Annotated in this window: 34 protein-coding genes and 1 pseudogene; 26 read left to right on the forward strand and 9 right to left on the reverse strand. The window is 66.9% G+C overall.

The genetic code is table 11. The features are described from left to right. The 11 genes and pseudogenes from sdhB to ACN6PJ_RS26110 form a co-directional block, all read left to right on the forward strand. Window positions 1–222: pseudogene (gene sdhB, locus ACN6PJ_RS26060) on the forward strand (succinate dehydrogenase iron-sulfur subunit); the annotation flags it as partial. Between the two features lie 184 nt (window positions 223–406). Beyond that, window positions 407–667: a succinate dehydrogenase assembly factor 2 gene (locus ACN6PJ_RS26065; RefSeq protein WP_043542897.1), complete on the forward strand. Its 261-nt coding sequence runs from the start codon at window positions 407–409 to the stop codon at window positions 665–667. A gap of 19 nt (window positions 668–686) precedes the next feature. Beyond that, a complete protein-coding gene (gltA, locus tag ACN6PJ_RS26070) occupies window positions 687–1,997 on the forward strand; it encodes a citrate synthase (protein ID WP_427998685.1) in 1,311 nt (436 codons plus the stop codon). A gap of 302 nt (window positions 1,998–2,299) precedes the next feature. Then, window positions 2,300–3,247, forward strand: coding sequence for a helix-turn-helix domain-containing protein (locus ACN6PJ_RS26075; RefSeq protein WP_427998686.1), 948 nt, complete (start codon window positions 2,300–2,302; stop codon window positions 3,245–3,247). A 233-nt stretch (window positions 3,248–3,480) separates the two neighbouring features. Further along, window positions 3,481–4,896 (forward strand): amidase, encoded by a 1,416-nt coding sequence (locus ACN6PJ_RS26080; RefSeq protein ID WP_427998687.1) that lies wholly within the window; start codon window positions 3,481–3,483, stop codon window positions 4,894–4,896. Between the two features lie 95 nt (window positions 4,897–4,991). After that, on the forward strand, window positions 4,992–6,230 hold the full coding sequence (locus tag ACN6PJ_RS26085) for an ABC transporter substrate-binding protein (protein WP_427998688.1): 1,239 nt from the start codon (window positions 4,992–4,994) through the stop codon (window positions 6,228–6,230). Between the two features lie 73 nt (window positions 6,231–6,303). Continuing rightward, window positions 6,304–7,164 (forward strand): branched-chain amino acid ABC transporter permease, encoded by an 861-nt coding sequence (locus ACN6PJ_RS26090; RefSeq protein WP_427998689.1) that lies wholly within the window; start codon window positions 6,304–6,306, stop codon window positions 7,162–7,164. Between the two features lies 1 nt (window position 7,165). Next, the gene (locus tag ACN6PJ_RS26095) at window positions 7,166–8,212 is read left to right on the forward strand and encodes a branched-chain amino acid ABC transporter permease (protein ID WP_427998690.1); all 1,047 of its coding nucleotides are present in this window, start codon (window positions 7,166–7,168) and stop codon (window positions 8,210–8,212) included. Beyond that, window positions 8,209–8,937: an ATP-binding cassette domain-containing protein gene (locus ACN6PJ_RS26100; RefSeq protein WP_427998691.1), complete on the forward strand. Its 729-nt coding sequence runs from the start codon at window positions 8,209–8,211 to the stop codon at window positions 8,935–8,937. Before ACN6PJ_RS26095 ends, ACN6PJ_RS26100 begins: the two co-directional genes overlap by 4 nt. Continuing rightward, window positions 8,934–9,629 carry an ABC transporter ATP-binding protein gene (locus tag ACN6PJ_RS26105; RefSeq protein WP_427998692.1) on the forward strand — a complete coding sequence of 232 codons (696 nt, stop codon included), beginning with the start codon at window positions 8,934–8,936 and terminating at the stop codon, window positions 9,627–9,629. The genes ACN6PJ_RS26100 and ACN6PJ_RS26105 overlap by 4 nt, the downstream gene beginning before the upstream one ends. Before the next feature lie 87 nt (window positions 9,630–9,716). After that, window positions 9,717–10,817: a hypothetical protein gene (locus ACN6PJ_RS26110; protein WP_427997528.1), complete on the forward strand. Its 1,101-nt coding sequence runs from the start codon at window positions 9,717–9,719 to the stop codon at window positions 10,815–10,817. Window positions 10,818–10,845: 28 nt separating this feature from the next. Here ACN6PJ_RS26110 and ACN6PJ_RS26115 read toward each other — a convergent pair whose 3' ends face one another. The 3 genes from ACN6PJ_RS26115 to mdeB form a co-directional block, all read right to left on the reverse strand. Next, window positions 10,846–11,298, reverse strand: coding sequence for a DUF2214 family protein (locus tag ACN6PJ_RS26115; protein WP_427998693.1), 453 nt, complete (start codon window positions 11,296–11,298; stop codon window positions 10,846–10,848). A 119-nt stretch (window positions 11,299–11,417) separates the two neighbouring features. Further along, complete coding sequence (locus ACN6PJ_RS26120) at window positions 11,418–13,715, reverse strand: NADP-dependent malic enzyme (RefSeq protein ID WP_427998694.1); 2,298 nt, start codon at window positions 13,713–13,715, stop codon at window positions 11,418–11,420. A gap of 186 nt (window positions 13,716–13,901) precedes the next feature. Further along, window positions 13,902–16,586, reverse strand: coding sequence for an alpha-ketoglutarate dehydrogenase (mdeB, locus tag ACN6PJ_RS26125; RefSeq protein ID WP_427998695.1), 2,685 nt, complete (start codon window positions 16,584–16,586; stop codon window positions 13,902–13,904). 212 nt (window positions 16,587–16,798) lie between these two features. Here mdeB and ACN6PJ_RS26130 point away from each other — a divergent pair, with 212 nt between their 5' ends. Further along, on the forward strand, window positions 16,799–18,847 hold the full coding sequence (locus ACN6PJ_RS26130; RefSeq protein ID WP_427998696.1) for an OPT family oligopeptide transporter: 2,049 nt from the start codon (window positions 16,799–16,801) through the stop codon (window positions 18,845–18,847). Window positions 18,848–18,887: 40 nt separating this feature from the next. On the opposite strand, the gene ACN6PJ_RS26135 is transcribed toward ACN6PJ_RS26130, so the two are convergent. The 4 genes from ACN6PJ_RS26135 to ACN6PJ_RS26150 all read right to left on the reverse strand — a co-directional run bounded on the left by ACN6PJ_RS26135 (window position 18,888) and on the right by ACN6PJ_RS26150 (window position 24,172). Further along, window positions 18,888–20,120, reverse strand: a complete 1,233-nt coding sequence (locus tag ACN6PJ_RS26135; protein WP_427998713.1) for a M20 family metallopeptidase — start codon at window positions 20,118–20,120, stop codon at window positions 18,888–18,890. A gap of 5 nt (window positions 20,121–20,125) precedes the next feature. Next, on the reverse strand, window positions 20,126–21,892 hold the full coding sequence (gene uraD, locus ACN6PJ_RS26140; RefSeq protein WP_427998697.1) for a 2-oxo-4-hydroxy-4-carboxy-5-ureidoimidazoline decarboxylase: 1,767 nt from the start codon (window positions 21,890–21,892) through the stop codon (window positions 20,126–20,128). Between the two features lie 11 nt (window positions 21,893–21,903). After that, window positions 21,904–22,848, reverse strand: coding sequence for an allantoinase PuuE (gene puuE, locus ACN6PJ_RS26145; RefSeq protein ID WP_427998698.1), 945 nt, complete (start codon window positions 22,846–22,848; stop codon window positions 21,904–21,906). Between the two features lie 307 nt (window positions 22,849–23,155). Beyond that, window positions 23,156–24,172, reverse strand: coding sequence for a 1-aminocyclopropane-1-carboxylate deaminase (locus ACN6PJ_RS26150; RefSeq protein WP_427998699.1), 1,017 nt, complete (start codon window positions 24,170–24,172; stop codon window positions 23,156–23,158). Window positions 24,173–24,365: 193 nt separating this feature from the next. Here ACN6PJ_RS26150 and ACN6PJ_RS26155 point away from each other — a divergent pair, with 193 nt between their 5' ends. From ACN6PJ_RS26155 to ACN6PJ_RS26210, 12 genes are all read left to right on the forward strand, one after another. Then, window positions 24,366–24,836, forward strand: coding sequence for an Lrp/AsnC family transcriptional regulator (locus ACN6PJ_RS26155; protein WP_427998700.1), 471 nt, complete (start codon window positions 24,366–24,368; stop codon window positions 24,834–24,836). Between the two features lie 327 nt (window positions 24,837–25,163). Next, complete coding sequence (locus tag ACN6PJ_RS26160) at window positions 25,164–28,031, forward strand: 2-oxoglutarate dehydrogenase E1 component (protein ID WP_427998701.1); 2,868 nt, start codon at window positions 25,164–25,166, stop codon at window positions 28,029–28,031. A 103-nt stretch (window positions 28,032–28,134) separates the two neighbouring features. After that, a complete protein-coding gene (gene odhB / locus ACN6PJ_RS26165; RefSeq protein ID WP_427998702.1) occupies window positions 28,135–29,355 on the forward strand; it encodes a 2-oxoglutarate dehydrogenase complex dihydrolipoyllysine-residue succinyltransferase in 1,221 nt (406 codons plus the stop codon). A gap of 102 nt (window positions 29,356–29,457) precedes the next feature. Continuing rightward, window positions 29,458–30,885, forward strand: a complete 1,428-nt coding sequence (gene lpdA, locus ACN6PJ_RS26170; RefSeq protein ID WP_043542923.1) for a dihydrolipoyl dehydrogenase — start codon at window positions 29,458–29,460, stop codon at window positions 30,883–30,885. Between the two features lie 117 nt (window positions 30,886–31,002). Then, on the forward strand, window positions 31,003–32,094 hold the full coding sequence (gene zapE, locus ACN6PJ_RS26175; protein WP_043542924.1) for a cell division protein ZapE: 1,092 nt from the start codon (window positions 31,003–31,005) through the stop codon (window positions 32,092–32,094). 110 nt (window positions 32,095–32,204) lie between these two features. After that, window positions 32,205–32,738: a sigma-70 family RNA polymerase sigma factor gene (locus ACN6PJ_RS26180; RefSeq protein ID WP_427998703.1), complete on the forward strand. Its 534-nt coding sequence runs from the start codon at window positions 32,205–32,207 to the stop codon at window positions 32,736–32,738. Further along, window positions 32,731–33,684 (forward strand): FecR domain-containing protein, encoded by a 954-nt coding sequence (locus tag ACN6PJ_RS26185; RefSeq protein WP_427998704.1) that lies wholly within the window; start codon window positions 32,731–32,733, stop codon window positions 33,682–33,684. The genes ACN6PJ_RS26180 and ACN6PJ_RS26185 overlap by 8 nt, the downstream gene beginning before the upstream one ends. A 124-nt stretch (window positions 33,685–33,808) precedes the next feature. Then, window positions 33,809–36,280, forward strand: a complete 2,472-nt coding sequence (locus ACN6PJ_RS26190) for a TonB-dependent siderophore receptor (RefSeq protein ID WP_427998714.1) — start codon at window positions 33,809–33,811, stop codon at window positions 36,278–36,280. Between the two features lie 232 nt (window positions 36,281–36,512). Continuing rightward, window positions 36,513–36,794, forward strand: a complete 282-nt coding sequence (locus ACN6PJ_RS26195) for a DUF3649 domain-containing protein (protein ID WP_427998705.1) — start codon at window positions 36,513–36,515, stop codon at window positions 36,792–36,794. Beyond that, a complete protein-coding gene (locus tag ACN6PJ_RS26200) occupies window positions 36,791–38,482 on the forward strand; it encodes a PepSY-associated TM helix domain-containing protein (protein ID WP_427998706.1) in 1,692 nt (563 codons plus the stop codon). The genes ACN6PJ_RS26195 and ACN6PJ_RS26200 overlap by 4 nt, the downstream gene beginning before the upstream one ends. Continuing rightward, a complete protein-coding gene (locus ACN6PJ_RS26205; RefSeq protein WP_427998707.1) occupies window positions 38,479–38,802 on the forward strand; it encodes a DUF3325 domain-containing protein in 324 nt (107 codons plus the stop codon). Before ACN6PJ_RS26200 ends, ACN6PJ_RS26205 begins: the two co-directional genes overlap by 4 nt. 67 nt (window positions 38,803–38,869) lie before the next feature. Further along, window positions 38,870–40,225: a tryptophan--tRNA ligase gene (locus tag ACN6PJ_RS26210; protein WP_427998708.1), complete on the forward strand. Its 1,356-nt coding sequence runs from the start codon at window positions 38,870–38,872 to the stop codon at window positions 40,223–40,225. Between the two features lie 153 nt (window positions 40,226–40,378). Here ACN6PJ_RS26210 and tex read toward each other — a convergent pair whose 3' ends face one another. Continuing rightward, on the reverse strand, window positions 40,379–42,754 hold the full coding sequence (gene tex, locus ACN6PJ_RS26215) for an RNA-binding transcriptional accessory protein Tex (RefSeq protein WP_427998709.1): 2,376 nt from the start codon (window positions 42,752–42,754) through the stop codon (window positions 40,379–40,381). A 201-nt stretch (window positions 42,755–42,955) separates the two neighbouring features. On the opposite strand from tex, the gene ACN6PJ_RS26220 reads away from it, so the two are divergent. After that, window positions 42,956–45,052, forward strand: coding sequence for an ATP-dependent DNA helicase (locus ACN6PJ_RS26220; protein WP_427998710.1), 2,097 nt, complete (start codon window positions 42,956–42,958; stop codon window positions 45,050–45,052). A gap of 11 nt (window positions 45,053–45,063) precedes the next feature. Here the strand turns inward: ACN6PJ_RS26220 and ACN6PJ_RS26225 are convergent, their stop codons facing one another. After that, complete coding sequence (locus ACN6PJ_RS26225; protein ID WP_427998711.1) at window positions 45,064–46,275, reverse strand: MFS transporter; 1,212 nt, start codon at window positions 46,273–46,275, stop codon at window positions 45,064–45,066. 86 nt (window positions 46,276–46,361) lie between these two features. Between ACN6PJ_RS26225 and ACN6PJ_RS26230 the strand changes: the two genes are divergently transcribed. Then, window positions 46,362–47,261 (forward strand): GlxA family transcriptional regulator (locus tag ACN6PJ_RS26230; RefSeq protein WP_427998712.1); only part of this gene is annotated, 900 nt, incomplete at its 3' end.

Here is a 47,261-nt window from a genome sequence, read left to right on the forward strand (position 1 = left end):
CCGGACAAGTTCGTCGGCCCGGCCGGCCTGCTGCAAGCCTACCGCTTCATCGCCGACAGCCGCGACGAAGCCACGGGCTCGCGCCTGGACAACCTGGACGATCCGTACCGCCTGTTCCGCTGCCACACCATCATGAACTGCGTCGACGTCTGTCCCAAGGGCCTGAACCCGACCAAGGCGATCGGCAAGATCAAGGAACTGTTGGTTCGCCGCACGGTCTAGTTTCAAGCGGGTTTTTTTATCGCCGCCCCCCTCGGAGTTTGGCCCTTCCGGGGGGAGCAAGCCCGCCAGACGGTCTGGCCCGGATGCGTTTCGCCGCCGGGCCGCCCCAAGGCAAGCCTCCCCTCCGGGGGACGGCAAGCCCGCATGGCGGGCGCGGCGTGGGGGCTTTTATTAAGGTGTAACGATGAGCAGGCTTACTGAACTAGAGCGGGCACGTCTGCGTTGGCGGGCGCGTCGCGGTCTGCTCGAAAACGACTTGATCATCACCCGGTATCTGGACGCCCACGAGGCCGAGCTTACCGATGATGACGTAGCCGCATTGACGCAGCTTTTCGAATTGGGAGACAACGACCTGCTCGATCTGCTGCTGGCCCGCAAGGAGCTCGAAGGCGAGCTGGACACGCCCAGGCTCCGGGGCATTATTGGCCAGATGCGCGCGCTCTGATTAATTGAGAGGAAAAAACATGAACCTGTCTGACAAAAAAGCCACGCTATCCTTCTCGGATGGCAGCGCTCCCATTGAGTTCCCTGTCTACAAGGGCACGGTCGGTCCGGATGTGATCGACATCCGCAAGCTTTACGGCCAGACGGGCATGTTCACGTTTGACCCGGGCTTCATGTCCACCGCCGCCTGCGAATCGGGCATCACGTACATCGACGGCGACAAGGGCGAACTGCTGTATCGCGGCTTCCCCATCGAGCAGCTGGCCGTGAATTGCGATTTCATGGACATCTGCTACCTGATCCTGAACGGCGAACTGCCCAACAAGGACCAGAAGGCCGATTTCGACTCGCAAGTCACCCATCACACGATGGTGAACGAGCAGCTGCATTTCTTCCTGCGCGGCTTCCGCCGCGACGCGCACCCGATGGCCGTCCTGACGGGCCTGGTCGGCGCGCTGTCCGCGTTCTATCACGACTCCACCGACATCACGAACCCGCAGCATCGCCACATCTCGGCCATCCGCCTGATCGCCAAGATGCCGACGCTGGTTGCGATGGCGTACAAGTACTCGCAAGGCCAACCGTTCATCTATCCGCAGAACGACCTGTCCTACACGGGCAACTTCCTGCGCATGATGTTCGCCACGCCGTGCGAAGACTACAAGGTCAATGAAGTCGTCGAGCGCGCGCTGGACCGCATCTTCATCCTGCACGCCGACCACGAGCAAAACGCGTCGACCTCGACCGTCCGCCTGTGCGGTTCGTCGGGCACCAACCCGTTCGCCGCCATCTCGGCCGGCGTGGCTTGCCTGTGGGGCCCGGCTCACGGCGGCGCCAACGAAGCTTGCCTGCAGATGCTCGAAGAACTGCAAGCCAACGGCGGCATCGCCAAGGTCGGCGAGTTCATGGAGAAGGTCAAGGACAAGAACTCGGGCGTGCGCCTGATGGGCTTTGGCCACCGCGTCTACAAGAACTACGACCCGCGCGCCAAGCTGATGCAGGAAACCTGCAAGGAAGTGCTCTCGGCCCTGGGCCTGGAAAACGACCCGCTGTTCAAGCTGGCCATGGAACTGGAACGCATCGCCCTGGAAGATCCGTACTTCGTGCAGCGCAAGCTGTACCCGAACGTGGACTTCTACTCGGGTATCGTCCAGCGCGCCATCGGCATCCCGACCTCGCTGTTCACGGCCATCTTCGCGCTGGCCCGCACGGTGGGCTGGATCGCCCAGTGGAACGAAATGCTGTCGGATCCCGACTACAAGATCGGCCGTCCCCGCCAGCTGTTCACCGGCTCGGTCACGCGCGACGTGCCCCCGATGGACAAGCGTTGATCCGCTAGCGGTCCGCACCGGAAAACCCGCCCTCGTGGCGGGTTTTTTCATGGGCGCTGGCTGCATCCAGCGGCGTATCCGCTCCCCTCCGCAAGCGCGGATGCGCCGGCCCGAGGGATCGATGGGGCAACGGGTAAATACCAATTCAAAGGCAGTTGCCTTTTGGCAGAATCTTCGGGACAAAGCGGGGGCGAACTCCCCGCCCGGCAGCACGCAGGGAGCAGCAGGCAGCAAGAGGACCGATAAGCCGTATTTCCGCAAAATCCGTGTCAATCTCTGGCACTGGCCCCGCCGGAGGGGAAATGAAGCTGAACTATTCGACCGAGAAGGTGAGTGAGCGCCAGCGGCCCGAGTACTGGAACGAAGTCGTCTGCAAACATTGCGTGCAGGCCGACAGCACCATCGACAGCTCAGGCAGTTTCATCGGCAGGTACGCCGCCAAGTCGATCGACGAGATCGAGATATCGCGGATGTCTTCTCCCCGCCACGTGTGGCAGCGCGCGGCCAGGCACGTGCGCCGGGATGCGAACGAAGCGTTCCTGTTGACGCTGATGGAGTCCGGAACCGGCCAGCTGTCGCAATCGGGCCGTTCCACGCAAATCAACAATGGCGATATCGCCCTGTACGACGCCGAGCGCCTGTTCACCTACGATATGACGCCCGAGTCCGTTTTGCTGCTGCGTATTCCGCGCAAGCAATTGCTGTATCGCGCCCCGCTGGCGGAACGCTATACGGCCATGCGCTTCATGCCGGACAAGCCCATCACCGGCCTGCTGTTCCACACGATTCGGTCCGCCGCCGACATCAACTTTTCCGAGGATCTGCCTGCCGGCGTGCAAACCCAATTTGCCGCCTCCTTGCTCGACTTGCTGGCGGCGACGATCCAGATGCAGATGGCCGGCAGCGACTCGGCCGCCAGCGAACGCGAGAGATTGCTTGGAAGCGCCAAGCAGTACGTCGAGTCCCACCTGGACGATCCCCACCTCACGGTGGACCGGATAGCCATTGCCTTGCGCGTATCCGAGCGCACGCTTACCCGCATGTTCGCCGAGAGCGGCACCACGCCCATGCGCTGGGTCTGGCAGCGGCGGCTTGAATCCGCCTATTGTTCGCTGAAGGAGGGCAGGGCGCGCCAGGTGACCGAGGCGGCGTTCCGCAATGGATTCAACGACGTTTCGCATTTCAGCCGGATTTTCAAACTCTGCTATGGCCATTCGCCGAAAGACCTGCTGAGCAGAGCCAGGCGCTGAACGGCGCCCGCCCGGCAGCCCGCTGAAGCCCGGCCAGGGTTCAGCGGGCTTTTTTTTTCCTCCCGCTCCCGCGCTGCGTGCGTGGCTGTCAGAGTCAAATCGACTGGCGGTCACGAACAAGAAACCGTTCGGCGCGCGCCGTAATCTGCTTCCAGGCACGCATCAGGCTATTCCAAGCCGCGCAAGACGATGGCGTCTGGCGGTTTCTGTCGGTTGACGTCAAGGAGGACGGAATGAATCACGACGATCTGCATTACCTGGGACTGCGCGAAATCGGCAAGGCCATTCAATCCGGCGAGGTCTCTTCCGAAACCGTCACCGAACGGCAGTTCGAACGCATCGACAGATTGGACGGCCGTCTCAAGAGCTACGTTCTGCTGATGAAGGACGGCGCGATGGCGGCCGCCCGCCAGGCGGACCGGGAGATCGCCCAGGGCCAGGTGCGCGGCCCCCTGCATGGGGTTCCCGTCGCCGTGAAAGACCTGTGCTGGACCGCCGATGCGCCGACGGCGTTCGGAACGACGGTATACCGGGAGTTTCAATCCCGGGAGGACGGCACGGTGGTGAAGCGCCTGCGGGAGTCCGGTGCGGTCCTGCTGGGCAAGGTCCAGCTGACCGAGGGCGCGCTCACGGACCATCATCCGGACATCGATCCGCCCATCAATCCCTGGAATCCCGCGCACTGGACCGGCGTGTCGTCCAGCGGATCGGGCGTGGCGCCGGCTGCCGGCCTTTGCTACGGCGCGATCGGCACCGATACCGGCGGCTCGATCCGTTTCCCCTCCGCGGCTTGCGGACTGTCCGGCATCAAGCCGACCTGGGGACGCGTCAGCCGCTATGGCGCGTTCGAGCTGGCCGCATCGCTCGATCACCTGGGGCCGATGACGCGCAGCGCGGAGGATTCGGCCGCGATGCTCCAGGTCATCGCGGGCGCCGACGAGAACGATCCGACGGCCAGTCAGTTGCCGGTTCCCGACTATCTGAGCGAGATGGAACGAGGCGTGAAGGGGCTGCGCGTCGGCGTCGATTCTCGGTGGAACCATGACGATGTCGATGCGCCGACGCGCAAGATGATGGACGAGGCCGTTGCCGTAATGGCGAAACTGGGCGCGGAAATCGTCGAGGTCAAGGCGCCCGATTCGACCGACGTGCAGCGCAACTGGTTCAACCTGTGCAGCATCGAAGCGGCCGTGGCGCATGAAGAAACGTATGCGCAGCACAAGGGCTCCTACGGGCCGGCATTGGCCAACCTGATCGAGATGGGCATGGCCCAGAGCGGCATCGACTACCAGAAAGTCCTGCTGCAGCGAGCCGCCTACACGGGCAGGATGCGGGCCCTGATGCAAACGGTGGACGTGCTCTTGATTCCTACCACGCCGATCGCCTCGCCGACGGTGGCGCAAATGCACGTTACCGGCCAGGCCTATGTGGACATCTGGTTCGCCATGATGCGCTACACGGCGCCGTTGGACATGGCGGGCGTGCCCACCATCACCTTGCCCGGCGGCTTTCTCGACGGAGCCGGAACGCCGATCGGCTTCCAGTTCGTGGGCGCCGATTTTCGTGAAGACCTGATCGTGCGCGCCGCGCATGCGTATCAGCAAATGACGGATTGGCATCGCAGGCATCCCGATCTGGCCGATGCTTGACCGAGCCGGCGCGCGTCCGCATCGGGGCCGCGCGCGGCCGCAGGATCGCCGCCGGCGGGAGACGCCGGCGGGGGCAATTCAACGAAGGAGCGTCCATGTCTCTCAATAGACGGGGTTTCATCAGAACCGCGGCCGGCGTGCTGGCCTACGCCAGCAGCTTCGATCTGCTCGCGCAGGCGCAAATCGATTCGTCCAAGCCGATCAAGGTGGCCAACCTGCTCGACAAGACCGGCGTCTTGAACAACTACTGCCTGAAGCAGATCAAGGCGGTCGCCATGGCGGCCGACGAGATCAATGCATCGGGCGGCCTGCTGGGCCGGAAAGTGGAGGTCAACTTCTACGACACGCAGTCCAGCAACCGGCTCTATTCGCAATACGCGACCCAGGCGTTCGTCCGCGACAAGGCCGACGTCATCCACGGCGCGGTCGCCAGTTCCGCGCGCGAAGTGGTCAGGCCGATCGTGCAGCGCTTCAAAGGGCTGTACTTCTACAACGCCTTGTACGAAGGCGGCGTGTGCGATCGCCGTCACGTGTGTCCCGGCATGGTGCCGGGGCAGGAACTGGACCCGCTGGTCGACTACGTGATCAAAGAGCGCAACGCCAAGACGCACTACATCCTGGCGGCCGACTACAACTACGGCCAGATCACCAGTAAATGGCTCCAGAAGTTCATCCGGGAAAAGGGCGGCAAGGACGTGGCCGTCGAGTTCTTTCCCCTGGACGTGACGAACTTCGCGCCCGCGCTCAGCCGCATCCAGGCCGCCAAGCCCGACGCGGTATGGTCCGCCCTGGTCGGCGATGCCCATATGAGCTTCTACCGCCAGTTCGAATCGACCATAGGCAAGAAGAACATGACGCTGATCGGCACGGTGTACGGCGCCGCCAGGGAGAACGCCATGCTCAGCGCGCAGGAGAATGACGGCACCATCATCGCCGCGTCCTTCATCGACACGCTGCCCACCGACGCGGCCAGGACATTCGTCAAGCGTTTCGCGGACTTCACCGGGGAATCCGATTACATCGGCGAGTATGGGGAGTACGGCTACCGCGGCATGATGCTGTGGGCCGAGGCCGTCCGGCGCGCCGGCAGCGTGGAGCCGGACAAGGTCATCGCCGCATTGCCCGGAACCCGGTACGACGGCCCCGGCGGGCTGTACTCCATCGATGAGCAGTCCAATCACGTCGTCATGGATATCCATATCGCCATCGGCAACAAGGACAAGGGTTTCGACGTGATCAAGTCGTTCCCCCAGCGCCAGCCCACCGATACGCAAGCGGTATGCGACCTGAGGCGCAACCCCGACGACACCAGGCAATACGAGCCCAAGCTCTAGGTGCCGGGACCGCCAGGGCCGCGGCTACGCCGACGGCCCTGGCGGACGTCAACCATCCGCTTAGGAGCGCCGCGTGACATCGCTATACACCGGTCTTTACCTAGTCGTATTCTCGATCTCCCTGATGTTGCTGATCAGTCTGGGGCTGGCGGTGATATTCGGCATGATGAAGGTCATTAACCTGGCCCACGGCGAATTCATGATGGTGGGAGGATACGCGTGCGTGCTGTCCGCCAATGCCGGCGCGCCGCTGTGGCTGGGCGTACTGGCCGGCGGGGCGATCGCGGGCATTGCCGGCATCGTGGTCGAGCGGCTCGTCATCCGCTTCCTCTACGGACGGATGGTCGACACCTTATTGGCCACGTGGGGCCTGTCGCTGTTGTTCGTCGGGGCGGCCACCACCGTGTTCGGCGCATCCAGCATGGGAATGTCGACGGACTTCGCCAACGTCAGCCTGGGCGGCATGAGCGTCTCCTCCTACAACCTCGCGATCTGCGCGTTTTCCTTCTCGCTGGTCGCGCTGTGCTGGTGGCTGGCGGTTCGGACCAAGGCGGGCCTGATCGTGCGCGGAACCATGCAGGCCTCGGAGATGGCCGCTTGCCTGGGCGTGGATCGAGACCGTGTGTACATGTCCACGTTCGGGCTGGGGTCCTGCCTGGCCGGGCTCGCCGGCGCGGCGCTGGCGCCGTTGACCGGCGTGAGTCCCGCCATGGGCGGCTTTTTCGTGGCCAAGGCATTCATCACGGTCATCGTAGGCGGCCACCTGCCCCTGGTGGGCGCGAGCGCGGCCTCCTCCCTGTTCGGGGCGATCGACGGCGTGGTGTCCTATGCCTACAGCTCGGTCCTGGGCGAGGTCAGCATGCTGATCGCGGCGGTTCTCCTGCTGCGCATGCTCCCCCTGGGCATCACAGGCAGAATGAAGCGAGGTATGTAGCATGAGCAGCCATACGTTTTCCATGAGTTTCGACGCGCATGCCGGACGCCGGCCCCGATGGCCCTGGTGGGCATCGGTGGGCGTTTGCGTAGCGCTGATGCTGGCCGTGCCCCGGTACGCCGACACGGCGCTCCAGCTGGACCTGTCGCTGGTGATGATCCTGTCGCTGCTGGCGCTGAGCATGGGATTGCTGTGGGGCTACGTCGGGATCCTGAGCTTCGGCCAGACGATTTTCTTTGGCCTGGGCGGCTATGCCTATGCCCTGTTCAGCCTGAATACCGATCTGCCCGTGGCGGCACTGGCATTGGCGGCCGTCGTGCCCATGCTGTTCGCGGTACTGCTGGGCTATTTCATGATGTACGGCCGGATCAGCGATATCTACCTGAGCGTCATCACGCTGGTCGTCACGCTGATCTTCGAGAAGGGCGTGCGCGCCACCTCGGGACCCGAATACGTCATCGGCGCCGTGCGGCTCAACGGCCAGAACGGCATACCCGGCGTGCCGGGGCTGCCTCTGCGGATCGGGCCGCTCGACCTGCAATCCATCGAAGGCATTTTCTACCTCGCCTTGTTCTTCCTGGCCTTGGCGTACGTGGGCATCCGCCTGTTCCTGGCCAGCCCGACGGGACGCGTGCTGGTGGGGCTGCGGGAAAACGACAAACGCATGGAGTTGCTGGGCTACGACAGCCGGCTGTACAAGCTGATGGCCTTCGTCATCTCCGGCGGACTGGCCGGCCTGGCCGGAGGCCTGTACGCGCTGTGGGGGAACTTCGTCGGCCCGGAGATGTTCAGCCTCAATCAGGCCGCGATGGTGGTCATCTGGGTCATCGTGGGCGGGCGCTCCATCCTGGCGGGGCCGATCCTCGGCACGCTGCTCATCCAGTACCTCACCACCTGGCTGGGCACGGTGGGCGTGGGCCAGGTCACGCTGGCGCTGGGATTCATACTGATCGTCTGCGTGTTGCTGTTTCCGCAGGGGTTGGCGCCGGCGAGCCAAAGCCTGATTGCCCGCCTTGCGCCGCAACGGCGCGCGGGAGGCGAGCGATGACGGACCAGGACATCATTCTGGAGGCTCGGGGCGTGGGCAAGCGCTTCGGCGGGGTCAAGGCGCTGGGCAATATCGATTTCGTCTTGCGCCGGGGCGAGCTGAGGTGCCTGATCGGGCCCAACGGCGCCGGCAAGAGCACCTTCTTCAAGCTGCTCAGCGGCCAGCTCGCGCCCTCGGAGGGAGACATCCTGTTCGACGGGCGCAGCATCCGGCATGCGCAGCAGCACGCCATCGCCAAGCGGGGCATGGGTATCAAGAACCAGGTGCCGACCGTGCTGGACGGACTGACCGTGGACGAGAACCTGTGGCTGGCCGCCTTGAGCGCCTGCGGCTCCCGCAGGGCGCTCGACCGGGCCGAGCAGATAAAGACCCGTCTCGGCCTGGAGGGCGTTTCCCGAAAGCTGGTGGGCGAGTTGGCCCATGGCCAGCGGCAGTGGGTGGAGATCGGCATGGTCGTGGCGCGCGATCCGAAGGTGATCCTGCTCGACGAACCCGCGGCCGGGATGAGCGACGAGGAAACCCAGCGCATGGCGGACCTGATACACGAGCTGAACCTGCGGGCGGCCGTGGTGGTGGTCGAGCACGACATGGCCTTCATCGGCAAGATCGCGCGCAAGGTCACGGTGTTTCATCAAGGCGGCATCCTGATGGAAGGCTCGTTTGGGGAGATCATCGCCGATCCGCAGGTACGCGATGTCTATTTGGGGCGGGGGCGCGGCGCATGAACTTGCTGACGGTCAACAATCTGTCTTCCGGCTACGGCCGCATCCCGGTCCTGGAGGGCGTTCAATTCCACGTCGCCGAGGCGGAGTTCCTGGGCGTGCTCGGCCACAACGGCATGGGCAAGTCCACGTTGCTGAAGACGCTGATGGGCGTGCTGCCGGCGACGGCTGGCGCCGCACGTCTGCGGGACTCGGACATCACCCGCTTGCCATCCCACCTGCGCGCCCGGATGGGCATGGGCTACGTGCCCCAGGGGCGGGGCATTTTTCCGGGCTTGTCGGTGCTGGACAATCTCCGTTTTTCAGCCAAGGCGAACCCCGGGCGCAGCATGGACGTGGAGGAAATCCTGGATGAGTACCCGCGCCTGAAGCCGTTGGCCGGACGTCCCGGCGGCGCGCTCAGCGGCGGGGAGCAGCAACTGCTGGCGCTGGCGCGGGCCCTGGTCGCGCGGCCGAGGCTGCTGCTGCTCGACGAACCCACGGAGGGCATCCAGCCGTCCATCATCGATGAAATCGTGGATAAGCTGAAGGACATCCGCGAGCGCCTGGGGCTGGCGATCGTGCTGGTGGAGCAGAACATCGATTTCATTCGCCAGCTGTCGGACCGCGTGCTGCTGATCCACAAAGGCACCATCACGCGGGCCTTGCAGCCGGACGAATTGACGGACGAATCCGTCCTGGATCATTTCACCTGAGGCGTGGGACAGGGGGCTGTCGGCGTCCGGACCGGCGCGGGGGCGCGGCATCCCGACCGAGGCGGCGGTTCGCGTATCATCGCCGCCATGATCCCGATTTCGCTGCCGTCGACGGAATTCTTCGTCTTCCTTTTCGTTTCCCAGCTCGCGGGCCTGGCATTGCTGGGATGGTTGGCGGTGCTGGCTGCCAGCCGCCGCGCAAGGCAGCGGTTCGGGCGCCGCCCCTGGCTGCACGGCGGCGCGCTGCTGGCGCTGGCCGCCTTGTCCGCCTTCTATGTCTTCATCCGGTACGTGTCCTGGACCGTGGACCGCGAACATGACCGCCTGGAGGCGGCGCGGCGCGTGACGCTGGCGCAGCCGCAGACGCTGGGCGGCGTGGCCATGCCCGCGGGCGCGCGCCTCGTGCTGGCGAGGGAAGGCCAGCCCGAACGCTACACCGAGGCGACGTTCGAGGCGCCGGTTCCGGCATTCGGCATGCAGGCCACGCGTATCGTGCGTTACCTGCGCACCGAGTACGACCGGGAAACCTACGAGGAACTCGGCGCGCATCCGCACACGCTGTACCTCTGGGGCGCGGGCGTGCAGGATGTGGCGGGCTGGCGCTGCGACACCACGGAAAAGGTCGAATTCAGCGTCGAGAAAAAAGACGCCCGTCCCGAGTTCGAATCCTGCACGCTGGGCGCGGGCAATCGCGCGGGAGGGATCGCGTTGCCGGCCGGCGCCGAGGTCCGGGCGAGAAAGGGCGAGACCTACACGAACGGGCACGTGGAGCCGCTGAACTGGTACGTGAGCGTCGATTCGCCCGAGCCCCTGGCGGTGTCCGGGATGTTGCTCGGGCGTCCCGGGCTGCGCCTGGACGACACGCATCGTTTGCTGGGCGTGGCGAGCGCGGCGCTGGCCTGCCCGCTGCGGCTGGGGCCCTATCGCTATCCCGCGGGCACGCGGGTCCAGTCCACCGCCTATCCGCTGAACCGGCGCCTGCCGGACGCCTGGGTGCTCACCCCGGACCATGGCATGACGGTGCTGCGCGACGACGGCGAGGCGCTGTCCGAGGGCATGTCGGTGGTGCAGCGGGGGGACGGCGAGGTGCTGGCCACGCTGCCGAACGCCGAGGCGGGCGTGATGCTGTTCGCCACCATCGAGGTGGAAGGGGCGCCGCCGCAGGCGTCGGTGCGCTGCCCCTCCTGAACGCGCCGGCCCGGAGCGGGGCCGGGCGCTACATGCCGATGCCGCGCGCCATCAGCACCGCGAACAGCGGCAGGAAGATGAACAGGTGGGATTCGATCATCACCCAGCGGCGCGCGCGGCGGATGTCGGCCTCGGGCGGCACGAAGCCGGGCTGCGTGGCAGCCTGCTTGCGCCAGCGGATGAACGCGAGGGTAGGCGGGATCGAACAGAGGGCGATCAGGACGAAGAGCGCGATCTTGGCGTGGAACCAGGGGTTGGCCATGTAGAACGCCGCGCCCTTGGCGCCGAGCATGAGGCGCAGCACCCCGGTGACCAGCACGGCCACCGCCGAGACGCCGTAGAAGCGGTCGTACAGGGCCAGGCGGCGAACCGTGTCGGGCGCCAGTCCGGGGCGCAGCAGGACGGCCTCGGCCGTCATGATGACCACGAGCACGAAAATGGCCAGGTAGTGAAACCAGGCGAGCAGGGCGTCTTGCAGCATGGGGGCTCCAGGAAGGCGGGGACAAGCATGGTTTTACCATTCCCTGGTGAGGGGCCAAGAAAAAAGCGCCCCGAGGGGCGCTTTGCGTGCCGGGCGCCTGGGGCGCCCGAACGGTTGGGTCAGCGGCGCTTCTTGGCGGCCTCGGCGGCTTCCTGCTGCGCGTCCACCACGGCCAGCGCCGTCATGTTGACGATGCGGCGCACGGTGGCGCTGGTGGTCAGGATGTGCACGGGACGCGCCGCGCCCAGCAGGATCGGGCCCATCGCGATACCGTTGCTGCCGGTCATCTTCAGCATGTTGTACGTGATGTTGCCGGTGTCCAGGTTGGGCATGACCAGCAGGTTCGCGCGGCCCTTCAGCGTGCTGTCCGGATAGGCCAGCATGCGGATCTTTTCCGACAGCGCGGCGTCGGCGTGCATTTCGCCGTCGACTTCCAGGTCGGGGGCGCGATCACGCACCAGCTGGCTGGCGGCGGCCATCTTGCGCGACGAGTCCGTCGCGCGGCTGCCGAAGTTGGAGTGCGACAGCAGGGCGATCTTCGGCACCACGCCAAAGCGCAGCATCTCGTCGGCGGCCTGGATCGTGATGTTGGCCACTTCTTCGGACGTCGGGTTTTCGTTGACGTGCGTGTCGGTGACGAACAAGGTCTGGTCGGGCAGCATCAGCACGTTCAGGGCGGCGTAGGTCTGGCCTTCCTTCCGGCCGATGATCTCATCGACATACTTGAGCTGGTTGTCGTACTTGCTGGCCACGCCGCAGAGCAGGGCGTCGGCGTCTCCACGGCGCAGCAGCATCGCGCCGATCAGCGTGTTGTGCTTGCGGATCATCGCCTTGGCGATGGCCGGCGTCACGCCTTCGCGGCCCTTGAGCTGGTAGTAGGCGTTCCAGGTTTCGTTGAAGCGGCTGTCGTCCTCGGGATCCACGATCTCGAAATTCTGGCCGGGGATCAGGCGCAGGCCGAACTTCTTGATGCGCATCTCGATCACGGACGGGCGGCCGACCAGGATCGGGAACGCCAGCTTTTCGTCGCTGACGGTCTGCACGGCGCGCAGCACGCGCTCGTCTTCGCCGTCGGCGTAGATGACGCGCTTGGGCGCCTTCTTGGCCTGGGCGAACAGCGGACGCATCAGCTGGCCGGAGTGGTATACGAAGCCCATCAGCTTCTGGCGGTAGGCTTCGATATCCTCGATGGGCCGCGCCGCCACGCCGGAATCGGCGGCGGCCTGGGCCACGGCCGGCGCGATCTGGACGATCAGGCGCGGGTCGAACGGCTTGGGAATGATGTAGTCCGGACCGAAGGACAGTTCCTGGCCGGCGTAGGCGCGCGCCACTTCATCGTTCTGCTCGGCTTGCGCCAGTTCGGCGATGGCCTTGACGCAGGCGAGCTTCATTTCTTCCGTGATGCGCGAGGCGCCGGCGTCCATGGCGCCGCGGAAGATGAACGGGAAGCACAGCACGTTGTTGACCTGGTTCGGATAGTCCGAACGGCCGGTGGCGATGATGCAGTCGGGACGCGCCGCCTTGGCGACTTCCGGACGGATTTCGGGTTCCGGGTTGGCCAGCGCCAGGATCAGCGGGCTGGCGGCCATGGTCTTGACCATGTCGGCGGTCAGCACGCCGGCGGTGGAGCAGCCCAGGAACACGTCGGCGCCGTTGACCACGTCGGCCAGCGTGCGCGCGTCGGTCTTCTGCGCGTAGCGCTTCTTGTTGGCTTCCATGTTTTCATCGCGGCCGTCCCAGATCACGCCGCGCGAGTCCACCACGTAGATGTTCTCGCGCTTGACGCCCAGGTGCACCAGCAGGTCCAGGCAGGCGATGGCGGCGGCGCCGGCGCCCGAGCAGGCCAGCTTGACCGAGCCGATGTCCTTGCCCACGACCTTCAGGCCGTTCAGGATCGCGGCCGACGAAATGATGGCGGTGCCGTGCTGGTCGTCGTGGAAGACGGGGATCTTCATGCGCTCGCGCAGCTTCTTCTCGATGTAGAAGCACTCGGGCGCCTTGATGTCTTCAAGGTTGACGCCGCCCAGCGTGGGTTCCAGCGCGGCGATGATGTCGACCAGCTTGTCCGGGTCGTTTTCGGCGAGTTCGATGTCGAACACGTCGATGCCGGCGAATTTCTTGAACAGGCAGCCCTTGCCTTCCATGACCGGCTTGGCGGCCAGCGGACCGATGTTGCCCAGGCCCAGCACGGCGGTGCCGTTGGTGATCACGCCCACCAGGTTGCCGCGCGAGGTGTACTTCGAGGCGGCGTCGTCGCCTTGGTCGAAGATGGCCATGCAGGCGGCCGCCACGCCGGGGGAGTAGGCCAGGGACAGGTCATCCTGGTTGGCCAGGGTCTTGGTGGGGGTGACCGAGATTTTGCCCGGGGTGGGGTAGGCGTGGTAATCCAACGCCAGTTTGGTGAGAGTTTCGTCCATGGATACAGGCCTCTGGGGCGTAAAACAGAAAAGAAAACGGACTGCAAAAGGCGGGCTCGCGGCCCGCCGTCATGTATTGGCAATGCTTGGGAACACCCGTATTTCACCAGAAAGCGCGGAAGCTTGGTTGTTGCACTGCAGCGAACGCGCGGGTCGCGGCAATTGCGCCCGCGCGTTCTGCCCGGTTTACCCCTCCCAGGGCGGGGTCTGGCGGGCGCCGGCGTTCAGGCGGGCGCGCAGCGCCCGGGCGTCGTCCTGGCGGCCCAGGCTGTCCAGCGCATACAGCGCGATCCAGTCGGCGCTCACCTCGAAGAAGTCGCGCAGCTGGGCCCGGGTGTCGCTGCGCCCGAATCCGTCGGTGCCCAGCGTGCGGTAGGCCGCCGGCACCCACGCGCGGATCTGCTCGGGCACGGCGCGCACGTAGTCGGTGGCGGCGATCACGGGAGCATCGCTGCCTCCCAGGCAGGTCCGGACCCAATCGGACGCGCCGGTTTCCAGCCCCAGGACGCGGGCGCGTTCGGCTTCGCGGCCGTCCCGGGCCAGTTCGGAAAAGCTGGTGACGCTCCAGACCTCGGCGTCCACTCCGTAGTCGGCTTGCAGGCGCTCGGCCGCCATCTCGGCTTCCCGCAGCATCGGGCCGGCGCCGAGCAGGCGCACCTGGGCCTGGCCGCGGGCGGGGCGCAGGCGGTACATGCCGCGCAGGATGCCCTCGCGCGCGCCCGCGTCCGCCGGCATGTCCGGTTGCGGCAGGTTCTCGTTGGTGACGGTCAGGTAGAAGAACTCGTCGCGCTGCTCGTCGAGCATGCGGCGCATGCCGTGCTCGACGATGACCGCGACCTCGTAGGCATAGGCCGGGTCATAGGCGCGGCAGTTGGGAACGGCGGCGGCCATGACGTGACTGGAGCCGTCCTGGTGCTGCAGCCCTTCGCCGCCCAGCGTGGTCCTGCCGGACGTCGCGCCGATGAGGAAGCCGCGCGTGCGCTGGTCGGCGGCCGCCCAGATGAGGTCGCCGATGCGCTGGAAGCCGAACATCGAGTAATAGATATAGAAGGGCAGCATCGGCAGGCCGTTGACCGAATAGCTGGTGCCGGCCGCGGTCCAGGACGAGATCGCGCCCGCCTCGGTGATGCCTTCTTCCAGGATCTGGCCGTCGCGGGCCTCGCGGTAGTACAGCACCGAGCCGATATCCTCGGGTTCATAGAGCTGCCCCTGCGCTGAATAGATGCCGATCTGCCGGAACAGGTTGGCCATGCCGAAGGTGCGGGCCTCGTCCGCGACGATGGGCACGATGCGCGGCCCCACGGTGGCGTCCTTGAGCAGGGCCGTCAGCATGCGCACGATGGCCATGGTGGAGGACATTTCCTTGCCGTCCGCGGCCAGCGCGAAGCGTGCCCAGTGTTCGGCGTCGGGCGGCGCCAGGCGGGGGGCCTCGGTGCTGCGGCGGGGAATATGCCCGCCCAGCGCGGCGCGGCGCGCCTGCAGATGGCGCAGTTCGGCGCTGTCCTCGGCGGGGCGGTAGAACTTCAGCGCAAGGCAGTCGGCGTCCGAGATCGGCAGCGCGAAGCGGTCGCGAAAGGCCAGCAGCGCCTCGTCGTCCAGCTTCTTCTGCTGGTGGGTGGTCATCTTGCCCTGGCCCGCGGAGCCCATGCCGAAACCCTTCTTGGTCTGCGCGAGGATGACGGTGGGCTGGCCGCGATGGCGCACGGCGCGGTGATACGCGGCATGGATTTTCACCATGTCGTGGCCGCCGCGGTGCAGCCGGTCGATGGCTTCGTCGGTCCAGTCGGCCACCAGCGCGGCCAGCTCGGGATTCTGGTTGAAGAAGTGGGCGCGGTTGAACGCGCCGTCGTTGGCGGCGAAGGTCTGGAACTGCCCGTCGACGGTGTTGGCGAAGGCGCGGGCTAGCGCGCCGCCAGTATCGCGTCGCAGAAGGGCGTCCCAGTCGCTGCCCCAGACCAGCTTGATGACGTTCCAGCCCGCGCCGGCGTACAGCGTTTCAAGCTCGTCGATGATGCGGCCGTTGCCGCGCACGGGACCGTCCAGGCGCTGCAGGTTGCAGTTGACCACGAAGACCAGGTTGTCCAGTTTTTCGCGGGCCGCCAGCGTGAGCGCGGCGATGGATTCGGGTTCGTCCATTTCGCCGTCGCCGAAAATGCCCCAAACCTTGCGGTCGGCGGCGGGCATCAGCGAGCGGTGTTCGAGATAGCGCATGAAGCGCGCCTGGTAGATGGCGTTGATGGGGCCGATCCCCATCGATCCCGTGGGGAACTGCCAGAAATCCGGCATCAGCCAGGGGTGCGGGTAGGAGGACAGCCCGCGCAGACCGCGCGAGGTGGCGGTGATTTCCTGCCGGAAATGGGCCAGGTCGTCTTCGCCGAGAAAACCTTCCAGGTAGGCGCGCGCATACACGCCCGGCGCCGAGTGGGGCTGCATGTAGACCAGGTCGCCGGGCCCCTCAGCCGTCCGCGCCCGGAAGAAATGGTTGAAACCCACCTCGAACAGATCCGCGGCCGAGGCGTAGCTGGCAATGTGGCCGCCCAGTTCGCCATGCGCCTGGTTGGCGCGCACCACCATGGCCAGCGCGTTCCAGCGATTGATGCGGGCGATGCGCTCCTCGACCGCCAGGTTGCCGGGAAACGGCGGCTCCTGGTCGGCGGGGATGGTATTCAGGTAGGCCGTGCGGGTCTGGCTGCGCGCGCGCAGGCCCAGCGACGCCGCGTGGCCCAGCAGGTTGTCGAGCACGTAGCCTGCCCGGCCGGCGCCTTCCGCCTGCACCAGCGATTGCAGCGAGTCGCGCCATTCGGCGGTTTCGGCTGGATCGATATCGGGTTCCGTGTCTTGCCCGGGACGAAGGGAGCTGGTGTCGCGCATAGTCTTGTTGTCTCCTGGTTTAAGGCCCATGCTAGACCCTAGCCCCCGGCATGGGTGATCGAAATTTTGGAGAAATTGCCTTGGTTTCAGCATAATCTTTTGCAGGACGGATTGCCCGCGGCAGCTTATGCCGCCGAATCGCCCGATGACCGTCTCCGAGGCCCACGCCGGCGAGGCGCTAGAATTCGCGGCTAGCAGACAGGGAGATTTCCATGACCCACCCCACCCGCGTCCCCGCAGAGGTCACGTTGCCGGAACTGACGTTCCGCGGCGTCCTGCTGGGCGCCCTGATCACCGTCATCTTCACGGCCTCCAATGTTTTCCTGGGCCTGAAGGTGGGGCTGACGTTTTCGTCCGCCATTCCCGCCGCGGTGATCTCGATGTCCGTCCTGCGCCTGTTCAAGGACGCGAACATCCTCGAAAACAATATGGTGCAGACGCAGGCTTCGGCGGCCGGCACGCTGTCGTCCATCATTTTCATTTTGCCGGCCCTGGTCATGATGGGGCACTGGCAGGGCTTCCCCTTCTGGCAGACGCTGGGCATCTGCGCGGCCGGAGGCATGCTGGGCGTGATGTTCACCATTCCGCTGCGCCATGTGATGGTGGTGCAGAGCGATCTGCCCTACCCGGAAGGCGTGGCGGCCGCGGAGATCCTGCGGGTGGGCAGCGCCGAGCGCGCCCAGGACGCCGCCGAGGATTCGGGCCGGGCGCCGGCCAAGGCCGCCACGGGCATGGCCGACATCGTCGCGGGCGGCTTGGCCGCCGCGGCGGTGAGTTTCGCGGCCAGCGGCCTGCGGGTGCTGGGCGACAGCGTCAGCGGCTGGTTCATGCTTGGGGGCGCGGTGTTTCGTCTGCCCATGGGTTTCTCGCTGGCGCTGCTGGGCGCCGGCTACCTCATCGGCATCGTCGCCGGCCTGGCCATGCTGACGGGGCTGATCATCTCCTGGGGCATCGCCGTGCCCGTCCTGAGCGCCATGGGCGACATGCCGGCGGGCATGTCGCTGGCCAAGTACGCCACCGGGCTGTGGGCGTCGCAGGTGCGCTTCATCGGCGCCGGCGTGATCGGCGTGGGCGCGATCTGGACGCTGGCGACGCTCTTCGTGCCGATGGCGCGTGGCGTGAAGGCTTCGTTCGCCGCGCTGAGCAAATCGGGCGCGGCCCGCGCCGGAAGCGCCCCGCGCACCGAACGCGACCTGTCGGCAGGGTGGATTTCGGCGGTGACCCTGGTGCTGGTGGCGGTCCTGGTCGTGACTTTCCAGGTCTTCCTGTCCGGCGCGCCGCTGTCGGCCGCGGCGATCTGGAAGCTGGTGGCCTATGCCGTGCTGTTCGCCTTCGTCTTCGGTTTCCTGGTGGCGGCCGCCTGCGGCTACATGGCGGGGCTGGTCGGCTCGTCCACCAGCCCGATCTCGGGGGTGGGCATCGTCGCGATCGTCCTGGTGTCGCTCCTGATGCTGACGCTGGGCGGCGAACTGCTGGGCGCGGAGAACGGCGTGCAGATGGCCATCGCCCTGTCGATCTTCAGCACCTCCGCGGTGGTGGCCGTGGCCTCCATTTCCAATGACAACCTGCAGGACCTGAAGACGGGCTGGCTCGTCGGCGCCACGCCGTGGCGCCAGCAGGTGGCGCTCCTGATCGGATGCGTGGCGGGCGCGGCGGTGATTTCGCCGGTGCTGGAGCTGCTATACAACGCCTATGGCTTCGCCGACGCGATGCCGCGTGAAGGCATGGATCCGACGCAGGCCCTGTCGGCCCCGCAAGCCACGCTGATGCTCGCGATCGCGCGCGGCATCTTCACGCACCAGCTCAACTGGTCGATGATCCTGATCGGCATGGCGGTCGGCGTGGGGCTGATCCTGGTGGATCAGGTCATGAAGCGCACCTGCCGCGTGGCTCGGATCCCGGTGCTAGCGGTGGGCATCGGCATCTACCTGCCGCCCACCGTCGCGGCGCCCATCGTGGCCGGCGCGGTGCTCGCATGGCTGCTCGAGCGCGTCTTGCGCCGCCGCGCGGCGGCGGCCGGCCGGCCTTACGAGCAGTTCGCGGACGCGCCCAACCGGCGCGGCGTGCTCATCGCTTCCGGCCTGATCGTGGGCGAGAGCCTGGTCGGCGTGCTGATGGCCGCCGTTATCGGGGCGTCGGGCACCGAGGCGCCGCTGGCCATCGCGGGGGAAAGCTTCGCCGGGACCGCGTCCTATCTGGGCCTCGCCGTTTTCGCGTTGGTCGCGGTGCTGTTCTGGCGGCGCGTGATGAAGCTGGCGTAGCGCCTGCCCCGTCCCGGGCGCGCGGCCTGGCGCCCAGGCCTCAGGCCGGCCCGAGCAGGTCGGCCAGCGTGCGGGCGATGACCTTGGTGGCGCGCCTGAGGTCTTCCAGCTCCACGCGCTCGTCGTTGCGCTTGGCGTGCGATTCCAGCACGCTGCGCGGCCCCGCGCCGTAGATCACGCCCGGGATGCCGGCTTCGGCATAGAGGCGCACGTCGGTATAGAGCGGGGTGCCCATGGCGGGTATGGGTTCGCCGAACAACGCCTCGCCATGCTTCTGGATGGCCTGCACCAGCGGCTGGTTGCCAGGCAGCGGGCGCATCGAATTCGCCAGCAGCAGACGCTTGATGTCCACCGTGATGCCGGGCACGGAGGCGGCGGCGTCCGCGATGATGCGGCGGATATCGGCCTCGACCTCGGCGGCGTTCTCCTCCGGGATCATGCGCCGGTCCAGCTTGAACACCACCTTGCCGGGAACCACGTTGGTATTGGTTCCGCCTTCGATGCGGCCGATGTTCAGGTAGGGGTGGCTGATGCCGGCCACCTGGGACCGGATTTCCTGGTAGCGCGCGTTCTGCGCATACAGCGCCCCGAGGATCTTGACCGCGGCCTGCAGCGCGTCCACGCCGGTGGCGGGAATGGCGGCGTGCGCCATCTTCCCATGCACGGTCACTTCCATCTGCAGGCAGCCGTTGTGTGCGGTGACGACTTCATAGCTGAAGCCCGCCGCGATCAGCAGGTCTGGCTTGGTCAGGCCCTGGGCGAGCAGCCAGCCGGGGCCCAGCAGGCCGCCGAACTCCTCGTCGTAGGTGAAATGCAGTTCGACCGCGCCGCGGCCCGGCTTGGCGACGGCTTCGAGCGCGCGCAGCGCGAACGTGAAGCTGGCGAAGTCGCTCTTGCTGACGGCGGCCGCGCGCCCGTAGAGGGCGCCGCCGTCGATCTCGCCGCCGTAGGGATCGTGCTGCCAGCCATCGCCGGGAGGCACGACGTCGCCATGGGCGTTCAGCGCGATGCGCGGGCCGCCGGCGCCATACTCGCGCCGGACGATGAGATTCGTAATGGATTGCAGTCCATAGTCCCGGACATCCTGGGCCGGCACGGAATGGGCCTCGGCCTGCAGGCCGTAGCCCTGCAGCAGTTCGGCCGTGCGCAGGGCATGGGGGGCGTTGTCGCCGGGAGGCGTGTCGGTGGGCACGCGCACCAGCTCCTGGAGAAAGCGGACCTCTTCGTCGAAGTTGGCGTCGATCCAGGCGTCGAGTCGGGAATAGTCGGTCATGGCGGTCATTTCGTATCGTTGGCGAGCGCGTCGAGCAGCTCCAGCATCGCAAGCGCGGCGAGCTGGATGTCGTCGCTGGTGGTGGATTCGCGCGGGTTGTGGCTGATCCCCGAGTTCTGGCCGCGCACGAACAGCATGGCCTGGGGCATGACTTCATGCAGCTTCATGGCGTCGTGCCCGGCGCCGCTGGGCATGCGGTGGACGGGCAGGCCCAGCGCGTCGACGGCCTGTTCCCAGCGCCGCTGCCAGGCGGGATCGCTGGGCGCCGCCGCTGCGCGCATGGATTCTTCCAGTGTGTAGCGCAGGCCGCGGCGCTGGCAGACGGCCTCGAGTTCGGCCAGCACGTCACGGGCCAGCGCATCGCGCTGGGCGTCGCTGGGGGCGCGCAGGTCCAGGCTGAAACGGCACTCGCCGGGCACCACGTTGATCGAGCCGCCGGGCACTTCCAACATGCCGACGGTGCCCACCGAGTCGCCGTCGCGGGCGGCGCGCCGTTCCACGTACAGAACCATCTCGGCTGCCGCGGCGGCGGCGTCGCGGCGCCGGTCCATCGGCGTGGTGCCGGCATGGCAGGCCATGCCGGAGATCTGGACCTGATAGCGCAGGCAGCCATTGATGGAGGTGACGACGGCCAGCGGCAGCCCCATCTCGTAGAGCACGGGCCCCTGTTCTATGTGGATTTCGACGAAGCCCAGGTAACGGGCGGGATCCCGGCGCAGGGCGGGGATGTCCTCGGGGCGCAGGCCGGCATGCGCCATGGCCTCGCGCATGCTGATGCCGTCCGCGTCTTTCTGGTCCAGCCATTCGGGCCGGAAGTCGCCGATCAGGGCGCCGGAGCCCAGGAAGGTGGCGCGGTAGCGCTGGCCTTCCTCTTCCGCGAAACCGATGACTTCCAGGTGATAGGGCAGTCGCTGGCCGCGCCGGCGCAGTTCGCGCACGCAGGCCATCGGAACGAAGATGCCCAGCCGCCCATCGTATTTGCCGGCGTTGCGCACAGTGTCGTAGTGGCTGCCCGTCAAGAGGGTGGGGGCATCGGGACGGTCGGCCAGATACCGGCCCACCACATTGCCCACGGCGTCGATCCCGACTTCGTCGAAACCGCATTCCTCCATCCATTGCGAGAGCAGCCGCGCGCAGGCGCGGTGCGCGTCGGTCAGATAGGTGACGGTCAACAGGCCTCTTTCCGCGTAGCCCGGGTCGCTGTGGGCGGCAAGCCGTTCCCCCCAGTCCCAGATGTCGTTGCCCAGGCCGGGGACGTCGCCGAACCTGTCCTGCAGCCGGATCTCGGCGATGCGATGGAGATGGTGCAGCGCCTCCTGGAGCTCGACCTCGGGCGGGTTGTCCAGGCGGCGCTCGAACTCCTCGATCACCTGGCCGCGGGTCAGCCCGGCCCCGCGCGGGCCGCGCACGGCCAGGACGAAGGGGAAGCCGAACCTGGCGTCGTAGGCGGCATTCAATTTGCGCAGGCGGGCATGCTCGTCCGCCGTTGCCCCCGCCAGCCCGGCCAGTTCCTGTTCGCGGGCCGATTCCTCGCTGAGCGAGGGTGCCGCGCCTGCCAGCCGAGAGTGGGCGCGCACGAGGGCCAGCCGCGCGCCGGCATCTCCCTCGTCGATCGCCTGGCGCATGCGCTGCCGCAGGTCGGCCAGGGAACGGAACGGGCGGAACTGGACGGCGCGCGCGGCGATCCAGGGCGCCTGCTCGTACAGGCCGTCGAGCATGGCGGCGGCCTCGGCCGGCGAGGCCGAGTTGAGTTGGGCTAGGGTGTGGGCCATGACCGTCCTCTTCAGGCGTTGGGGGGGGAGGGATGCGTCGCCGTCCAGTGGCGCGCGATGTCGATCCGGCGGCAGACCCAGACGCGGTCGTGGCGGCCGATGTGATCCAGGAAGCGTTGCAGCGCGACGATGCGGCCCGGCCTGCCCAGCAGGCGGCAGTGCATGCCGACGCTCATCATCTTCGGCGCGTCGTCGCCTTCGGCGTAGAGGGCGTCGAAACTGTCCTTCAGGTACTGGAAGAACGGATCGGCGTGCGAGTAGCCTTGCGGCAGCGCGAAACGCATGTCGTTGCAGTCCAGCGTATAGGGCACGATCAATTGCGGGACGGTGCTGCCATCCGTTTTCCGCACCTGCATCCAGAAGGGCAGGTCGTCGCCGTAGTAGTCGCTGTCGTATTCGAAGCCGCCATAGTCCGCCACGAGCCTGCGGGTGCGCGGGCTGTCGCGCCCGGTGTACCAGCCCAGCGGGCGGCTGCCGGCAAGCCGCGTGATGGCGTCCATGCCCAGGCGCATGTGTTCGCGTTCCGTGGCTTCGTCCATGTCCTGGTAATGAATCCAGCGCCAGCCGTGGCAGGCGATTTCGTGGCCCAGTTCCACGAAGGCCGAGACGACGTCGGGATGCCGCTGCAAGGCCATGCCGACGCCGAACACGGTCAAGGGCAATCCCCGCCTTTCGAATTCCCGCAGGATCCGCCACACGCCCGCCCTGGAGCCGTATTCATAAATGCTCTCCATGCTGAGGTGGCGCTCGGGGTAGCTGGCGGGGTTGAACATCTCGGACAGGAACTGTTCGGACCCGGCATCGCCGTGCAGCACGCTGTTCTCGCCGCCTTCCTCGTAATTCAGCACGAACTGCACGGCGATGCGGGCCTGCCCGGGCCAGCGGGCGTGCGGCGGGTTGCGGCCGTAGCCGATCAGGTCGCGCGGGTAGGGGCATGTGGCGTCGTAGGAGCTCATGGACGGGCGGGCGATGGATCCGGACGCGCGGCGGCCGGCGTGGGGTTGACGGGCGATCTCGTACTGACCCGCACCATAGCCGGAAACCGCAGTTTTGTATACAAATTATGTACATGATTGTGCGGGATCCGGGCCGGGACGGGCGGAGCGGCAGTCCGGGCGCGCGGTGCCCCGCCGGGAGAACCGCTTCCGGCGGGCCGGGGCCGTGCATGCAATCATGGGCGCTGACCGCCGGGGCTGGCAAGCCCCGGGGAGCGCGCTTCAGCGCAGGTCGCCGCTGGGCCACCCGAGGGGGCCGTAGGCGCCCTTATCCGTTGCGGTACAGAAAGCTGTAGGCGTTGATCGCCGGCACCCCTCCCAGGTGCGCGTACAGGACCCGGGATCCGGCCGGGATGTCGCCGCGGCGGACGAGGTCCATCATGCCCTGCATCGATTTGCCCTCGTAGACGGGGTCGGTCATCATGCCCTCCAGCCTGGCGCAGAGGCGGATGGCTTCGTTGGTTTCGGCGGAAGGCAGGCCATAGGCCGGGTAGGCGTAGCGGGTGTCGAGCACCACGTCCGCCTCTTCGATGGGCTTGCCCAGCCCCACCATGTCGGCGGTGCGCCGCGCGATGCGCAGGATCTGAGCCCGCGTCTGCTCCGGAGTGGCGGAGGCGTCGATGCCGATGACCCTGTCCGCGCGGCCGTCGGCTGCAAAGCCCACCACCATGCCGGCCTGCGTGCTGCCGGTGACGGCGCACACTACGATGTAGTCGAACTTGAATCCGAGTTCGGCCTCCTGGCGGCGCACTTCCTCGGCAAAACCCACATAGCCCAGGCCGCCCAGTTCGTGGTCGGAGGCCCCGGCCGGAATGGCGTAGGGCTTGCCGCCGCGGCGCTTTACTTCTTCCAGCGCTTCTTCCCAACTGCGCCGGAAACCGATATCGAACCCCTGGTCCACCAGGCGCACATCGGCGCCCATCAGCCGGCTCATCATGATATTGCCGACCCGGTCATACACCGCGTCCGAGTAGTCGACCCAGTTTTCCTGCACCAGCACGCAGGACAGCCCCAGCTTTGCGGCCACCGCGGCGACCATGCGGGTGTGGTTGGACTGGATCCCGCCGATCGTGACGAGGGTGTCGCAGCCCTGTTCCAGGGCCTGCGGGATCAGGTATTCCAGCTTGCGCAGCTTGTTGCCGCCGAAGGCCAGGCCGCTGTTGCAGTCTTCGCGCTTGGCGTAGATCTCGACCTTGCCGCCCAGGTGGGCGGACAGGCGATCGAGCTTTTCGATCGGGGTATCGCCGAAAGTCAGGCGATAGCGGGGAAATCGTTGCAGATCCATGCTGGCTCCTGTTGAGTCTCGCCATGCCGGCCGGAATGGCTCGGACGTAAAAATCATAGGAATGGCCTGGATGTCGGGTCAATTGCGTATTTTTCTAAATCTATAGCGATAATATTTTTGAATTCAGATGGTTGAGATTTATTATTTTGATAAAAAAACAAAGAACGAAATTTAATTTTTAGGGACGAATCGAATGGCAGCCATTTCCAGCCTGGACCGCATCGACCGCCAGATCCTGCGCGTGCTGCAGCAGGACGCCCAGATCACCAATCTGGAACTGAGCGCTCGTGTCCACCTGAGCCCGGCGGCCTGCCTGCGGCGCGTGGAAAAGCTGAAGGGCGAGGGCATCATCAGGAAGACCGTGGCGCTGCTCGAGCCCGCCGAGGTGGACATGGCCACGCTGGTCATCGTGGGCGTGGTGCTGGATCGCTCCACGCCCGAGTCCTTCACCGATTTCGAAGAAGCGGCGCGCGGTATCAGCGGATGCCTGGAGTGCCACCTGGTGGCGGGCGAGTTCGACTACTTCCTGATGCTGCGCATCCGCGACCTGGAGCGGTTCAACAAACTGCACGCCGGCGAGATCATCAAGCTTCCCGGCGTGCGCCAGATCCGCACCTTTTTCGTCCTGAAAGAGATCCTGTCGACGACCGAGTTGCCGGTATGACCGAGGCATACGCGCAACACTTGTGCGCGCTCCACAAAAAATGACGCGCCGCCGCATTTTGGATTGACGGAATTTGATGGCGCGTAGACGGCGCAATGGCGGGGGTTCGCCGGACATTCCGGCGCCGCATGAAGGCATTCCCAATTCGCTTTTGCGTCACGCAAACGCAAGAAGACGCCCATAAACTCAAAGGGTTATACTCTCGGCCATACGGCTTTCAAGGCTTGTACGCGCCTTCTGCCCCTGCTATCCGCTAACCGGGAAGCCCGTGTCGCGGAAGGTTTTCCTGCATCGTGTCGAGTGAAGCACTCGTAAAGGTGAAGCGATATGTCTTCGGAATTGGAATCTCTATCCACGTCTTATTTATTCGGGGGTAATGCCCCCTATGTCGAGGAGCTTTACGAAGCCTACCTCGATAACCCCGGTTCGGTACCTGACAACTGGCGCGAATATTTCGACCAGCTGCAGCACGCTCCCGCCACCGACGGCCAGGAATCCACCCGCGACCAGGCCCACGCTCCCATCGTCGAATCGTTCGCCCAGCGCGCCCGTGCCAATGCCTTCGTGCAACGCGCGGCCGAACCCGATCTGAGCGTCGCCAGCAAGCAGGTTTCGGTGCAATCGCTGATCGCCGCCTACCGTTCGCTGGGTTCGCGCTGGGCGGACCTGGATCCGCTCAAGCGCCAGGAACGTCCGCCGATCCCGGAACTCGATCCTGCCTTCTACGGCCTGACCGAAGCGGATCTCGACCAGACCTACTCCGCCACCAACACCTACTTCACGACCGCCAGCACCATGACGCTGCGCGACATCCTGAAGGCGCTGCGCGATACGTACTGCCGCAGCATCGGTGCCGAATTCACGCACATCTCCGACCCCGCCGCCAAGCGCTGGATCCAGGAACGCCTGGAAGCCACCCTGGGCGCGCCCTCCTATACGGCCGAAGAAAAGCGCCACATCCTGCAGCAGCTGACCGAGTCCGAAGGCCTCGAGCGCTTCCTGCACACCAAGTACGTCGGCCAGAAGCGCTTCTCGCTGGAAGGCGGCGAAAGCTTCATCGCCTCGATGGACGAAGTGGTGAACCACGCCGGTGAAAACGGCGTCCAGGAAATCGTGGTCGGCATGGCCCACCGCGGCCGCCTGAACCTGCTCGTGAACATCATGGGCAAGATGCCCGGCGACCTGTTCGCCGAGTTCGAAGGCAAGCACGCCGAAGGCCTGACCGACGGCGACGTGAAGTACCACAACGGCTTCTCGAGCGACCTGTCCACGCGCGGCGGCCCCGTCCACCTGTCGCTGGCGTTCAACCCGTCGCACCTTGAAATCGTCAACCCCGTCGTCGAAGGCAGCGCCCGCGCCCGCCAGGAACGCCGCGGCGACGCCGAAGGCAAGCAAGTGCTGCCGGTGCTGGTGCACGGCGACGCGGCCTTTGCCGGCCAGGGCGTCGTGATGGAAACCCTGAACCTGGCCCAGACCCGCGGCTACGGCACGGGCGGCACGCTGCACATCGTCATCAACAACCAGATCGGCTTCACCACGTCCGACCCGCGTGACTCGCGTTCGACGCTGTATTGCACCGACGTGGTCAAGATGATCGAAGCCCCGGTGTTCCACGTCAACGGCGACGATCCCGAAGCCGTGGTGTTCGTCACCAAGCTGGCGCTGGACTACCGCCTGCAGTTCCGCCACGACGTCGTCGTGGACATCGTCTGCTTCCGCAAGCTGGGCCACAACGAGCAGGACACCCCGTCGCTGACGCAGCCCCTGATGTACAAGCGCATCGGCCACCACCCCGGCACGCGCAAGCTGTACGCCGACAAGCTGACCACGCAAGGCGTGCTGGCCGACGGCGAAGCCGATCAGCTGGTCAAGGACTACCGCCAGCTCATGGAAGACGGCCAGCGCACCATCGAACCGGTGCTGACCGACTACAAGAGCAAGTACGCCATCGACTGGTCGCCGTTCCTGGGCGCCAAGTGGACCGACCAGGCCGACACCGCCGTGCCGCTGGCTGAACTCAAGCGCATCGGCGAACGCATCACCACCGTGCCGGAAGGCTTCACGGTGCACCCGCTGGTCGCCAAGCTGCTGAACGACCGCCGCACCATGGCCAAGGGCGAAATGAACCTGGACTGGGGCATGGGCGAACACCTCGCCTTCGCGACCCTGGTGTCCTCGGGCTACGCCATCCGCATCACCGGCCAGGATTCGGGCCGTGGCACGTTCACGCACCGCCACGCCGTGCTGCACGACCAGAACCGCGAACGCTGGAACGACGGCACCTACATTCCGCTGCAGAACGTGTCGGAAGGCCAGGCGCCGTTCACCGTCATCGACTCCGTGCTGTCCGAAGAGGCGGTGCTGGGCTTTGAATACGGCTTCTCCAGCGCCGAACCCAACACGCTGGCCATCTGGGAAGGCCAGTTCGGCGACTTCGTCAACGGCGCCCAGGTCGTGATCGACCAGTTCATCAGCTCCGGCGAAGCCAAGTGGGGCCGCCAGTCGGGCCTGACCCTGATGCTGCCGCACGGCTACGAAGGCCAGGGTCCCGAGCACTCGTCGGGCCGCATCGAGCGCTTCCTGCAACTGTGCGCCGACAACAACATGCAAGTGATCCAGCCGACCTCGGCTGCGCAGATCTTCCATGTGCTGCGCCGCCAGATGATCCGTCCGTTCCGCAAGCCGCTGGTGCTGTTCACGCCCAAGTCGCTGCTGCGCAACAAGGACGCCGGCTCGCCCCTGACCGAACTGGCCGGCGGCAGCTTCCGCCCGGTGATCGGCGAGGTCGACGAGGCCATCGACGCCGCCAAGGTCAAGCGCGTGCTGGCTTGCTCGGGCAAGGTCTACTACGATCTGGTCAATGCCCGCCGCGAACGTGGCGCCGACAACGTCGCCATCATCCGCGTCGAGCAGCTGTATCCGTTCGCGCACAAGGCCTTCGAGGCCGAACTGCGCAAGTACCCGAAGGCAACCGAAGTGATCTGGGTCCAGGACGAGCCGCAGAACCAGGGCCCGTGGTTCTACGTTCAGCATCACGTGTACGAGAACATGGTCGAAGGCCAGAAGCTGGGCTACGCCGGTCGCGCCGCGTCGGCTTCGCCGGCCGTGGGCTACCTGGCCAAGCACCAGGAGCAGCAAAAGGCGCTCATCGAAGCGGCTTTCGCTCCCAAGTTCAAGGCCATGCTGACCAAGTAACCCAACCCGATGCACGCGCGGCGCGCGGCAAGTTCCAGGAACTCCGTTTCGAACTTTGCCCGCGCCGCGCGGTCCAGAACAAACACTTTACGGAATAAACAAAATGGCTATCACCGACGTCGTCGTTCCCCAACTCTCCGAATCCGTGTCCGAAGCGACCCTGCTGACCTGGAAGAAGCAGCCCGGCGCAGCCGTCGAAGCGGACGAAATCCTGATCGAAGTCGAGACCGACAAGGTCGTGCTGGAAGTGCCGGCCCCGGCTTCGGGCGTGCTGGCTGAAATCGTCAAGGGCGACGGCAGCACCGTCACCTCGGGCGAAGTGCTGGCCCGTATCGACACCGCAGGCAAGGCTGCCGCCGCTGCCGCGACCGCGCCCGCCGAGGCTCCCAAGGCTGCCGAACAGGCCGCCGCCGCGCCGACCGCCGCGCCCGCTTCGACGGCCGCCGCCGGCGTGGCTTCGCCCGCCGCCTCCAAGATCCTGGCCGAGAAGGGCGTGGACGCCGCCAGCGTTGCCGGCACCGGCCGCGACGGCCGCGTGACCAAGGGCGACGCCCTGGCCGCCAGCGCCCCCGCCAAGGCCGCGCCGGCCGCCGCTCCCGCGCCGGCCACGCTGTCGCTGGACGGCCGTCCGGAACAGCGCGTGCCGATGAGCCGCCTGCGCGCCCGCATCGCCGAGCGCCTGCTGCAATCGCAGCAAGAAAACGCGATCCTGACGACGTTCAACGAAGTCAACATGCAGGCCGTCATCGACCTGCGCGCCAAGTACAAGGACAAGTTCGAAAAGGAACACGGCATCAAGCTGGGCTTCATGTCGTTCTTCGTCAAGGCCGCCGTTGCCGCGCTGAAGAAGTACCCGCTGATCAACGCCTCGATCGACGGCAAGGACATCATCTACCACGGCTACTTCGACATCGGTATCGCTGTCGGCAGCCCGCGCGGCCTGGTGGTGCCGATCCTGCGCAACGCCGATCAGCTGTCGATCGCCGACATCGAAAAGGCCATCGCCGACTTCGGCCGCCGCGCCGCCGACGGCAAGCTGGGCATCGAAGAGATGACCGGCGGCACGTTCTCGATCTCCAACGGCGGCGTGTTCGGCTCGATGCTGTCGACCCCGATCATCAACCCGCCGCAATCGGCCATCCTGGGCGTGCACGCCACCAAGGATCGCGCCGTCGTCGAAAACGGCCAGATCGTCATCCGCCCGATGAACTACCTGGCTCTGTCCTACGACCACCGCATCATCGACGGCCGCGAAGCCGTGCTGGGCCTGGTCGCCATGAAGGACGCCCTGGAAGATCCGCAGCGCCTGTTGCTGGACCTGTAATCTCGACGCCCCGGCCCGGCGCCCGCCGCGGCGCCCCGGCCGGTTTCCGGCCGGCCCGCAGGGCGGGGCGTGCTTCACTCAATACCTCATCGCGAGAACACTATGTCCCAACAATTTGACGTCGTCGTGATCGGCGCCGGCCCCGGCGGCTACATCGCAGCCATCCGCGCGGCCCAACTCGGCATGTCGGTGGCCTGCATCGACGCCTGGCAGAACGGCCAAGGCGGCCCGGCTCCCGGCGGCACCTGCACCAACGTCGGCTGCATCCCGTCCAAGGCGCTGCTGCAATCGTCGGAACACTTCGAGCAAGCCAACCACCACTTCGCCGAGCACGGCATCGAAGTCAAGGGCGTCAGCCTGAAGCTCGACACGCTGATCGGCCGCAAGAACACGGTGGTCAAGCAGAACAACGACGGCATCCTGTACCTGTTCAAGAAGAACAAGGTCACCTTCTTCCACGGCAAGGGCGCGTTCGCCGGCCAGGTGGACGGCGGCTGGGCCATCAAGGTCACCGGCACCGCCGAGGCTGATCTGGTCGCCAAGCACGTCGTGGTCGCGACCGGCTCGTCGGCGCGTGAACTGCCCGGCCTGCCGTTCGACGAAAAGGTCGTGCTGTCCAACGACGGCGCGCTGAACATCGGCGCCGTGCCGAAGACGCTGGGCGTGATCGGCGCCGGCGTGATCGGTCTGGAAATGGGCAGCGTGTGGCGCCGCCTGGGTTCGGAAGTCACCATCCTGGAAGCGATGCCGGAATTCCTGGCCGCCGCCGACCAGCAAGTGGCCAAGGAAGCCCTCAAGGCCTTCACCAAGCAGGGCCTGAACATCCAGATGGGCGTCAAGATCGGCGAGATCAAGGCCACCGCCAAGTCGGTGACCGTGCCCTACGTCGATGCCAAGGGCGCCGAGCAGAAGCTGGTGGTGGACAAGCTGATCGTCTCGATCGGCCGCGTGCCCTACACCGGCGGCCTGAACGCCGACGCCGTGGGCCTGAAGCTGGACGAACGCGGCTTCGTGGCCGTGGACGGCGACTGCAAGACCAACCTGCCGAACGTCTGGGCAGTGGGCGACGTGGTGCGCGGCCCGATGCTGGCGCACAAGGCTGAAGAAGAAGGCGTGGCGGTTGCCGAGCGCATCGCCGGCCAGCACGGCCACGTCAACTTCGACACCGTGCCGTGGGTCATCTACACCTCGCCGGAAATCGCCTGGGTCGGCAAGACCGAGCAGCAGCTCAAGGCCGAAGGCCGCGAGTACAAGGCCGGCAGCTTCCCGTTCCTGGCCAACGGCCGCGCCCGCGCGCTGGGCGACACCACCGGCTTTGCCAAGGTGATCGCCGATGCCAAGACCGACGAAGTCCTGGGCGTGCACATCGTGGGCCCGATGGCCTCGGAACTGATCTCGGAAGCCGTGACCATCATGGAATTCCGCGGCGCCGCCGAAGACATCGCCCGCATCTGCCACGCGCACCCGACGCTGTCGGAAGCCGTGAAGGAAGCCGCATTGGCCGTGGACAAGCGCGCGTTGAACTTCTGATCGACGCGTAGCCGATGCAAGACGGGGCGGGTTCAAGGATCCGCCCTTTTTTTTATAGTCGGACGACAGCCCCAAGATGAAACCGCCCCCAGCGGGCAGCAAATCCCGCTTTCCCACATGAACGTCAGCGAATACTACGAACACGCCCTGGCCGAACGCGGCTACAAGCCCGACAGCGCCCAGAAGCTGGCGATCGACCGGCTGCAGCGTTACTACGACGATTGGGTCAAGTTCAAGTCGATGCGCTCGAACGCACTGAAGAAACTGCTGAACCGTCCCGACGTGCCGCGAGGCGTGTACCTCTGGGGCGGAGTGGGGCGGGGCAAGAGCTTCCTGATGGACGCCTTCTACGCCACGGTGCCCGTGGTGCGCAAGACGCGCCTGCACTTCCATGAATTCATGCGTGGCGTGCACCGCGAGCTGGAGGAAGTGAAGGGCATGCAGGACCCGCTGGACGAAGTGGCCCGGCGGGTGGCCAAGCGCTATCGCCTCATCTGCTTCGACGAATTCCACGTGTCCGACGTCGCGGATGCCATGATCCTGCACCGGCTGCTGCTCAAGCTGTTCGAGTACGGCACGTCGTTCGTGATGACTTCCAATTACGAACCGTCGACGCTGTACCCGGACGGCCTGCACCGCGATCGCGTGCTGCCCGCCATCAAGCTCATCCAGACGCGCATGGACGTCATGAACGTGGACGCGGGCGTCGACTACCGCCGCCGTTCGCTCGAGCAGGTGCAGTGCTACCACACGCCGTTGGACGAGCACGCCCAGCAAGCGTTGCAGAAAGCCTTCGATACCCTGGCCGACACGCCGCCCCAGGAGCCGCTGCTGCATATCGAGCACCGCGAGATCCGCGCGCTGGCGCTGGCGGGCTCGGTGGTGTGGTTCGACTTCGCCACGCTTTGCGGCGGTCCGCGCTCGCAGAACGACTACCTGGAGCTGGCCAACCGTTTCCATGCCGTGATCCTGTCCGGCGTGCCCAGGATGGGGCCGCGCCAGGCGTCCGAGGCGCGCCGCTTCACGTGGCTGATCGACGTGTTCTACGATCATCGCGTCAAGCTCATCATGTCCGCCGAATGCGAGCCCGAGGAGATCTACACCGAAGGCGCGCTGGCCAACGAGTTCCATCGCACGGTTTCGCGCATTCTCGAAATGCAGTCGCGCGAATACCTGGAGTCCGAACGCCGGCTGGCCGTGTCGTTGTAGTTATGCCGCATCCGCCCGGATTTTCCGGGCTGGGCACGGATAGAATTAGTAATGCAAGTCATTATCAATTAAGATTTTGAGACTTCTGGTCTAGCGCCGCTGTCTCTACTGTGCCTTCCTCCTTTCTGTCCACTTCGGCTCCGGGCGCGGATGCTCCGCCCGCGCCTGTCGACGGCCTGTACCGCGACCACCGTCCCTGGCTGTTCGGATGGCTGCGCCGCAGGCTGGGGTGCGAGCACCGCGCCGAGGACCTGGCGCAGGACGTATTCCTCAGGGTGATCCAGGGCCGCAAGGCGGTGCGCGCATGCGAGGCGCGGGCGCTGCTCACCACGATCGCCAAGGGCCTTGTGGTGGACCACCAGCGGCACGCCGCGCTCGAGCGCGCCTATCTCGCCTACCTGGCCGCCATTCCCGAGGCCCATGCGCCTTCTCCCGAGGCCCAGGCCGAACAACTGCAATCGCTGGCGCAACTGGACCGGCTGCTGGACGGTCTGCCTCCCAAGGCGCGCTCGGCCTTCCTATTGTCCCTGCTGGATGGCCTGACCTACCCCGAAATCGCCGAGCGCCTGGGCGTTTCCCTGAGCTCCGTGCAGCAATACATGGTGCGCGCGATGTCCGCATGCTATGCGGCGTTCTATGGATAGCGCCGGCGCCGCGCCGCCGGACGCCGTGGTTGACCAGGCGATCGTCTGGTGGGCCAGGCTGCAATCCGGCGTGGCCGGCGCCGGCGAGCGGCAGGCCTGCGAAGCCTGGCTGGCGCAGGATCCGGCGCATCGGCAGGCCTGGGAGCGCCTGCAGCGCATCGGCCGGGACGCGCGCCGCGTGCCTTCCGCCCTGGCGCATTCCGCCTTGGCCGCGCCCTCGGAGGGCCGCAGGTCGGTCCTGCGCGGGGTGCTGACGCTCTCCGGCGTGGCGGTCACGGGTTGGGCGGGCTACCGCCATGCTCCTTGGCAGCGCCTGGCCGCGGACCTGAGCACCCGCATCGGCGAGCGGCGCGCGGTCGCCGTGGCCGACGGGCTGCACATCACCCTGAACAGCGACAGCGCGGTGCGCCTGCGCCTGCGGCGCGAGGCGCGCGGCATCGATCTGCTGCGCGGCGAAATGCTGGTGCGCACCGAGGCGCGTCCCGGCGTCGCGGCGTTGCGCGTGGACACCGGCTACGGCGAGTTGCGCGCGGAGGCGGCGCGCTTCGACTTGCGGCGTACCGGCGATGGTGCGCGCGTGGGCGTCTATGAAGGCAGCGTGCAGCTGTTGCGCGCGGACGGGATGACGCTGGCGGCCGCCGGGGAGCGCCTGGCGTTCTCGGACCACGGGGAAATCAGCCGCCTGCCATCGGACCCGGACCGGCTGGCCTGGGTCGACGGCATGGTGGTGGCGAAGGATTGGCGCCTCGACGAGTTTGCGCGCTATCTGGCGCGCCAGCGTCTGGGCATGATCCGCGTGGACCCGGCGGTGGCGGGGCTGCGGCTGTCGGGGGTGTTCCCGCTGGACGATGCCGAGCGGGCGCTCAAGGCGCTGGAGCCCGCCCTGCCCATCCGGGTGACGCGGCATACGCGGTACCTGCTGTGGGTCGGTCCGCGCGAGGCTTGAGCGTTACAAATTTCCCGGCTTGCGGCTTGCAGGTTTTCGGATCCCGTACGGAAAGCAGGAATAGACATCACCGTACAGGGAGAGTGTTGTGTCCGTTTCATCCCAATCGCGCTTGCGCGCGCCCATGGCCGCAGGCCGCCTCGCCGTGCTGGCCGCCGCCAGCGCGGGCGCGTTGATCGTCGGCACGCCGCAAGCCCGGGCGCAAGCCGTTCCCGCGTCCGCCAATGCCCCGCGCAGCTACCAGATCGCCGCCGGTCCGCTGGCCGACGCCTTGACGCAGTTCGCGCGCAGCGCGGGCGTGATCCTGTCGTTCGACCCCGCGCTCGTGCGCAACCGCCGCTCGGAAGGCTTGGAGGGGGCCTATTCGGTGAACGCCGGATTCGCCAGGCTGCTGTCGGGCAGCGGGCTGCAGGCGCGCGCGCAATCGGGCAATACGTGGACCCTGGCGCCGGCTTCCTTGTTCGAGGGCGGCACGACGACGCTGGCGCCGGTGACCGTGTCCGGCATGGCCGACAGCGCGCTGGCGCCCACGGTGGGCTACGTGGCCACGGCCAGCGCCAGCGCCACCAAGACCGACACGCCCCTGATCGAGACGCCGCAATCCGTATCCGTGGTTACCCGTGAACAGATCACGGAGCAGGGGGCGCAGACCCTGAACCAGGTGCTGCGCTATACCGCGGGCGTGGCGACCGAGACGCGCGGCGCCACGGCGACGCGGCTGGACCAGTTCAGCGTGCGCGGGTTCTCCGCGTCTACCTACCTGGATGGCCTGCGCGTGTTCGGCGGCCGCGACGCGTTGCCCCAGGTGGACGCCTACCGCCTGGAGCGCGTCGACGTGTTGAAGGGGCCGGCATCGGTCATGTACGGGCAGGGCGGTCCGGGCGGCGTGGTGAACCAGGTCAGCAAGCGTCCGCTGGAAGAGACGCTGCGGGAGGTCGAATTGCAGGCTGGCAATTACGATTACCGCCGCGCCAACTTCGACTTCGGCGGTCCGCTGGACGACGACGGCAAGTATCTGTACCGCCTGGTGGGGTCGGGCTATATGTCCGACGGGCAGGTCAAGGACACCAAGGAGCGCCGCTATTTCGTGGCGCCGGCCTTCACCTGGCGGCCCAGTGGCGACACGTCGCTGACCATTCTGACGAATTTCCAGCACGATCCGGACATGGGGTCCTACGGCAGCGTGTCCTCGATGCGCACGCTGCGCTCGGCACCGGACGGAATCCGGCTGCCGGCCGACTACTACGACGGCGACGCCAATTTCGAGGAGAGCGACCGCAAGAGCTATTCGCTGGGCTATGTGCTGGATCATCGCTTCAACGACACGTTCAAGGCCTCGCAAAGCCTGCGCTGGACGCGTTCCGAAGCGCGCTACCGCAGCATCTACGGCGCGATGACGAACAACTACGGCTACACGGACAAAACGTACCTGTACCAGCAGCGCTCGTCGATCGCGACGGACGTGGACGTGGGAGCGCTGACGCTCGACAACAATCTGCAGGCGCGCTTCGACACGGGCGCCTTCAACCATACCGTGCTGCTGGGCCTGGACTATCAGCACGTCAAGACCGACACGCTCTCGGGGTTCGGCACCGCGCCGGCGCTGGACGTGCTGAATCCGGACAACCATCAGCACATTCCCGCGCCGGCGTTTTCCACGGACGCCACGTCCAGGCAATACCAGACGGGCGTGTATTTTCAGGACCAGATCAGGATCGACCGCCTTTCGGTGCTGCTGGGCGGACGCTACGACTGGTCGCGCACGGTCGGTGAAACCACCACGCTCGCGACCGGCCGCGTCGCTCCCTCTTCACTGAACGCCGAAGCGTTCTCGGGCCGCATGGGCGTCATCTACAACTTCGACAATGGCGTGGCGCCGTACTTCAGCTATTCGGAATCGTTCGAACCGCAATCGGGCACGGGTTGGAACAACACGCCGTTCAAGCCGATCGAGGGCAAGCAGTACGAAGTGGGCATCAAATACCAGCCTCCGGGCAGCGCGACGATGCTGACGGCCGCCGCCTTCGATATCCGCCGCGAGAACATGACGACCACCGACCCCGACCCCTCCCATGTCTGCGGAACGGCCGGCGGGCGCTGCTCCATCCAGGCGGGCGAACTGCGCACGCAGGGCATCGAACTGGAGGCCAAGACCGAGCCCATGCGCGGCCTGACCCTGGTGGCGGCGTACTCGCTGATGGACAACGAATACGCCAAGGCCTATCCCAACGCGGCGGGCTTGAACCTGAAGGGCAAGACGCCCGTGGGCGTGCCGTCGCAACAGGCTTCGGCCTGGGCGCGCTACCAATTGCAGGAGGGACCGCTGGCCGGCCTGGGGGTCGGAGGCGGCGTGCGCTACATCGGCTCGTCGTACGGGGACGAAGCCAACACCCTGAAGGTCCCGTCCGTCACGCTGTTCGACCTGATGCTGGACTACGACCTGGGCCGCGCGTCGCCTTCGCTGAAGGGCATGCAGGTGGCGCTGAATGTGCAGAACCTGTTCGATAAGGAATACATCGCGTCGTGCGCGGGCGATTCGTGGTGCTGGTATGGCTACCAGCGCTCGATCAAGGCGAGCCTGCGGTACCGCTGGTAGTCCGATTCCCTCGCTTCGTTCCATATCGTAGTGAGAATGGTTATAATTTAGGACCAGCCAAACGCCCGGACTGGACCAAAGGAAAATCAACAATGGCATTCGCAAGAACTCTGGCCGCCATCGCCTTCACGGGCGCGGCGGGCGCCGGCGGCAAGTCCTGCGCCAGGATCCGCTACGTATCCATCCCGACCTGCAACGTGTCCCTGTGAAAGCGCCCGCTGCCGGCGCAGGCATGATGCGCTACCGTCTGGCCGTCTTCTCCCGCATGGCGGCGGCCATCCTGGGCGGCTATGCCCTGGCCTCCGCCGCCGCCGCTTGCCTGGCCGTCTGGCTGCCGATGGGCAGGGCGGACGCCGTGACTACGGCGCAGATGCTGTCCTTCGTGTTCTATGCCTGCGGCGTGATCTGGGTCTTCGCCACGCGCAATGCCTGGCGGGCCTGGGCCGGGATCCTGCTGCCGGCCGCCGTGCTCGGCGGGCTGTTCCTGGCGGGCCGCGCGATGGGGGTGGCATGAAGGCGCGGAAGACCAAGGCGCAGGGCGAGGAGGGCCTGCGCCAGTCCATGTCCTGGCTGCATACGTGGGCCGGCCTGATCTTCGGCTGGGTGCTGTACGCGATGTTCCTGACCGGCACGCTGGCGTTCTTCCGCCCCGAGATCACGGCCTGGATGCAGCCGGAGATCCAGGCGAGCCCGGCCGCTTCGGCGCAGGCGGTGGATCGGGCGCAGCGCTACTTGAACGAGCACGCGCCGGACGCCAAGCGCTGGTTCATCACCCCGCCGTCGAATCGCGAGCCGCTCATCCAGCTGTTGTACCAGGTGCCCAAACCCAGGCCGGGCGAGCGCGGCTTTGTGCGCGTGAAGCTGGATCCGCAGAGCGGGCAGGCCGTCACCGGCCGCGAAACGCGCGGCGGCGATTTTTTCTACCGCTTCCACTTCGAACTGGAAACCGCGTTCCCGTGGGGGCGCTGGCTGGCGAGCATCGCGGGCATGTTCATGCTGGTGGCGATCATCAGCGGCATCATCACGCACAAGAAGATATTCACCGATTTCTTTACCTTCCGTCCTGGAAAGGGCGGCCAGCGCGCCTGGATGGACGGGCATAACGCCTTGTCGGTGCTGGGCCTGCCGTTCCACCTGATGATCACGTTCAGCGGGCTGGTCCTGTTCATGGTCATGCTGATGCCTGCGGGCATCCACGCGGTCTACGAAAACCCGCGCCAGTACACCGACGAGGCCTTCAAATCGTTCAAGATCACGCCGCCGCTGAACCAGCCGGCGCCGACGGTCCCGCTCGCGCCGCTGGTGGCCCAGGCCGAGCAGCATTGGCAGGGCCGCGTGGGCCGCGTCACGGTCAACAACCCCGGGGATGCCGGCGCCATCGTGACCCTGGTTCGCAACGCCGCCGACGGGGTCTCGTATGGCCGGCTGGCGCCCTACATGCGCTTCAATGGCGCAACGGGCGAATTGCTGGAAGGCGAGGACGAGCTCAGCGCCACCGTGCAGACCGCGGGCGTCATCACCGGACTGCACCTGGGCCTGTTCGCCGAACCGCTGCTGCGCTGGCTCTATTTCCTGGTCAGCCTGGCGGGCACGGGCATGGTCGGCACGGGGCTGGTTCTGTGGATCGCCAAGCGCCGCCAGAAAGCGCGGCCGGGAGACGCGCGCGAGGCATTTTCGTTGCGTCTGGTGGACGGCCTGAACGCCGGCACCATCGCGGGCGTGGTTTTCGGCGTGGCGGCTTTCTTCCTGGCCAATCGCCTGTTGCCGGCCGAGATGCCCGGCCGACAGGTCTGGGAAGTCCGCGCCTTTTTCTCCGCCTGGGCGCTGTCGCTGGTCTATGCCTTCCTGTTCCAGCGCCGCAAATGGCCGGACCTGTTGGCCGTGGCTGCCGTGGCGCTCGCCCTGGTCCCGGTGGTCAACGCATTCACCACGTCGCGCCATCTCGGGGTGTCCCTGCCCGCCGGCGATTGGGTCATGGCGGGATTCGACATGACCTGCCTGGCCGGCGCGGCGCTGTTCGGCTGGATGGCGCGCCGGGCCGCCAAGGCGCCGGCAAGGGCGTCGGCCAAGGCGCGCGCGGGCAAGCCCGCCGCCGGCAAGCCCGTCGCCGGAAAGCCCGTCGCCGCCCCTTCCGTTTCTTCCCACGTGGCCGGGGCTGCTCCGGGCAGCGTCGCCTATGAACCTAGAGGGGATACGCCATGACGCTTGCCGCCTTTTGCCTGGCCTACGCGGGGTTCTCCGCCCTGTGCCTGGGCATGGATCGCCATTACGAGGATCTCTTCGACCGCGCGCTGCCGCGGCGGCATCGCGTGCCGCTGCGCGCGTTCGGCTGGATCGCGCTGGTCTTGTCCCTGTGCGCCTCGGCGGCGGTCTGGGGCTGGAGCCACGGCACGGTCGAATGGATCGGCATCCTCAGTATCGCCGGCCTGCTGCTGATCTGGTTCCTGACGTTCCGGCCGCGCGCCGCGCTGACGGCGGGCGGCCTCTGCGCGCTGGCGGCGCCGGTGCTGGCCGTCCTGTAGCGCCGCGGGCGCGGCGCCCGTCCGGCACGTTACACTGGGTGTTTTCCCCTAAACGCCTCTTCGCCTCATGAATACCCGCGTCCTCACCGGCATCACCACTTCTGGAACTCCCCACCTCGGCAACTACGCGGGCGCGATCCGTCCCGCCGTCCAGGCCAGCACGCAGCCCGGCGTGGACGCATTCTTCTTCATGGCCGACTACCACGCGCTGATCAAGTGCGACGACCCTGCCCGCGTGGCGCGTTCGCGGCTTGAAATCGCCGCGACCTGGCTGGCGGTGGGGCTGGACCACGAACGCGTGACCTTCTATCGCCAGTCGGACATTCCCGAAATCCCCGAACTGACCTGGATGCTGAACTGCGTCACGGCCAAGGGCCTGATGAACCGGGCGCATGCCTACAAGGCGGCGGTGGACCAGAACGAGGCGAAGGGCGTGGAGCCGGACGACGGCGTCACGATGGGGCTGTTCTCGTATCCGGTGCTGATGGCAGCGGACATCGTGATGTTCAATGCGAACAAGGTGCCGGTGGGCCGCGACCAGATCCAGCACCTGGAAATGGCGCGCGATATCGCCCAGCGCTTCAACCATCTCTACGGACGCGATTACTTCACGCTGCCGGAAGTGGTCATCGAAGAAGACGTGGCCACGCTGCCGGGCCTGGACGGTCGCAAGATGTCCAAGAGCTACAACAACACGATCCCGCTGTTCGAAGGCGGCGCCAGCGCGCTGCGCGCCTCGGTGATGCGCATCGTGACCGATTCGCGCCAGCCTGGCGAACCCAAGGACGCCGAGAACTCGCACCTGTACACGATCTACCGCGCATTCGCCACGCCGGAGCAGTCCGCCGCGTTCCGCAAGCAGCTGGAAGAAGGGCTGGGATGGGGCGAGGCCAAACAGGCCCTTTACGATCACCTGGAAAACCTGCTCGCGCCCATGCGCGAGAAGTACTTCGACCTGATGGCCAATCCCGGCCGCATCGAAGACATCCTGCAGGCGGGCGCCGCCAAGGCCCGCAAGCTGTCGGAGCCGTTCATGCGCGAACTGCGTCAGGCCGTCGGCCTGCGCAACCTGCAAGCCGCGTCCGTGGAGGCCAAGGGCGCGGCGCCCAAGAAGGAAAAGGGCAAGGGCGCGCGCTTTGTCAGTTTCCGCGACGAAGACGGCGGCTTCCGTTTCCGTTTGCTGGCCGCCGACGGCGAGGAACTGCTGCTGTCGCAGCGTTTCGCCGACCCGAAGGAAGCCGGGGCCCTGATGCGCCGCCTGCAGTCGGAACCCGCGGACGCGGTGCTGCAAGCGGACGGGCAGGGCTATGCCGCCATCATCGACGGCGTCGCCGTGGCGACCGCGCCTGCCGGAGCGCAAGCTCAAGCGGGCGCCCTGCTGGCGCGCGCGCGCGAAGCGCTGGCTTCGCTGGCCCAGGAGTAAGCGGGCGGGGCGCGGCGACGCCGCGCGCAAACGTCGTTTGCTACCGGGAGGCATTCCGTCTCGGAGGGGCCCAGCGACGAAAAAGCCCGGCGCATCATGCGCCGGGCTTTTTTTGGGGACGTCCGGCCGTGGAGCGCGGCCGAGGGCTGGCGATCAGCGCTTGAGCTTGGCGAAGGCGTCCGCCATTGCGCTGTTCATCATGCTTCCGCCCGCGCCGCCCCGGCCGCCGTCGCCTTGCGGGCGGCGGTTGGAACGGTCGCCGCCCTTGGGCGCGTCGCCGCTGCGGCGGGCGGGGGCCGCGGTGTCATTCAGCCGCATGGTCAGCGCCACGCGCTTGCGCGCGACGTCCACTTCCAGCACCTTCACGCTGACCGTCTGGCCCACGCGCACGACGTCGCGCGGATCCTTCACGAACTTCTCGGCCAGGGCCGAAATGTGGACCAGGCCGTCCTGGTGCACGCCGATGTCGACGAACGCGCCGAAGTTGGCGACGTTGGTCACGACGCCTTCCAGCACCATGCCCGGGTACAGGTCGTTCAGCGTTTCCACGCCTTCCTTGAATTGCGCCGTCTTGAACTCGGGGCGCGGATCGCGGCCGGGCTTTTCCAGTTCGGCGAAGATGTCGCGCACCGTGGGCAAGCCGAAGCGCTCGTCGGTGAAGTCGGACGGCGACACGCCCTTGAGCGCATCGCGCTGGCCGATGATCTGCTTCACTTCGGCCTTGATCTTGGCGACGATGCGCTCGACGACCGGATAGGCTTCCGGGTGGACGGACGATGCGTCCAGCGGATTGTCGCCGTTGGGAATGCGCAGGAAGCCCGCGGCCTGCTCGAACGCCTTGTCGCCGAAGCGCGGCACCTTGCGCAGGACTTCGCGGGTGGGGAAGGCGCCGTTCTCGTTGCGCCAGGCCACGATGTTCTTGGCCAGGAGCGAGTTCAGGCCGGACACGCGAGCCAGCAGGGCGGCCGAAGCGGTGTTCACGTCCACGCCCACGGCGTTCACGCAGTCCTCGACCACGGCGTCCAGCGAGCGGGCCAGCTCGCGCTGGTTCACGTCGTGCTGGTACTGGCCCACGCCGATCGCCTTGGGATCGATCTTGACCAGCTCGGCCAGCGGATCCTGCAGGCGGCGCGCGATGGACACGGCGCCACGCAGGGTCACGTCCAGGTCGGGGAATTCCTGCGCGGCGGTTTCGGACGCGGAATACACGGACGCGCCGGCTTCGGAAACCACCACGCGGGTGACCTTGAGATCCGGGAAGCGTTCCATCATGTCGCCCACCAGCTTTTCGCTTTCACGCGAGGCGGTGCCGTTGCCGATGGCGATCAGGTCCACCTTGTGACGGGCGACCAGCGCGGCCAGCGTGTTGATCGTGCCGTCGCGGTCGCGGCGCGGCTCGAACGGATAGACGGTGGTGGTGTCCACCACCTTGCCGGTCACGTCGATCACGGCGACCTTGCAGCCGGTGCGGATGCCCGGGTCCAGGCCCAGCACGGCCTTGGGGCCGGCCGGCGCGGCCAGCAGCAGGTCCTTCAGGTTGGCCGCGAACACGCGGATGGCCTCGGCTTCGCCGCTTTCGCGCAGGCGGCCGATCAGTTCGCTTTCGAACGCCGTCAGCAGTTTGACGCGCCAGGTCCAGCGGCAGACCTCGCCGAGCCAGCGGGCGCGCGGCGTGGCGTCCAACGCGAACAGGTTGTTGCCCAGCTTCAGGAAGCTGGCGACACGGGCCACGCAGGGATGCGGCACCTGCGCTTCCAGCTCGGCCTCCAGGCCCAGGCGCAGTTCCAGCACGCCTTGCTGGCGGCCGCGCAGCAGCGCCAGGATGCGGTGCGAGGGCAGGGTGCGCAGCGGCTCGCTGAAGTCGAACCAGTCGCGGAAATTGGCGCCCTCCGCCTCCTTGCCTTCGACCATCTTGGAATACAGCAGGCCGGTGGACCAAAGGTGCTCGCGCAGATCGGCCAGCAGGTCCGCGTTTTCGGCGTAGCGCTCGGCCAGGATGTCGCGCGCGCCATCGAGCGCGGCCTTGGCGTCATTGATGGACGCCTCGGGATTCAGGTACTGGGCGGCGAGCGCGGCCGGATCGCAGGCGGGATCGGCCAGGATGCCGTCGGCGAGCGGCTCCAGGCCCGCTTCGCGGGCGATCTGGGCGCGCGTGCGGCGCTTGGGCTTGTACGGCGCGTACAGGTCTTCGAGGCGCTGCTTGGTATCGGCGGCGCCGATTTCCTGCTGCAACTCGGGCGTGAGCTTGCCCTGCTGGGAAATGGATTCGAGGATGGCGCCGCGGCGCTCTTCGAGTTCGCGCAGATACCCCAGGCGCACTTCCAGGTTGCGCAGCACGGTATCGTCCAGGCCGCCGGTGGCTTCCTTGCGGTAGCGGGCGATGAAGGGCACGGTGGCGCCGTCGTCCAGCAGTTCCACCGCCGCGGCGATCTGGGAGGCGCGCGCTTCGAGCTCGGTGGCGAGCTGCGCGACGATGCGGGCGTTGTCGACGCCGGCGGCGACGTTCGTGATAGTGGAAGTTTCAGACATCTCTATACGACGACAAAAAGGGAAAACAAGGGGCGGATTGTGCCATAAGCGCCTGTTACAAGACGTGCCAAAGCGGACGGATACGTCCCTCTTGCGGAAGCTTCGCGGCGCGGGCGGCACGCGGCAGCGGGTATCATTTGGTCCTTTCCCACCTCAGCGCCTGGCGTCCGAACCGCAAGCGGCACCGGCCAGGCTATTCCGATGCTGGACCTGGATATTTCCGAATTCTTCGACGAGGACGGGCCCTTGGCCACGGCCTTGCCCGGCTACAAGCCGCGACCGGCCCAGGTGGAGCTGTCCCAGGCCATCGGCCAGGCCATCCAGGACCGCGCCACGCTCGTGGCCGAGGCCGGCACGGGCATCGGCAAGACGTGGGCCTATCTTGTACCCGCCTTCATCCAGGGCGGCAAGGTGCTGATTTCCACCGGCACCCGCACGCTGCAGGACCAGCTTTTCGCCCGCGACCTTCCCCGCGTGCGCGCCGCGCTGGCCGCCCCGGTGACGGCCGCGCTGCTCAAGGGCCGAGGCAATTACGTCTGCCACTATCACCTGGATCGCCTGCAGGGCGACGAGCGCGCCTTGAAGTCCCGCAGCGAGATCCAGCAGTTGCGCCAGATCCAGGTGTTCGCGGGCATCTCCAAGACCGGCGACCGCAGCGATCTCGCGCAGGTGCCGGAAGACGCCGATATCTGGCAGCGGGTGACCTCCACGCGCGAGAACTGCCTGGGGCAGGAATGCCCGCGCATCCGCGACTGCTTCGTCGTGAAGGCGCGCCGGCAGGCCCAGGAGGCCGACGTGGTGGTCGTCAACCATGCCCTGTTCATGGCCGACCTGGTGCTGCGCGAAGAAGGCGTCACCGATCTGCTGCCGGAAGCGGATACCGTCATCTTCGACGAAGCGCACCAACTGCCCGACACCGCCACGCGCTTCCTGGGCAGCAGCGTGTCCACGCACCAGTTGATGGACTTCGGCCGCGCCCTGGAAGTCACCGGCCTGGCGTACGCGCGCGAGGCGGCCAAATGGAGCGACGTCAGCCGCCACCTGGAGACCGCTGCGCGCGAACTGCGGCTGGTCTGCGCGCCCTTGGACAGAATGCCGGGCCGCAAGGCCACCTTCGAGGCCATTCCCAATCCCGAAGCGTTCGACGAAGCGCTGAAGGCGCTGCGCGAAGCCGTGGACAGCGCGGCGCAAGCGCTGGCCGCCGTGTCCGAAAAGCATCCCGACCTGATGGCCGCGGCGCGCAGCGGCGCGGAGATCTCCGCGCGGCTCAAGCGCTGGGCCACGCCGGGCCGGCGCGGGGCGGGGCAGGACGACGAGGGCTGGGGCCGCGACGATCAGGCGCCCGAGCCCGCGGCTCCGTCCGCGCTGGGCGATGGCCTGCCCACGCCGGCCGCCATCCTGGCGGGCGCCGCAGCCGCGGAACAATGGACAGGGCCGGCGGTGCGCTGGGTCGAACACGGGCAGCACCATGTGCGCCTGCATTCCGCGCCGTTGTCCGTGGCGCAGGCTTTCTCCAAGTACCGCAAGCCGGGCCAGGCCTGGATCATGACATCGGCAACCCTGTCGATAAACGGGGAATTCACCCATTTCACCGGTCAGCTGGGGCTGGACAAGGCGCGCACCGGAAAATGGGAGTCGCCGTTCAATTATCCAGAGCAGGCCCTGCTGTTCGTGCCTCGCGGCATGCCCGAGCCGCAGTCTCCGCAATTCCTCGATCGCTTCGTGCAGACGCTGATGCCCTTGCTGGAAGCGAGCCCTGGCGGGACGCTGGTCTTGTGCACCACCCTGCGCGCGGTGGACAAGGTGGCGAACCTGCTGGCCGATCAATTCGACGATGCCGGGCACGAGTGGCCATTGCTCAAGCAGGGGGAGGGCACGCGCCGCGACCTGCTGGACCGCTTCTGCCGGCTGGAGCATCCCGTGCTGGTGGGCAGCGCCAGCTTCTGGGAAGGCATCGACTTGCCCGGCGATGTGCTGACCCTGGTGGCGATCGACAAGCTGCCGTTCGCGCCGCCCGACGATCCCGTCATCGAGGCGCGCCTGCGGGCCTGCCGGGCGCAGGGCGGCAATCCGTTTTCCGAATACCAGTTGCCCGAGGCCGCGATCTCGCTCAAGCAGGGGGCCGGCCGCTTGATCCGCACGGAATCGGATTGGGGCGTGCTGATGGTGGGCGATGGACGCCTGGTCGAAAAGCCTTATGGCAAGCGCCTGTGGCGCGGGCTGCCGCCGTTTGCGCGGACCCGCGAGCTGGAAGAAGTGCTGGCGTTCTACCGCCGCAAGCAGGAGCCGCAGGCCTAGCGCCGTAACGCTCAGGCGGCGGCCCGTTCGGTCCGTCGCGAAAGCGCCCACCAGCCGGTCATGAGGGCGGCCAGGCCCACGATGGGCAGCATGGCGGCATTCAGGATTTCCCAGCCCATCCGCGCCAGGGCGGGCCCGGCGGCCAGGGTGGCCAGGGCGGTGGTGGCGTAGCGCAGCATTTCGGCGGCTCCTTGCACGCGGGCCCGTTCGGCGGGGCGGTAGGACTGCGCCAGCAGCGTGGTGCCGCCGACGAACATGAAGTTCCAGCCCACGCCCAGGCAGAACAGCGCCGCATGAAAAGCCGCGAGTGAACTCGATTGCATGGCGATCAGCGAGCAGGCCGCGTTCAGCGCCATGCCCAGGCCAAGCACTCGGGGCAGGCCGAGCCGATTGATCAGCGCGCCTGCGAAGAAAGCCGGGGCGTACATGCCGATGAGATGCCATTGCATGATGCTGGCGCCGTCGGCGATGCTGTGCCGGCAAGCGACGGCCGCCAGCGGCGCAGCCGTCATGACGAACATCATCGAGACCGAACCCACGACGTTGTTGGCCAGGGCCGCCACGAAGATGGGCTGGCGCATGACCACCGCCAAGGGGCGGGCCGGCAGGCCCGCGGTCTGCGCTTCGGCGGGGCGACCGCCGTCGCCATCCTGGTCGCGGTAGGCCACGAGCAGCAGCGCGCTGGCCGCGCCCAGCAGAACCACCATCAGATAGGCGCCGGAGAAGATCGCAGCCGGGAACAGATCCTTCGCCCAGGACGCCACGGCCGGTCCCGCGATGGCGGCGATGACGCCGCCCGTCAGAACCACGGAGATGGCGCGGCTCTTGGCCTCGGCGGGCACCGCGTCGGCGGCCGCCAGCCGGTAATACTGCGCGAAGGCCTGGAACACGCCGACCAGCGCCGTCCCCAGGCAGAAAAACCAGAAATCGCTGGCAAACACCGCGGCCACGGAAATCAGCCCGCCGACGGCGCCGGCCAACGAACCCAGCATGAAGCCGGCGCGGCGGCCGATGCGCTGCATGAGCAAAGACGCGTACCAGGTGACCGCGGCGCCCGCCACCGTGATCAGCGCGAAAGGCAGCGTGGCCAGCGCCGGATGCGGTGCCAGCATCTGGCCGGTCAACGCCGTCAGGGTGAGATCGATGGAGATTGCCGCGATGTACAGGCCTTGGCAGATGGCAAGGATGCGGGCATTGCGCAGGCCGTGCGAGGGAGAGGTCATGGCGGTGAGAGATCCGGAGGATTGACAGGCTTCACTCTAGCGCCGGACAATTTGACAAGAATGACCATTTTCCCTCTTTTCTTGCCATGGCCCATCGCGTCTGCCTCCTGCCCGTGCCCGACTTCCAATTGCTTGACATGGCCGGGCCGCTGTCGGTTTTCCAGATCGCCGCCGGACTGGTGCCCGGCGCCTATGAGGTGACCGTGGCGTCGGCCGAGGGCGGGTGGGTCCGTTGCTCGGCCGGCGTGCCCGTGCAGACCCGTTCATGGCGCGGCCTGCGCGCCGATACGGTGCTGGTGCCGGGCGGCCAGGGCGCGCGCGAACCTCAGGCGACGCCGGCCATGCTGGCGTATCTGCGCGCCGCGCATGCGCGCGGCCGGCGGGTCGCCAGCGTTTGCACGGGCGCTTTCGTGCTGGCCCAGGCCGGCCTTCTGGAGGGGCGCCGGGCGACCACCCACTGGCGCCACGCCGCGGAATTGCAGCAGCGCTACCCGGCCGTGACGGTGGAGGCGGATCGCATCTATGTCGAGGACGGCGCGGTGTGGACGTCGGCGGGGATCGCGGCCGGCATAGACCTGGCGCTGGCCATGGTGCAGGCGGACCACGGCGAGGCGGTCGCCCGCGCCACGGCCCGCGAAATGGTGGTCTACCACCGCCGCACGGGCGGGCAGTCGCAGTTTTCGGCGCTGCAGGACCTGGCGCCGCCCAGCGGGCGCATGCGCGAGGTCCTGGCCCATGTGGGGCAGCACCTGGATGAAGTCCTGGACATCGAGCGCCTGGCCGGCGTGGCATGCCTGAGTCCGCGCCAGTTCTGCCGTCAGTTCAAGCAGGAAACCGGACAGACGCCGGCCAAGGCGGTGGAGCGCGTCCGCGCCGAGGCGGCTCGCGAACTGGTCGAGGAGGGCGGGGCCGGCATGGACGCCATCGCGCGCCGGGTGGGCTTTGGCGATACGGAGCGCATGCGCCGCGCCTTCATCCGCATCTAC

This window comes from Achromobacter sp. (assembly GCF_050285585.1).
Classification (GTDB): domain Bacteria; phylum Pseudomonadota; class Gammaproteobacteria; order Burkholderiales; family Burkholderiaceae_B; genus Achromobacter.

Excerpts from the sequence above, each read along its gene's own strand:
- ACN6PJ_RS26110 (WP_427997528.1), top strand. The coding sequence starts at position 9,717 with ATGATCCCGATTTCGCTGCCGTCGACGGAATTCTTCGTCTTCCTTTTC.
- tex (WP_427998709.1), bottom strand. The coding sequence starts at position 42,754 with ATGTCTGAAACTTCCACTATCACGAACGTCGCCGCCGGCGTCGACAAC.
- puuE (WP_427998698.1), bottom strand. The coding sequence starts at position 22,848 with ATGAGCTCCTACGACGCCACATGCCCCTACCCGCGCGACCTGATCGGC.
- ACN6PJ_RS26120 (WP_427998694.1), bottom strand. The coding sequence starts at position 13,715 with ATGGACGAAACTCTCACCAAACTGGCGTTGGATTACCACGCCTACCCC.
- ACN6PJ_RS26185 (WP_427998704.1), top strand. The coding sequence starts at position 32,731 with ATGGATAGCGCCGGCGCCGCGCCGCCGGACGCCGTGGTTGACCAGGCG.
- gltA (WP_427998685.1), top strand. The coding sequence starts at position 687 with ATGAACCTGTCTGACAAAAAAGCCACGCTATCCTTCTCGGATGGCAGC.
- ACN6PJ_RS26075 (WP_427998686.1), top strand. The coding sequence starts at position 2,300 with ATGAAGCTGAACTATTCGACCGAGAAGGTGAGTGAGCGCCAGCGGCCC.
- ACN6PJ_RS26135 (WP_427998713.1), bottom strand. The coding sequence starts at position 20,120 with ATGACCGACTATTCCCGACTCGACGCCTGGATCGACGCCAACTTCGAC.
- ACN6PJ_RS26220 (WP_427998710.1), top strand. The coding sequence starts at position 42,956 with ATGCTGGACCTGGATATTTCCGAATTCTTCGACGAGGACGGGCCCTTG.
- ACN6PJ_RS26080 (WP_427998687.1), top strand. The coding sequence starts at position 3,481 with ATGAATCACGACGATCTGCATTACCTGGGACTGCGCGAAATCGGCAAG.
- ACN6PJ_RS26225 (WP_427998711.1), bottom strand. The coding sequence starts at position 46,275 with ATGACCTCTCCCTCGCACGGCCTGCGCAATGCCCGCATCCTTGCCATC.
- ACN6PJ_RS26210 (WP_427998708.1), top strand. The coding sequence starts at position 38,870 with ATGAATACCCGCGTCCTCACCGGCATCACCACTTCTGGAACTCCCCAC.
- ACN6PJ_RS26205 (WP_427998707.1), top strand. The coding sequence starts at position 38,479 with ATGACGCTTGCCGCCTTTTGCCTGGCCTACGCGGGGTTCTCCGCCCTG.
- ACN6PJ_RS26160 (WP_427998701.1), top strand. The coding sequence starts at position 25,164 with ATGTCTTCGGAATTGGAATCTCTATCCACGTCTTATTTATTCGGGGGT.
- uraD (WP_427998697.1), bottom strand. The coding sequence starts at position 21,892 with ATGGCCCACACCCTAGCCCAACTCAACTCGGCCTCGCCGGCCGAGGCC.
- ACN6PJ_RS26190 (WP_427998714.1), top strand. The coding sequence starts at position 33,809 with ATGGCCGCAGGCCGCCTCGCCGTGCTGGCCGCCGCCAGCGCGGGCGCG.
- ACN6PJ_RS26100 (WP_427998691.1), top strand. The coding sequence starts at position 8,209 with ATGACGGACCAGGACATCATTCTGGAGGCTCGGGGCGTGGGCAAGCGC.
- ACN6PJ_RS26065 (WP_043542897.1), top strand. The coding sequence starts at position 407 with ATGAGCAGGCTTACTGAACTAGAGCGGGCACGTCTGCGTTGGCGGGCG.
- zapE (WP_043542924.1), top strand. The coding sequence starts at position 31,003 with ATGAACGTCAGCGAATACTACGAACACGCCCTGGCCGAACGCGGCTAC.
- ACN6PJ_RS26150 (WP_427998699.1), bottom strand. The coding sequence starts at position 24,172 with ATGGATCTGCAACGATTTCCCCGCTATCGCCTGACTTTCGGCGATACC.
- lpdA (WP_043542923.1), top strand. The coding sequence starts at position 29,458 with ATGTCCCAACAATTTGACGTCGTCGTGATCGGCGCCGGCCCCGGCGGC.
- ACN6PJ_RS26115 (WP_427998693.1), bottom strand. The coding sequence starts at position 11,298 with ATGCTGCAAGACGCCCTGCTCGCCTGGTTTCACTACCTGGCCATTTTC.
- ACN6PJ_RS26085 (WP_427998688.1), top strand. The coding sequence starts at position 4,992 with ATGTCTCTCAATAGACGGGGTTTCATCAGAACCGCGGCCGGCGTGCTG.
- ACN6PJ_RS26155 (WP_427998700.1), top strand. The coding sequence starts at position 24,366 with ATGGCAGCCATTTCCAGCCTGGACCGCATCGACCGCCAGATCCTGCGC.
- odhB (WP_427998702.1), top strand. The coding sequence starts at position 28,135 with ATGGCTATCACCGACGTCGTCGTTCCCCAACTCTCCGAATCCGTGTCC.
- ACN6PJ_RS26095 (WP_427998690.1), top strand. The coding sequence starts at position 7,166 with ATGAGCAGCCATACGTTTTCCATGAGTTTCGACGCGCATGCCGGACGC.
- ACN6PJ_RS26200 (WP_427998706.1), top strand. The coding sequence starts at position 36,791 with ATGAAGGCGCGGAAGACCAAGGCGCAGGGCGAGGAGGGCCTGCGCCAG.
- ACN6PJ_RS26105 (WP_427998692.1), top strand. The coding sequence starts at position 8,934 with ATGAACTTGCTGACGGTCAACAATCTGTCTTCCGGCTACGGCCGCATC.
- mdeB (WP_427998695.1), bottom strand. The coding sequence starts at position 16,586 with ATGCGCGACACCAGCTCCCTTCGTCCCGGGCAAGACACGGAACCCGAT.
- ACN6PJ_RS26130 (WP_427998696.1), top strand. The coding sequence starts at position 16,799 with ATGACCCACCCCACCCGCGTCCCCGCAGAGGTCACGTTGCCGGAACTG.
- ACN6PJ_RS26195 (WP_427998705.1), top strand. The coding sequence starts at position 36,513 with ATGATGCGCTACCGTCTGGCCGTCTTCTCCCGCATGGCGGCGGCCATC.